At 68.9% G+C, this 47,741-nt stretch carries 36 protein-coding genes and 2 riboswitches; of the genes, 17 read left to right on the top strand and 19 right to left on the bottom strand.

All coding sequences use genetic code 11. From position 1 onward, the window contains the following. The 8 genes from BDI24065_RS36840 to BDI24065_RS36805 all read left to right on the top strand — a co-directional run. On the top strand, positions 1-601 hold a 601-nt coding region (locus BDI24065_RS36840; RefSeq protein WP_175035306.1), incomplete at its 5' end, for an SGNH/GDSL hydrolase family protein. 239 nt (positions 602-840) lie between these two features. Beyond that, a complete protein-coding gene (locus BDI24065_RS36835) occupies positions 841-1,893 on the top strand; it encodes an oxidoreductase (RefSeq protein WP_175035305.1) in 1,053 nt (350 codons plus the stop codon). 158 nt (positions 1,894-2,051) lie between these two features. Next, on the top strand, positions 2,052-2,414 hold the full coding sequence (locus BDI24065_RS36830; RefSeq protein WP_027788671.1) for a hypothetical protein: 363 nt from the start codon (positions 2,052-2,054) through the stop codon (positions 2,412-2,414). 113 nt (positions 2,415-2,527) lie between these two features. Continuing rightward, a riboswitch (glycine riboswitch) is annotated at positions 2,528-2,628 on the top strand. A gap of 34 nt (positions 2,629-2,662) precedes the next feature. Next, positions 2,663-2,796: riboswitch (glycine riboswitch) on the top strand. Between the two features lie 84 nt (positions 2,797-2,880). Continuing rightward, complete coding sequence (gene gcvT, locus BDI24065_RS36825; protein ID WP_174916748.1) at positions 2,881-3,999, top strand: glycine cleavage system aminomethyltransferase GcvT; 1,119 nt, start codon at positions 2,881-2,883, stop codon at positions 3,997-3,999. 117 nt (positions 4,000-4,116) lie between these two features. Further along, positions 4,117-4,497, top strand: a complete 381-nt coding sequence (gene gcvH / locus BDI24065_RS36820; protein WP_174974486.1) for a glycine cleavage system protein GcvH — start codon at positions 4,117-4,119, stop codon at positions 4,495-4,497. A gap of 143 nt (positions 4,498-4,640) precedes the next feature. Further along, positions 4,641-7,568, top strand: coding sequence for an aminomethyl-transferring glycine dehydrogenase (gene gcvP / locus BDI24065_RS36815; protein WP_175035304.1), 2,928 nt, complete (start codon positions 4,641-4,643; stop codon positions 7,566-7,568). A gap of 151 nt (positions 7,569-7,719) precedes the next feature. Then, a complete protein-coding gene (locus BDI24065_RS36810) occupies positions 7,720-8,856 on the top strand; it encodes an alginate lyase family protein (RefSeq protein ID WP_175035303.1) in 1,137 nt (378 codons plus the stop codon). Between the two features lie 30 nt (positions 8,857-8,886). Then, positions 8,887-10,275 carry an L-serine ammonia-lyase gene (locus BDI24065_RS36805; RefSeq protein ID WP_175035302.1) on the top strand — a complete coding sequence of 463 codons (1,389 nt, stop codon included), beginning with the start codon at positions 8,887-8,889 and terminating at the stop codon, positions 10,273-10,275. Between the two features lie 70 nt (positions 10,276-10,345). Here the strand turns inward: BDI24065_RS36805 and BDI24065_RS36800 are convergent, their stop codons facing one another. Both BDI24065_RS36800 and vapB read right to left on the bottom strand, forming a co-directional pair. After that, a complete protein-coding gene (locus tag BDI24065_RS36800) occupies positions 10,346-10,747 on the bottom strand; it encodes a type II toxin-antitoxin system VapC family toxin (RefSeq protein ID WP_175035301.1) in 402 nt (133 codons plus the stop codon). After that, entirely contained in the window at positions 10,747-10,983 is a 237-nt protein-coding gene (gene vapB / locus BDI24065_RS36795; protein WP_175035307.1) for a type II toxin-antitoxin system VapB family antitoxin, read from the bottom strand. Before vapB ends, BDI24065_RS36800 begins: the two co-directional genes overlap by 1 nt. A gap of 361 nt (positions 10,984-11,344) precedes the next feature. On the opposite strand from vapB, the gene BDI24065_RS36790 reads away from it, so the two are divergent. Both BDI24065_RS36790 and BDI24065_RS36785 read left to right on the top strand, forming a co-directional pair. Continuing rightward, positions 11,345-13,048, top strand: a complete 1,704-nt coding sequence (locus BDI24065_RS36790) for a thiamine pyrophosphate-binding protein (protein ID WP_175035300.1) — start codon at positions 11,345-11,347, stop codon at positions 13,046-13,048. Further along, positions 13,045-14,142 (top strand): ADP-heptose--LPS heptosyltransferase, encoded by a 1,098-nt coding sequence (locus BDI24065_RS36785; protein ID WP_175035299.1) that lies wholly within the window; start codon positions 13,045-13,047, stop codon positions 14,140-14,142. The genes BDI24065_RS36790 and BDI24065_RS36785 overlap by 4 nt, the downstream gene beginning before the upstream one ends. Positions 14,143-14,341: 199 nt before the next feature. Here the strand turns inward: BDI24065_RS36785 and BDI24065_RS36780 are convergent, their stop codons facing one another. The 3 genes from BDI24065_RS36780 to exaC form a co-directional block, all read right to left on the bottom strand. Continuing rightward, the gene (locus BDI24065_RS36780; protein WP_175035298.1) at positions 14,342-15,376 is read right to left on the bottom strand and encodes a helix-turn-helix domain-containing protein; all 1,035 of its coding nucleotides are present in this window, start codon (positions 15,374-15,376) and stop codon (positions 14,342-14,344) included. A 216-nt stretch (positions 15,377-15,592) separates the two neighbouring features. After that, positions 15,593-16,147: a hypothetical protein gene (locus BDI24065_RS36775; protein ID WP_175035297.1), complete on the bottom strand. Its 555-nt coding sequence runs from the start codon at positions 16,145-16,147 to the stop codon at positions 15,593-15,595. Positions 16,148-16,462: 315 nt separating this feature from the next. Beyond that, positions 16,463-17,989: an acetaldehyde dehydrogenase ExaC gene (gene exaC / locus BDI24065_RS36770; RefSeq protein ID WP_175035296.1), complete on the bottom strand. Its 1,527-nt coding sequence runs from the start codon at positions 17,987-17,989 to the stop codon at positions 16,463-16,465. Positions 17,990-18,322: 333 nt separating this feature from the next. Between exaC and BDI24065_RS36765 the strand changes: the two genes are divergently transcribed. Further along, positions 18,323-18,751 carry a pyridoxamine 5'-phosphate oxidase family protein gene (locus BDI24065_RS36765; RefSeq protein ID WP_175035295.1) on the top strand — a complete coding sequence of 143 codons (429 nt, stop codon included), beginning with the start codon at positions 18,323-18,325 and terminating at the stop codon, positions 18,749-18,751. Between the two features lie 99 nt (positions 18,752-18,850). On the opposite strand, the gene BDI24065_RS36760 is transcribed toward BDI24065_RS36765, so the two are convergent. Next, entirely contained in the window at positions 18,851-20,464 is a 1,614-nt protein-coding gene (locus tag BDI24065_RS36760) for an MFS transporter (RefSeq protein WP_175035294.1), read from the bottom strand. Positions 20,465-20,619: 155 nt separating this feature from the next. Here BDI24065_RS36760 and BDI24065_RS36755 point away from each other — a divergent pair, with 155 nt between their 5' ends. Continuing rightward, positions 20,620-21,504 (top strand): LysR family transcriptional regulator, encoded by an 885-nt coding sequence (locus tag BDI24065_RS36755; protein ID WP_175035293.1) that lies wholly within the window; start codon positions 20,620-20,622, stop codon positions 21,502-21,504. A gap of 66 nt (positions 21,505-21,570) precedes the next feature. On the opposite strand, the gene eutC is transcribed toward BDI24065_RS36755, so the two are convergent. From eutC to BDI24065_RS36735, 4 genes are all read right to left on the bottom strand, one after another. Then, positions 21,571-22,365 carry an ethanolamine ammonia-lyase subunit EutC gene (eutC, locus tag BDI24065_RS36750; protein WP_174916761.1) on the bottom strand — a complete coding sequence of 265 codons (795 nt, stop codon included), beginning with the start codon at positions 22,363-22,365 and terminating at the stop codon, positions 21,571-21,573. After that, entirely contained in the window at positions 22,362-23,759 is a 1,398-nt protein-coding gene (locus tag BDI24065_RS36745) for an ethanolamine ammonia-lyase subunit EutB (RefSeq protein ID WP_175035292.1), read from the bottom strand. Before BDI24065_RS36745 ends, eutC begins: the two co-directional genes overlap by 4 nt. A gap of 89 nt (positions 23,760-23,848) precedes the next feature. After that, positions 23,849-25,261: an ethanolamine permease gene (gene eat, locus BDI24065_RS36740; protein ID WP_175035291.1), complete on the bottom strand. Its 1,413-nt coding sequence runs from the start codon at positions 25,259-25,261 to the stop codon at positions 23,849-23,851. Positions 25,262-25,593: 332 nt separating this feature from the next. Next, positions 25,594-27,057: a mechanosensitive ion channel gene (locus tag BDI24065_RS36735; protein ID WP_175035290.1), complete on the bottom strand. Its 1,464-nt coding sequence runs from the start codon at positions 27,055-27,057 to the stop codon at positions 25,594-25,596. 277 nt (positions 27,058-27,334) lie between these two features. On the opposite strand from BDI24065_RS36735, the gene BDI24065_RS36730 reads away from it, so the two are divergent. Next, the gene (locus tag BDI24065_RS36730) at positions 27,335-28,213 is read left to right on the top strand and encodes an AraC family transcriptional regulator (protein ID WP_175035289.1); all 879 of its coding nucleotides are present in this window, start codon (positions 27,335-27,337) and stop codon (positions 28,211-28,213) included. Positions 28,214-28,304: 91 nt separating this feature from the next. On the opposite strand, the gene BDI24065_RS36725 is transcribed toward BDI24065_RS36730, so the two are convergent. Together BDI24065_RS36725 and BDI24065_RS36720 are read right to left on the bottom strand one after the other, a co-directional pair. After that, complete coding sequence (locus BDI24065_RS36725; protein ID WP_175035288.1) at positions 28,305-28,670, bottom strand: zinc ribbon domain-containing protein; 366 nt, start codon at positions 28,668-28,670, stop codon at positions 28,305-28,307. A 10-nt stretch (positions 28,671-28,680) separates the two neighbouring features. Then, the gene (locus tag BDI24065_RS36720; RefSeq protein WP_175035287.1) at positions 28,681-31,344 is read right to left on the bottom strand and encodes a heavy metal translocating P-type ATPase; all 2,664 of its coding nucleotides are present in this window, start codon (positions 31,342-31,344) and stop codon (positions 28,681-28,683) included. A gap of 81 nt (positions 31,345-31,425) precedes the next feature. On the opposite strand from BDI24065_RS36720, the gene cadR reads away from it, so the two are divergent. After that, positions 31,426-31,857 carry a Cd(II)/Pb(II)-responsive transcriptional regulator gene (gene cadR / locus BDI24065_RS36715; protein WP_011350541.1) on the top strand — a complete coding sequence of 144 codons (432 nt, stop codon included), beginning with the start codon at positions 31,426-31,428 and terminating at the stop codon, positions 31,855-31,857. Positions 31,858-31,925: 68 nt separating this feature from the next. Beyond that, a complete protein-coding gene (locus BDI24065_RS36710) occupies positions 31,926-32,498 on the top strand; it encodes a PadR family transcriptional regulator (protein WP_175035286.1) in 573 nt (190 codons plus the stop codon). 45 nt (positions 32,499-32,543) lie between these two features. Here the strand turns inward: BDI24065_RS36710 and BDI24065_RS36705 are convergent, their stop codons facing one another. The 4 genes from BDI24065_RS36705 to BDI24065_RS36690 form a co-directional block, all read right to left on the bottom strand. Further along, on the bottom strand, positions 32,544-33,974 hold the full coding sequence (locus BDI24065_RS36705; RefSeq protein ID WP_175035285.1) for an FAD-binding oxidoreductase: 1,431 nt from the start codon (positions 33,972-33,974) through the stop codon (positions 32,544-32,546). A gap of 15 nt (positions 33,975-33,989) precedes the next feature. Next, positions 33,990-34,778 carry an ABC transporter substrate-binding protein gene (locus BDI24065_RS36700; protein ID WP_175035284.1) on the bottom strand — a complete coding sequence of 263 codons (789 nt, stop codon included), beginning with the start codon at positions 34,776-34,778 and terminating at the stop codon, positions 33,990-33,992. A gap of 57 nt (positions 34,779-34,835) precedes the next feature. Further along, the gene (locus tag BDI24065_RS36695) at positions 34,836-35,990 is read right to left on the bottom strand and encodes a pyridoxal phosphate-dependent aminotransferase (protein ID WP_175035283.1); all 1,155 of its coding nucleotides are present in this window, start codon (positions 35,988-35,990) and stop codon (positions 34,836-34,838) included. Between the two features lie 210 nt (positions 35,991-36,200). Continuing rightward, complete coding sequence (locus BDI24065_RS36690; RefSeq protein ID WP_175035282.1) at positions 36,201-36,869, bottom strand: TetR/AcrR family transcriptional regulator; 669 nt, start codon at positions 36,867-36,869, stop codon at positions 36,201-36,203. A 121-nt stretch (positions 36,870-36,990) separates the two neighbouring features. Between BDI24065_RS36690 and BDI24065_RS36685 the strand changes: the two genes are divergently transcribed. Both BDI24065_RS36685 and BDI24065_RS36680 read left to right on the top strand, forming a co-directional pair. Beyond that, positions 36,991-38,643 (top strand): acyl-CoA dehydrogenase family protein, encoded by a 1,653-nt coding sequence (locus BDI24065_RS36685; RefSeq protein WP_175035281.1) that lies wholly within the window; start codon positions 36,991-36,993, stop codon positions 38,641-38,643. A 60-nt stretch (positions 38,644-38,703) separates the two neighbouring features. Continuing rightward, positions 38,704-40,212 carry a class I adenylate-forming enzyme family protein gene (locus BDI24065_RS36680; protein WP_175035280.1) on the top strand — a complete coding sequence of 503 codons (1,509 nt, stop codon included), beginning with the start codon at positions 38,704-38,706 and terminating at the stop codon, positions 40,210-40,212. Between the two features lie 112 nt (positions 40,213-40,324). Here BDI24065_RS36680 and BDI24065_RS36675 read toward each other — a convergent pair whose 3' ends face one another. The 3 genes from BDI24065_RS36675 to BDI24065_RS36665 form a co-directional block, all read right to left on the bottom strand. Continuing rightward, positions 40,325-41,464 (bottom strand): branched-chain amino acid ABC transporter substrate-binding protein, encoded by a 1,140-nt coding sequence (locus BDI24065_RS36675; protein ID WP_174940214.1) that lies wholly within the window; start codon positions 41,462-41,464, stop codon positions 40,325-40,327. An 84-nt stretch (positions 41,465-41,548) separates the two neighbouring features. Then, on the bottom strand, positions 41,549-45,481 hold the full coding sequence (putA, locus tag BDI24065_RS36670; RefSeq protein ID WP_175035279.1) for a trifunctional transcriptional regulator/proline dehydrogenase/L-glutamate gamma-semialdehyde dehydrogenase: 3,933 nt from the start codon (positions 45,479-45,481) through the stop codon (positions 41,549-41,551). A 378-nt stretch (positions 45,482-45,859) separates the two neighbouring features. After that, a partial coding sequence (locus tag BDI24065_RS36665; protein WP_175035278.1) for a primosomal protein N' occupies positions 45,860-47,741 on the bottom strand: 1,882 nt, incomplete at its 5' end.

Raw genomic sequence — 47,741 nt, 5'->3', positions numbered from 1 at the left:
CGGCGTGGCGGGCGACGGCCCGCCGCTGCGCGTGCTGGTGGTCGGCGATTCGGCCGCCGCGGGCGTCGGCGTCGCGACGCAGCGCGACGCGCTGTCCGGGCAGCTGGCGAACGCGCTCGCGGCCACCCACCGCGTGAGCTGGAAGCTGCTCGCGCGCACCGGCCTGACCACCCGGGAGCTCGTCGACTGGCTCGCCGCCGAGCCGGCCGAGCCGTTCGACGTGGCCGTCACGTCGCTCGGCGTCAACGACGTGACGGGCGGCGTGCCGCCGGCCCGCTGGCAAGCGCAGCAGGCCGAGCTGGTCCGGTTGCTGGCCGCGCGTTTCCGGGTCGGGCACGCGATCCTGTCCGCGGTGCCGCCGATGGAGCGCTTTCCGGCGCTGCCGCAGCCGCTCGCGTGGTATCTCGGGCTGCGCGCGAAACGGCTCAACACGGCGCTCGCCGGGTGGGCCGCCACGCAGCCGCACTGCACGTTCCTGCGTGTCGAGCTGCCGCTCGAGCGCCACCTGATGGCCTCCGACGGCTTCCACCCCGGTGCAATCGCCTGCGCCGCGTGGGCCGCGCAGGTCGCCGCCGCCGTGCGGCGGCGGGCACGCGCATGACGGCGCGCAGCACGGCGCCCGTGCACCGGCCGTTCACCGCACCGGCCAGCGGGCCACCCCGCGCGGGCGGCAGGCAGGCCCGCGCAAAATGCCGGCTTTCCTTGCGCAAACGCCGCATCGCACCGTGCGTTTCGCCCGAACGCGCCAGTGCAAGCGGCGGCGCCATGCCAAAATAGCCGGTCGTCTTTGCGCCGTCTCGGCGCACCATCCGTTAGTTTCCTTCGCAGCCAGGGATTGCCATGTCGTCATTGCTCAGGATTGGTTTGATGGGTTTCGGTTTCGCCGGCGCGACGTTCCACGCGCCCGTGATCGCCACGAGCGGCCGCACTGAAGTCGCCGCGATCGCGACGGGGCAGCCCGATCGCGCGCAGGCTGCGTACCCGGGCGCGCGCGTCGTCCCCGATCTCGACACGCTGCTCGGCCTCGACGACATCGAGTGCGTGGTGATCGCCACGCCGAACGACACGCACTTCGCGCTCGCGCGCCAGGTGCTCGAAGCCGGCCGCCACGTGGTCGTCGACAAGCCCGTCACGCTCACCGCCGACGAGGCGCTCGCGCTCGCACGGCTCGCGAACGCGCGCAGCCGGCTGTTCGCACCGTTCCACAACCGCCGCTGGGACGGCGATTTCCTCACCGTGCGCCGCATCGTCGAATCGGGCGAGCTCGGCCGGCTCACCTGTTTTGCGTCGCACTTCGACCGCTTCCGGCCGACGCCTCGCACGCGCTGGCGCGAGGAGCCCGCTCGCGGCGGCGGCCTGCTGCTCGACCTCGGCCCGCACCTGATCGACCAGGCGCTCGCGCTGTTCGGCCTGCCGGAAACGGTGGGCGCGACCGTCAAGACGCGCCGCGACAACGGTACGGCGCCCGATTTCGTGCATCTGCAGCTCGGCTATCCGGACAAGGACATCGCGCTGCATGCGAGCGCGCTGTCGGCGATCGAGCCCGCGCGCTTCACGCTGCACGGCACGCGCGGCAGCTACCAGAAGTTCGGGCTCGATACGCAGGAGGACCAGCTCAAGGCCGGCCTCACCGCGGACGACGTCGAATTCGGCGGCGGCAACCCGCCCGGCCTGCTGCGCGTGCTCGATGGCGAAGTCGAAGTCGAGCGCCCGGTGCCGACGCTCGACGGCCAGTACGCGGAGTTCTACCGCGCGCTCGCCGCGTCGATCCGCGACGGCGCGCCGTTCCCCGTCACCGCGCAGGACGCCGTCGACGTGATGACGATCATCGAGCTCGCCGCGCAGAGCGAGCACGACGGCCGCCGGCTGCCGTTCGTGCGCCGCACGATCTGACCGTGCAAGCCGGCCGGCAACGGCCGGCCGGCGCACGTGCGCTTGGATCAGCCGGAACATTCGGTTACAAATGCCGGGGGAACGAAAGTCAGCGGTAGACCGGTCTGATGCGTTTCTCAAAAAAGTCGATCCGACACCAATCCGTCAGGAGAATGTTGATGCAACGGTTGATTCGCGCAGCAGCGTGCTGCGTCCTGGTTTCCTCGCTTGCGGCCTGTATCGTGCAGCCGCAGCAGCCGGTCCGCCCGGCCCCCCCGCCGCGGCCCAATCCGCAGGTCGTCGCGAACGAGCGGATGCAGCAGATCCAGGGCCGGATCGACAACCTGCACCGCCGCATCGATGCGCGCGTGAACGGCGGCTACTACCCGCCGCCCTACGGCGCGCAGCTTCATCACCGCCTCGACGTGATCCGCCAGGAAGCGAACGACATGTCCGCGCAACATAGCGGCGGCCTGTCCGGCGACGAGCAGCGCGTGCTGAATCAGGAACTCGACACGGCCGCGCGCGCGATCGGCGAGTAACGCACCGGCGCCCGCCGGAGCGCAAAAAGCGGCGGCACCGGTTGCCGCCGCTTGTCGCGAAGCGACATTCTTTTGCTCAAATTGACAAGGCCCACCCGCTCGCGTACAGTCGCCCGCACGCGTCGGGAGAGCGTGTAACCAGGCTGTTTCAGCCGGTTGCGCCGCCGAAGGGGCACACCCGCAAACTCTCAGGCAAAAGGACCGACCGCGTCGGGGAATCCCGTCCGCGCATTGCGCGGGCCACACTCTCCCCGCACTCTGGAGAGCGGCAGTAGCCCGCAGCGCATCCGCTGCGCGGGCAAGCTGCCCACCGAAGGGGCGCGCGTTCGCCAGGCCTGGCCGGCAGCGCAATCTCTCAGGTATCGAGGACAGAGGGGCATGTACCGGATCGCTCGCAGGCCATCGGCCGCGGTGGTCGGCACATGGCCGTTCTGATCCGCGCGCAAGCGCCTTGCCTGAGGCCTCGATGACTGCACTGAATCACACCCCGCTCAACGCCGCGCACCGCGCGCTCAATGCCCGCATGGTCGACTTCGGCGGCTGGGACATGCCCGTCAACTACGGCTCGCAGATCGAAGAACATGAAGCCGTGCGCACCGACGCCGGCATGTTCGACGTGTCGCACATGTGCGTCGTCGATTTCACCGGCAGCCGCGTGCGCGCGTTCTTCGAGCATGCGATCGCGAACAACGTCGGCAAGCTCAAGACGCCCGGCAAGGCCCTCTACTCGTGCCTGCTCAATCCGCAGGGCGGCGTCATCGACGACCTGATCGTCTACTACTTCACCGAAGAATTCTTCCGCGTCGTCGTCAACGCCGGCACGGCCGAGAAAGACATCGCGTGGTTCAACCAGCTGAACGAGCAAGGCGGCTTCGGCGTCACGATCGCGCCGCGCCGCGATTTCGCGATCGTCGCCGTTCAAGGCCCGAACGCACGCGAAAAAGCCTGGTCGACCGTGCCCGCCGCACGCGCCGCCACCAGCGAACTGAAGCCGTTCAACGCTGCGCAGGTCGCCGGCACGCCGTTCGGCGACCTCACCGTCGCACGCACCGGCTACACCGGTGAAGACGGTTTCGAAGTGATCGTCCCGGCCGTGCACGTCGAAGCGCTGTGGAACGCGCTGCAGCAAAACGGCGTGCGTCCGTGCGGGCTCGGCGCGCGCGACACGCTGCGCCTCGAGGCCGGCATGAACCTGTACGGCCAGGACATGGACGACACCGTGTCGCCGCTCGACGCGGGCCTCGCATGGACGGTCGACCTCACCGCGCCGCGCGACTTCGTCGGCCGCGCCGCACTCGAAGCCAACGGCACCCGCGCCGCGTTCGTCGGCCTGATCCTGCAGAAGGAAAACGGCAAGGCCGGCGGCGTGCTGCGCGCACACCAGAAGGTCGTCACGCCGCACGGCGAAGGCGAGATCACGAGCGGCACGTTCTCGCCGTCGATGCAGGAATCGATCGCGTTCGCGCGCGTGCCGGCGGCCGTCCAGATCGGCGACCTGGTCCAGGTGCAAATTCGAGACAAGAATCTTCCCGCGCGCGTGGTAAAACTGCCGTTCGTGCGCAACGGCAAGGTCCTCGCTGCGTAACGGCCGGGAGGCCCGCCTCCCGGGAAGCCGGGAGATGGCGCCCGGCGCAACACCACACCCGGCGCGCCCGGCGGCGCGCCAGCAAAACGAACAAACCCTTTTAATCAGGAGCATCCGATGAGCAACGTCCCGGCCGAGCTGAAATACACCGACGAACACGAGTGGATCCGCACCGAGGCAGACGGCACGCTGACGATCGGCATCACCGATCACGCGCAGAACACGCTTGGCGACATCGTGTTCCTCGAGCTGCCGAAAGTCGGCACGCAGGTCAAGGCAGGCGACGCGATCGGCGTCGTCGAATCCGTGAAAGCCGCATCGGACATCTACTCGCCCGTGACCGGCGAAGTGGTCGCGATCAACACGGACGTGGTCGACACGCCTGAAGACGTGAATGGCGATGCGTATGACGCATGGCTGTTCAAGATCAAGCTGGCGGCCGGCGCATCGACCGACAGCCTGCTCGACGCCGCCGCCTACAGCAAGCTGATCGACTAATCCCCCTGAATCGCGCGGGGCGGGTCAGCCTCCCTGTCCCGCGCGGAACCCGGGGCGGCGTCACGACGCCGCCCCGGGTCGACCGCACAGCATGGGGCCCGAGTCGGCGCTGACGCGCCAGCCCGGGCCGACCAAGGAACGCCATGAAGCTCGAACACCCGGACCGCCTGATGAACCGCACGCCCCTCTCGCTCGCCGCGCTCGAAACGCACGACGCGTTCGCCGAACGCCACATCGGCCCCGACGCCGCCAGCCAGCAGGCCATGCTCGACACGCTCGGCTTCCCGTCGCGCGCCGCCCTGATCGACGCCGTGATCCCGGCCTCGATCCGCCGCGTCGAAACGCTGCCGCTCGGCCCGTTCGCGCAGCCGAAGAGCGAAGCCGAAGCCCTCGCCGCACTGCGTGTTCTCGCGGACAAGAACCAGGTGTTCCGCTCGTATATCGGTCAGGGTTACCACGACACGCACACGCCGGCCGTGATCCTGCGCAACGTGCTCGAAAACCCGGCGTGGTACACGGCCTACACGCCGTACCAGCCCGAAATTTCCCAGGGTCGCCTCGAGGCGCTCCTGAACTTCCAGCAGATGGTCGCCGACCTCACGGGCCTCGCGATCTCGAACGCATCGCTGCTCGACGAAGCCACCGCCGCCGCCGAAGCGATGACGCTGCTGCAGCGCACCGGCAAGCCGACGTCGAACGTGTTCTACGTCGCCGACGACGTGCTGCCGCAAACGCTCGAAGTGATCCGCACGCGCGCGCTGCCGGTCGGCATCGAGGTCAAGACCGGCCCGGCCGCCGACGCGGCCCAAGCGAATGCATTCGGCGTGCTGCTGCAGTACCCGGGCGTGAACGGCGACGTGCGCGACTACCGCGCGCTCACCGAAGCGATCCACGCGGCCGGCGGCCACGTGGTCGTCGCGGCCGACCTGCTCGCGCTGACCGTGCTCACGCCGCCCGGCGACTGGGGCGCGGACGTCGCGATCGGCAACACGCAGCGCTTCGGCGTGCCGATGGGCTTCGGCGGCCCGCACGCCGCGTATCTCGCGGTGCGTGACGAATTCAAGCGCCAGATGCCGGGCCGCCTCGTCGGCGTGACGGTCGACGCGCAGGGCAAGCCCGCGCTGCGTCTCGCGCTGCAGACGCGCGAACAGCACATCCGCCGCGAGAAGGCGACGTCGAACGTGTGTACCGCGCAGGCGCTGCTCGCGATCATGGCCAGCATGTATGCGGTCTACCACGGCCCGCACGGCCTGAAGACGATCGCGCTGCGCGTGAACCGCATCGCGGCGCTGCTCGCCGCCGGCGTGAAGCAGCTCGGCTTCGCGACCGTCAACGACACGTTCTTCGACACGCTGACGATCGACACCGGCGCGCGCACCGCGCAGGTTCACGAATTCGCGAAGGCGAAACGCATCAACCTGCGCCGCGTGAGCGACACGCAAGTCGGCGTGTCGGTCGACGAAACGACGACGCGCGACGACCTCGCCGATCTCCTCGCCGTGTTCGCGCAAGCCGCGGGCGGCACCGCACCGGCCGTCGACGCGCTGGACGCGGGCCTCGCCGGCGTCGCCGCGCTGCCGGCCGGCCTCGAGCGCACGAGCGCGTACCTGACGCACCACGTGTTCAACCGCCACCATTCCGAAACCGAAATGCTGCGCTACCTGCGCAGCCTGTCGGACAAGGATCTCGCGCTCGACCGCTCGATGATCCCGCTCGGCTCGTGCACGATGAAGCTGAACGCGACGTCGGAAATGCTGCCCGTCACGTGGCCCGAATTCGGCGGCATCCACCCGTTCGCGCCGGCCGACCAGACCGTCGGCTACCGCGAGATGATCGACCAGCTCGAGCAGATGCTCGTCGCGGCCACCGGCTACGCGGCCGTGTCGCTGCAGCCGAACGCGGGCTCGCAGGGCGAGTACGCGGGCCTGCTGATCATCCACGCCTACCACGCATCGCGCGGCGAAGCCCATCGCGACGTGTGCCTGATCCCGGCGTCCGCTCACGGCACGAACCCGGCATCGGCGCACATGGCCGGCATGAAGGTCGTGGTCGTTGCATGCGACGCGCAGGGCAACGTCGACATCGCCGATCTGAAGGCGAAGGCCGACGAGCACGCGAAGGACCTCGCGGCGATCATGATCACGTATCCGTCGACGCACGGCGTGTTCGAGCAGAACGTCCGCGAGATCTGCGAGATCGTGCATGCGCACGGCGGCCAGGTGTACGTCGACGGCGCGAACATGAACGCGATGGTCGGCCTGACCGCGCCGGGCCAGTTCGGCGGCGACGTGTCGCACCTGAACCTGCACAAGACCTTCTGCATCCCGCACGGCGGTGGCGGCCCGGGCGTCGGCCCGGTCGCGGTCGGCGCGCACCTCGCGAAGTTCCTGCCGAACCAGCGTTCGACCGGCTACACGCGCGAAGAAGACGGCATCGGCGCGGTATCGGCCGCGCCGTACGGCTCGGCGTCGATCCTGCCGATCTCGTGGATGTACATCGCGATGATGGGCGCGAAGAACCTGACCGCCGCGACGGAAACCGCGATCCTCAACGCGAACTACATCGCGAAGCGCCTCGCGCCGCACTACCCGGTGCTGTATTCGGGCCCGGGCGGGCTGGTTGCGCACGAGTGCATTCTCGACCTGCGTCCGATCAAGGATTCGAGCGGCATCAGCGTCGACGACGTCGCGAAGCGCCTGATGGACTACGGCTTCCACGCACCGACGATGAGCTTCCCGGTGCCGGGCACGCTGATGGTCGAGCCGACCGAATCGGAATCGCAGGAAGAACTCGACCGCTTCATCGCCGCGATGATCGCGATCCGCGACGAAATCCGTGCAGTCGAGGAAGGCCGCGCCGACCGCGAGGACAACCCGCTGCGTCACGCACCGCACACGGCGGCCGTCGTCACCGCGAACGAATGGCCGCACGCGTACTCGCGCGAGCAAGCCGCGTACCCGGTCGCATCGCTGGGCACGAACAAGTACTGGCCGCCGGTCGGCCGCGCGGACAACGTCTACGGCGACCGTAACCTGTTCTGCTCGTGCGTGCCGATGTCGGAATACGCATAACGCGCGCCAGGCCAGGAGCCGCCGGATGGTGACCGCACCGCACGCAACCCGGGGTTGCGTGCGGTTTTTTTGTTCGCCGCTCGAACCGGTTCACGTTCGCCCGCCAATCCGGCTAACATCACACGCGATCCAGCCAATGAAGGAGTTCCGCATGGTGCGTCCGATGTTTCCGGGCCATGGTGCAATGCAAGGGCGGCCGCGCGCGCGCCGCGTCGTGCCGATGCTTGTTGCGTCGCTGTCGTTTGCCGCTGCCGGTCTCGGCGCGTCCGGCAGCGCGCGCGCGGCGATGAATTTCTGCGCGGCGCCGGCACTGCAGGCGAGCGAGACGACGCAGGCCGAACCGGGCGTCCAGGCGCTGATCCGCAGCGTCGACGCGCGCATCGGCGAGCAGCCGAAGGCGATGGCGCGCGTGCACACCGAGGGCACGCTGCCGCACGAAGGCATCTACGACCAGAGCGCCGCCGCGCTGAAGGATCTCGACCTGATGCGCGATGCTGCGCTCGCGTGGCGCGTGACGAACGCGCCGCGTTACCTGCAGCTCGTCGACCGCTTCCTGTCCGCGTGGGTCGCGACCTACCAGCCGAGCTTCAATCCGATCGACGAGACGCACTTCGACAGCCTGATCGTCGCGTACGACATGACCGCGAGCGCGCTGCCGGTGAAGACCCGCAACGCGACGGCCGCGTTCATCGCGAAGCTCGGCGCCGGCTATGTCGCGCAGATCGATGCGCAGAAGCGCCCGCTCACCGGCACCTGGCGCAACAACTGGCAGAGCCACCGGATCAAGCTGATCGCGCTGTCCGCGTTCACGCTCGGCGACCGCAAGATGATGAATGCCGCGCAGCGGCTGTTCGTCGAGCATCTCGCCGACAACATCGGCCCGGACGGCAAGACGTGGGACTTCGAGGAGCGTGATGCACTGCACTACGCGGTCTACGACCTGCAGCCGCTGGTGACGGCCGCGCTCGCCGCGCGCCGCTTCAACCGCAACTGGCTGCGCGAGCGGGGCACGAACGGCGCGACGCTCGCGGCTGCGCTCGACTGGCTCGTGCCGTACGCGCTCGGCGAGAAGACTCACGAGGAATTCGTGAATTCGCCGGTGCCGTTCGACGCGAAGCGCCGCGAGGCCGGCCTGCCGGGCTACACCGGGCAGTGGGAGCCGAAAAGCGCCACCGAATTGTTTCATCTGGCCGCGCGGCTCGACGGGCGCTATGCCCGCGTCGCGCAGCAACTTTCCCCAACGCCGCCCGCATGGCTCGCCGCGTGCCTGCCATTGCAGGCGCGCTAGCATTATTCTTATAGCAAGGCAGGAATCAACATGGCAGTCAGCGTCTTTGACCTCTTCAAGATCGGTATCGGTCCGTCCAGTTCGCATACGGTCGGGCCGATGCGCGCGGCGCTGATGTTCGTCCAGGGCCTCGAACGCGACGGGCAGCTCGACGCAACGGCCCACGTAAAGGTCGAGCTGTACGGCTCGCTCGGCGCGACCGGCAAGGGCCACGGCACCGACCGCGGCGTGATGCTCGGCCTGCTCGGCGACGCGCCCGACACCGTCGATCCCGACACGATCGACGCGCGGCTGGAAGACGTCCGCAAATCGAAGCAGCTCGCGCTGCTCGGCACGCATCCGGTGCCGTTCGTGCTGAAGGAGAACATCTCGTTCTACCGCCAGGCGCTGCCCGAGCATCCGAACGGGATGAAACTGCGCGCGTCCGACGCGAGCGGCAACGTGCTGGTCGAGCGCACCTACCTGTCGGTCGGCGGCGGCTTCGTCGTGACGGCCGGCGCGCCGAACACGAAGGTGCTGAGCGCGGCCGAGCAGATGACGCACCCGTTCCGCACCGGCGCCGAGCTGCTCGCGCTGACCGAGTCGACCGGCAAGTCGATCGCGCAACTGATGTGGGAAAACGAGCGCGCGTGGCACACCGAGGAAGAGACCCGCGACGGCCTGCTGAAGATCTGGGCCGTGATGCAGTCGTGCGTGTCGCGCGGCTGCGGGATCGGCAACCCGGAGGCCGACGGCAACCTGCCCGGCCCGTTCCAGGTCAAGCGCCGCGCGCCGCAGCTGTACCGCACGCTGACGGGCAGCCCGGAGCGCGCGCTGCAGGATCCGCTGTCGATGATCGACTGGATCAACCTGTACGCGATCGCGGTCAACGAGGAAAACGCGGCCGGCGGCCGGGTCGTCACCGCGCCGACCAACGGCGCGGCCGGCATCATCCCGGCGGTGCTGCACTACTACACGCGTTTCACGCCCGGCGCGAACGAGCAGGGCGTGATCGACTTCCTGCTCACCGCCGCCGCGATCGGCATTCTTTACAAGCTCAACGCATCGATCTCGGGCGCGGAAGTCGGTTGCCAGGGCGAAGTGGGCGTCGCGTGCTCGATGGCGGCCGGTGCGCTTGCAGCCGTGCTCGGCGGCACGCCGCAGCAGGTCGAGAATGCGGCCGAGATCGGGATGGAACACAACCTCGGCCTCACCTGCGACCCGGTCGGCGGGATGGTGCAGATCCCGTGCATCGAGCGCAACGCGATGGCGTCGGTGAAGGCGGTCAACGCGGCGCGCATGGCGCTGCGCGGCGACGGCTCGCACTACGTGTCGCTCGATTCGGTGATCAAGACGATGCGCGAGACGGGCGCCGACATGAAGACGAAGTACAAGGAAACGTCGCGCGGCGGGCTGGCGGTCAATATCGTCGAGTGCTGATGCCGGACCTGATGGTCATGCGGGACGATCCAACGTCCCGCATGGCCATCGGGCGCCCCGCGGGCCCGGATCAATCGTTCAGCCAGTTTTCCAGCCGCAATCCCGGATAGCTCACAAAATCCCGCTCGTTGTTGGTCACCAGGACGACATCGAGCGACACCGCATGAGCGGCGATCAGCTTGTCGAGGTGATCTTTCCTCCGCTCGCGGGTTGCCTCGCGGACCGGGCCGTACGCTTGCGCAGCCGCGACGTCGAACGGCGCGACGGGAATATCCTCGATCAGCGCGGCAAGGTTGCTGCGCTCCCGCGCAGGGCTCGCGCACGCGGTGACGCCATACTCAAGCTCGGCGTACGTGATCGCCGACATCACGACGTCCCCCGTGTAGCACTGCGCAAATCGTCTCGCGACCTGCTCCGGCTGGCTTTTCATCAAGTAGATGCACATGTTGGTGTCGAGCATGTAGCGCGGCATCACAAACCCTCGCGTTCGGCCTGCTCGTGGCCGCCACGCCCTTCGGCCATGAAATCCGGCCCGAATTGCGCGAATTTCTCGAGGACGCGGGTCAACGGCCGCCGCGCCGGCCGAATACGGATTTCGTCGCCGATGCGCTCGATTTCCAGTTCGATATCGCTGCGTTCGTAGGCCAGGTCGGCAGGAATTCGCACGGCCTGCGAGTTGCCGTTCCGAAATACCCTCGTCGTATGCATGTCGCCCCCAACATCCGGATGTACCGTGGATGTACAGTATATCCGCTTGGCCGACGATGTATATCCATGTGTGTACACGTGCGCTCACCCTGGTATCGATTCGAAAGCGAACGCCGGCACGCTGTTCTGTTTATTCCGGATATGGCCCCATTCGCGGCGCCCACGGCAAGCGAGCCGGCTCGACATTCGTAGCGCCTGATTTTTCAGCGTCGGGGGCGCGCACACAAGCTGGCCGTTCGGCTGAACTCGAAGCGCGCACCACGAATCCCCCTGCGTTCCGACACTTTTCACCGGCCGGCGTACCGGCGCCCCGCCAACGGGCGTAAGCTGTACGTCCCGCTACCCAGGGAGACGGCAGCCCATGTCGCATTCCAAGGATCTCGAGCAGCCCGCCACCACCGGCGCGCGACTGCTCGTCGATGCGTTGCTCGCCAATCACGTCGAACGCGTGTTCTGCGTGCCGGGCGAGAGTTTCCTCGCCGTACTCGATGCGCTGGCGGACGACACCGCGCGCATCCAGACGGTCGTCTGTCGCCACGAGGCGGCCGCCGCGAACATGGCGGAGGCCGTCGGCAAGCTGACCGGCCGCCCCGGCATCGCATTCGTCACGCGCGGGCCCGGCGCGACCCATGCGTCGATCGGCGTACACACCGCGTTCCAGGATTCAACGCCGATGATCCTGTTCGTCGGCCAGTGCGCGCGCGAGCACCTCGACCGCGAAGCCTTCCAGGAAATCGACTACCGGCGGATGTTCGGCCAGATGGCGAAATGGGTTGCGCAGATCGACGACCCGCGCCGCATCCCCGAATACCTGAGCCATGCGTTTCACGTCGCGACGTCCGGCCGGCCCGGCCCGGTCGTGCTCGCGCTGCCGGAAGACGTGCTGTCCGAAGCGTGCGCGCCGCAGCCCGTCGTGCCGGCCGCGAAACGCGTCGCGGCCGCGCCGTCGGCCGCACAGCTCGACGAGCTGCGCGAGCGGCTTGCGCGCGCCGAGCGGCCGTTCGCGATCGTCGGCGGCAGCGGCTGGACGCCCGAGGCGTGCGCGAACCTGCGCACCTTCGTCGAGCGCTGGCAACTGCCGGTCGCGTGCGCGTTCCGCTTCCAGGACACGATCGACAACGCGCACCCGAACTACGCGGGCGACGTCGGGCTCGGGATCAACCCCGCGCTCGGGAAGCGCATCCGCGACGCCGACCTGCTGCTCGTGATCGGGCCGCGCCTCGGCGAAGCGACGACCGGCGGCTACACGCTGCTCGACATCCCGAAGACGCGCCAGACACTGATCCATGTGCACCAGGGCGCGGACGAGCTCGGCCGCGTGTATGCGGCCGACCTGCCGATCGTGTCCGGGATGCCCGAGATCGCCGCGCCGCTCGCCGCGCTCGACCCGCCGGAGCACCCCGCGTGGGCCGGCACCGCGGCCGACGCGCACCGCGCGTATCGCGAATGGCATGCGCCGCTGCCGATGCCCGGCGAGGTCCAGCTCGGCGACGTCATGGTGCAGTTGCGCGAGCGCCTGCCGCATGACGCGATCCTCACCAACGGCGCCGGCAACTATGCGATCTGGCTGCATCGCCACTTCGCGTACCGGCACTTCCGCTCGCAGCTCGCGCCGACGAGCGGCGCGATGGGCTACGGCGTACCGGCCGCGCTCGCCGCGAAGTCGCTGTACCCGTCGCGCGCGGTCGTCGCCCTCGCGGGCGACGGCTGCTTCATGATGGCCGGCAACGAGCTCGCGACCGCGATGCAGTACGGGCTGAACATCGTCGTGATCGTCGTCAACAACAGCCATTTCGGCACGATCCGCATGCATCAGGAACGCAACTATCCGGGGCGCGTGCACGGCACGGGGCTCACGAATCCCGATTTCGCCGCCTATGCACGCGCGTTCGGCGCGCATGGGGAGACCGTCGAGCGCACCGCCGAATTCGCGCCCGCGCTCGAACGCGCACTGACCTGCGGGCTGCCCGCGCTGATCGAGATCCGCATCCCGCAGGACGCCAGCACGCCGGCCGCGACACTCGAGCAGATCCGCGAACAGGGCCGCCGCGCGCGCGGCGGATGACGGTGGACACGCACGCCGCGCCTCCCGCCGTCGCGCTGTCGCACGACGACGCGCTCGCGCTTCCCGGCACGCTGCTCGCGCCGGACGGCACGCTCGTCGCGCCTTACGACCTCGAGCACGGCGGCGCGCGTGCCGTCGGCCACGTGCCGGCCGCGCCCGCGCGCGGCCTGTTGCATGCCGCGCACCGGCCGTTCCGGCTCGACTACGACCATGCACGGCACGTGCACGTGATCAACGGGATGGGCGTCACGCTCGGCGATTCGGTGATCGGGCTCACCGCCCTCGCCGCGCTGCGCGCCGCGCACCCGGGCCTGCGCTTCACGCTGTACCGGCCGGCCCGTGCGCCGCGCTATGTCGAGGCGCTGTATGCGCTCGCGGCCGACGTCGTCGCGCCGTCGCGCACACTGCCGTATCCCGCCGATTCGCTGCCGACAGACGCGCCGTGCATCGACGTCGGCAATCACCTGTACTGGCCCGCGTTCGCGCGGCTGCCGATGATCGATTTCTTCCTCGACGCGCTCGGCGTGGCGCCCGCGTCGATACCGGCGTCGGCCAAGCGCAACCGCTGGCTCGCGCGGCTGTCGCTGCCTGCGTTGCCTGAGGAATGGCGGCGCCCGTACGTGCTGTTCTGCCCGACCGCGAGCACGGCACTGCGCAGCGTGCCGCCTGCGCTGCGGGCAACGTTCGTCGAGCAACTCGCGCGGCGCTATGGATTGCCGGTGGCCGGGTTCGGGCCCGTCGCGCATCCCGCGTACGTCGACGTGAGCGCCGATGCGGCCGACGATACGGCCCGGTTCATTGCATGGGTCAAAGGTGCCAGCATGCTGTTCGCGCCGGACACGGCCGCGCTGCATCTCGCCGACGGCTTCGACGTGCCGACGCTCGCGTGCTTCACGACGATCGAGCCGGCGCTGCGCGTGCGCGATTACGTGCACTGCGTGCCGGTCGCGCTCGACGTACCGGCCGAATTGCGCGGGATGCACCGCAGCGAGCGGCCAGCCGATCTCGCGGCCGTCGAGGCCGCTTACCGCGCGATCGACTGGGACGCGCTGGCGTGGCCCGCGCCGCGCGAAGCGGCGGCTACGGCCGGATAGGGAAACAGGGTGCGGCGGCCAGCTGCGACGCCGAAGGTATAGGCGCGTACGCGCCGCCTGAGCCTGAGCCTGAGCCTGAGCCTGAGCCTGAGCCTGAGCCTGCGCCTGAGTCGGTGCCTGAGTCGGTGCCTGAGTCGGTGCCTGAGTCGGTGCCTGAGTCGGAGTCGAAACCAGAACCACTTCGACTACCGCCCCACGCTCACCCCACCGCCACCATCACGGCTCGATCGCGCAGCGTCTCCGACGGCCGCTTGCCGAACAGCCGCCGGTAATCCGTCGCGAACTGGCTGAGATGCCAGAAGCCCCACGCCTCCGCCACGTCCTGCACCGAACCGGCCGCGCGGCCGCACAGATCGCGCCGCGCGCCGTTCAGCCGCAGCGTGCGCAGGTAGGTGGCGGGCGCCATGCCGAGCACGTCCTGGAAGCAGTACTGCAGCGTGCGCCGGCTCACGTGCAACTGCTCGCACAGCTCGGGCACGCCGACCGGGCGCGTGCGGTGCGCGAGCACGTAGTCGCGAGCCTGTTCGACGATCCAGCGGCGCGTCGACGGCGCACCGCCCGCACCATCGTCGGCCGGTTGCGCACACACATCGAACAGCGCGGCCAGCACTTCGGCCTGCAGGTCGTCGCGCTGCGCGTCGGCCAGCGGGCCGGCCATCGCCACCGCGCCGTCGAGCCGGCGGCCGAGCAACGCGCACAGGCGCGCGAGCCGCGCATCGCCAACCTGCATCACGCGCTGCGTGAACAGCCGCTCGTCGAGCGCCCGGCGTTCGACCTCTTCCGCGTAGTGACGCAGCACGTCCCCGCGCACGACGACGCCGTAGATCGAGAACTGCGCGGGCGTCACCAGCTCGAATTCGACGTTGCCGGGCCGGAAAGCGAGCGCGCCGGGCCCGATGCGGCACGCATCGACGCGCGCGGTGCCGTCACACACGAGCGGGATGCCGAACCAGTACGCATCGCCGCGCACCTCGCACGCCTGGCGCAGCAGGTGGCTCGTCGATTCGCGAAACAGCTTCATCGTGTCGAGCGGCAGCTCGGTCAGCGTGCCGACGAAGCGGCCGGCCGCGAGCTGGTCGTAGGTCTGCCGCCAGCCGATCAGGTTGCGCGCCTGCTCGTCGGCGTCATGCGCGACGCTAACGACCGCCTGCCCGGCCAGCGCGTCGTCGCCTTGCGCGTTGCGCCGCGTGTCTTCGGCCGTCGGTTCTTCGCTGCACGCCACATGTTGATCCATCGTGTTCTCCCTCACCTGCCCGGAACCGCGCCTGTCACGCAAATCCCATGCCGAACCGTGCGCACCCCGCGCAAAGCCCGTCATTCGACACTGCGCGGCCTGCGCGCGTCATGTCGGCATGCCCAAACGCCCTGCCGCACGCACCCCGCCAGTGCGGCACGCGCCACGCCGGCGCACCCGGTGCGCGCCGCCCGTCCGGCGATACCCGGCGGCCGGCTAGCCGCCGTTCGCCGGCCGCAGCCGCACGACCCGCGTGCCGCAATTCCCGTATGCCTGCGTCACCGCCAGCTCGACGATCGCGCTGCCGGCCGGCCACGGCGCCGCGTCCGTACCGGACAGATCCGTACGCAGCGTCGCGCGCCCGTTGATCCGGTAGCGGATACCGCGCATGAAATCGACGAACAGCAGCCCGACGCCGCTGCCATTGCACAGTGCCGCATCGACCCGGCCGCCGTCGCCCTCACCGCACGCCGGCAGCACGAAGCGCAGCGTCTTCGTATCGATCACGCGCACGACCGGTAGCCGGTCGCCGTTCGCGTCGTGCCGGCTCTGCACGATGTCGCAGGTCACGCCCGCCTGTCCGCCGCACACCGTGCCGACGAACATGAACGGCTGCGCCTCGATGAACTGCCGCACGCCGATGCTCAGCCGCGTCGTCACGACGTCGCTCATCCGCTCGGCTTCGTCGGCGACGCCGAAGCGGTGATGCGCGTCGAGTTCCCCCGCGTGGAACACGGGGTGGCGCGGAAAGGATCGGGGCGGTTCTGACATGGGGTTTTGCGTCCGGCGCGCCGGCTCGACCTGCGACCGCGAACGAACGACCGTCGGTATCGTTTCCAGCAAAGGTCGCGACGATGCACGACCGATGCCGGGTGGCGAATGCGAATGGGCAAAAACGGCGAATCTCCGGATCGCCGGTCGGCCGCGCGGCACGCATCCGCGCACCGGTCGTCGGCCAGGCAGCCACTCTCGCCCGGAACGACACCCGTTCGACGACCCTCCGGCATCCGAAGCTTTACCGCTCGAGACGGCGCCCCGACCGGCCGACGCATACCACCACCGCCGGCCGGGACGCCTGCGCGCGGATCAGAAGAACCCGAGCGCCTCGGCCTGGTAGCTCACCAGCAGGCACTTCGTCTGCTGATAGTTCGACAGCGCCATCTTGTGCGTCTCGCGGCCGATCCCCGACTGCTTGTAGCCACCGAACGCCGCGTGCGCGGGATACAGGTGGTAGCAGTTGGTCCACACGCGGCCGGCCTCGACCTCGCGGCCCATCCGGTACGCACGCGTGCCGTTGCGCGTCCACACGCCCGCACCGAGCCCGTAGAACGTGTCGTTCGCGAGTTCGATCGCGTCCTGCTCGTCCTTGAACGTCATCACCGACGCGACCGGCCCGAAGATCTCTTCCTGGAACACGCGCATCTTGTTGTTGCCGAGCAGCATCGTCGGCTTCACGTAGTAGCCCGTGCCGAGTTCCGCCGCCGGCGCCGTGCGCTCGCCGCCCGTCAGGCATTGCGCGCCTTCGCCGCGGCCGATGTCGATGTACGACAGGATCTTGTCGAGCTGCTGCTGCGACGCCTGCGCGCCAATCATCGTCTGCAGGTCGAGCGGGTGGCCGGCCTTGATGCGCTCGACGCGTGCAACGGCCTTCTCGATGAACTTCTCGTAGATCGATTCCTGGATCAGGATCCGCGACGGGCACGTGCACACTTCGCCCTGGTTCAGCGCGAACATCGCGAGCCCTTCGAGCGCCTTGTCGAGGAACGCGTCGTCCTGGTCGAGTACGTCTGCGAAGAAGATGTTCGGGCTCTTGCCGCCCAGTTCGACCGTCGACGGGATCAGGTTGTCGGCCGCCGCGCGCAGGATGTGCTTGCCGACCGGCGTCGAGCCGGTGAACGCGATCTTCGCGATGCGCTTGCTGGTCGCGAGCGCTTCGCCCGCTTCCTTGCCGAATCCGTTCACGATGTTGATCGTGCCGGCCGGGAACAGGTCGCCGATCAGCTCCATCAGCACCAGCACCGACGCGGGCGTCTGCTCGGCCGGCTTCATCACGACGCAGCAGCCGGCCGCGAGCGCCGGCGCGAGCTTCCAAGCGGCCATCAGCAGCGGGAAGTTCCACGGGATGATCTGGCCGACGACGCCGAGCGGCTCGTGGAAGTGGTACGCGACGGTGTTGTCGTCGATTTCGGAGATGCCGCCTTCCTGCGCGCGGATGCAGCCCGCGAAATAGCGGAAGTGGTCGATCGCGAGCGGCAGGTCGGCCGCCATCGTCTCGCGCAGCGGCTTGCCGTTGTCGATCGTCTCGGCCACGGCCAGCAGCTTCAGGTTCTTTTCCATCCGGTCGGCGGCGGCGAGCAGCAGGTTCGCGCGCTCCGCGACGGACGTCTTGCCCCACTTGCGGCGCGCGGCGTGCGCGGCGTCGAGCGCCAGCTCGATGTCGTCGGCGCCCGAGCGCGGCACGCGACAGAACGGCTGGCCGTTGATCGGCGACACGTTCTCGAAGTACTCACCCTTCACCGGCGGAACCCACTTGCCGCCGATGTAGTTGTCGTATTGCTGACGGTACGGGTATTCGACGTCGAGGCCCAGTTGCTTCAGGTCAAACGGGTTCATACATGTCTCCTGTTCATCGTGCTTGTGTGAGTACAGCGCCGGTTGGAATTGCGCTGCACCCGTTTACGCAACATGCGTGCCAAACAGGACGGAAGCAGGACGAAAGCGCGGTGACCACGGCCGGCCCGCGTGCGCGCCGTGCCGTGTTCACCGACGCAGCATCGCGGGTGTGCCGATTTTGAACACCACGGTTGCGCAGCGCGCCGGAGCGGTGTTCGACATTTCCACAGTGCGCAGGCTCGCCCGTGTGCGAATGCCGGCCGCGACGCGTGGCATGTCGCTTGCGTGCGCATCGCGCATTCCCACGCAACGGCGTGCACGCCGACCGACACCATGAACGACCGCGGCCCCCTGACCGACGACGTCATCGCGTTCATCCGCGAGCAGGCGTTCCTGATCGTCGCGACCGCCGACGCGGCAGGCAACAGCGACTGCTCGTACCGCGGCCGCCAGCCACGCGCCGACGGCTCGTTCGAGCCGCTCGTCGACCTGCCCGACCGGTGCACGCTCGTGCTGCCCGACTTCGCGGGCAACAACCTGTTCAACACGATCGGCAACCTGCTCGTGAATCCGGCCATCGCGCTGCTGTTCGTCGACTTCGTGCGTCAGACGACCTGGCTCGTGCAGGGCCGCGCGACGATCGACGAGGATGCGGGAAGCCGCGCGCACCTGTGGCCCGATGCGCGGCGCTATGTGGTGGTTGAAGTGGAGCGGGCGCAGGCACGGGCGGATGCGGCACTGCCGCCGCTGGTGCTGGCGTGATGCGCGGAGTGGATCGTCAGCGTGCGAATGCGGCGATGACGCGATACGAACGCGCTTCGGCCGCCGTGGCCGAAGCGCCCGGGCACGATGACACGACGCTCACCGCCCGTGCGTCTCCGCACAAGCCGCTTCGATCCGGCTGCGCACCGGCAGGTCGGCATGCGCGTGCCCGTCGGGGTCGTCACCCATTTCGGTCGCCGCCTGCCGCCCGCCGAGAAACGCGAACACCACCCCCGCGCACAGCACCGTCACGACCGCCAGCCCGATCAGCAACCGGTCGAACGCATGCGTGTAACTCGCGAGCAGCGCCGCATGCCCGACCCCCGGCAACGCAGCCGCCGCGCCCGCGAGATCGCCGGTTGCGAGCCGCGCGGCCGCACGCAGCGTCGCGTCGGGTGTCCCGGCGGCGCCTGCCGCCTGCGTCAGCCCCGTCCGCGCAAGCGCGGCCAGCACCGCGCCGACGATCGCGAGCGCGATCCCCTCGCCGGCCACGCGTGTCGTGCTGAAGATTCCCGTCGCCATCCCCGCACGCTCCTTCGGCACGACGCTCACCGACAGCCCGTCCATCAGCCCCCACGGCATGCCGGCCCCGACGCCGATCATGAGCATCGGCGCGATCGCCGCGGGCCCGGCACCGCCGTGCAGCGCGATACCCAGCCACACGAGCCCGGCCGCCGCGATCAGGAGCCCGAGCCCCGAGATCACGCCGGCCGACAGCCAGCGCGTGAGCGTCGCCGCGACGAGCGGCACGACCAGCATCGGTGCGGAAATCGCGAGCATCAGCCAGCCGGCGTCGATCTCGCTGAAGCCGTCGATACCGATGAAGCGCAGCGGCAGCACGACCAGCAGCACGATGTAGCAGCAGCAGGTCGACACCGGCAGCACCTGCACGCCGACGAAGCGCGCGATCCGGAACAGCGACAGGTCGAGCATCGGTCGCGCGACGCGCGTCTCGATCATCACGAACGCACCGGCGCCGAGCGCCGCGCCTGCCAGCAGCGCGATCACCAGCGGGCTCGTCCAGCCGAGTGCAGGCGCCTCGATCACGCCGAACGTGAACAACGTCAGCGCGGCCGTGAACGCGATCGTGCCCGGCCAGTCGAGCCCCGTCGCGTGCGGGTCGCGCGACTCGTGCATGCGCGGCAGCCCGACCCCGAGCGACAGCACGCCGGCCACCGCGCTCGTCACGAAGATCGCGCGCCAGCCGTAATGCCCGATCAGCGCGCCGGCCAGCACGGGCCCGAACGCGAGCCCGATGCCGAAGGTCGTGCCGAGCAGGCTGAATGCGCGTGTGCGCGCCGCGCCGTCGAACTCCTGCGCGAGCGCGGCCGTGCCGCCCGCGAGCGCCGCGGCCGCCGCGAGCCCTTGCGCGGCGCGCAGCAGGTCGACCGCGAGCATCGACGGTGCAAACGCGAGCGCGACCGACATCAGCGTGAAGCCGCCGACGCCGATCGCGAACAGGCGCTTGCGGCCGAACTGGTCGGCCAGCGCGCCGGCCGCCATCAGGAAGCTGCCGAACGCGAGCATGAACGCGTTGGTGATCCAGTTCATCGCGACCGTCCCGCCGTGCAGGTCGCGGCCGATCGCGGGCGTCGCGACCGCGCCACCCGAAAACGACAGCGGCAGCGCGACGGCGGCCATGCAGACGGCGGCCAGCACCCACGCGCGCCGGCGTGCCGATTGGTCCGAAGCGGCTGAAAAAAGGTGATCCATCATCGCTCCTCGAAAAGCCGGCGCGAATGCGCCGCCAGAGCGACAGAAGATAAATCCGATTCAATCAGCGAAAAACCACGCGAAGCTCCGCATATAACGGACTAGAATTCCGCAATTCACTGAACTACGCGCGTCGGCGCACGCCCTTCGATTCGATGGAAAACCTGACCGGCATCGTCGCGTTCGTCCGCACCGCCGAAGCGCTGAGCTTCGTCGCGGCCGGCCGCGCGCTCGGCATCTCGGCGTCGGCGGTCGGCAAGACGATCGCGAAACTCGAACAGTCGCTCGGCGTGCGCCTGTTCAACCGCACCACGCGGCGCGTCACGCTCACCGAAGAAGGGCGGCACTTCTACGAACGCTGCCAGCAGATCCTCGAGGATTTCCGCGATGCGGAGGCGACCGTGACGGCCTCCGCGCAGCGCCCGCGCGGCAGGCTGCGCGTGAGCCTGCCGGTGATCGGCTACCGGTTCCTGCTGCCGGTGCTGCCCGAATTCCGGCAACGCTACCCGGACGTCGAGCTCGACCTCGATTTCAACGACCGGATGGTCGATGTCGTCGAAGGGGGCTTCGACGCGGTGATCCGCAGCGGCCCGCTGTCGGATTCGAGCCTGATGTCACGGCGGCTCGGCCCGTTCGCGTTCGTGCTGTGCGCGACGCCCGCGTATCTCGCGCAGGCCGGCACGCCGCGCACACCGCGCGATCTCGAAGCGCACGAATGCGTGCGCTACTGCTTCCCGACCACCGGCAAGCTGCAGGACTGGGCGCTCGCGGCCGCCGACGGCACGCCGCTGAAGCTGCGCACCGCGCTGACCTGCAACAACATGGAAGCATTGCGTGGCACCGTGCTCGCGGGGCTCGGCATCGGCTACATGCCCGACTTCCTCGCGCGCGACGCGCTGGAGTACGGCACGCTCGTCACCGTGCTCGACGATTACCGGATCGCGCCGGGGCAATTCTCGATCGTGTGGCCGTCGAGCCGGCAGTTGTCGCCGAAGCTGCGCGTGTTCGTCGATTTTCTGTGCGAGCGGTTGTTCAGGTAGCCGCCCCTCGCGCCGCTCGAGCGGCACGAGTACCGCCACGCGACAGCGGCCAGTGCCCGGCCCTGTTCAGTCCGCCCCGATCCGCTCCGCTTCCGCCTGCGGCAGCAACGCATCGCTGTCGTCCTTCAGCCCGACACCCGTCAGCCCGAGCCGGCGCGCGTGCGTCATCAGGTAATGCAGCTTGTGCGCGGCGCCCGCGTAGGGCAGCCCTTCGGGCCGCACGTTCGAGATGCAGTTGCGCAATGCGTCGTGGCAGCCGACCTTCGGCGCCCACGTCAGGTACACGCCGAGGCTGTCCGGCGAGCTGAGCCCCGGCCGTTCGCCGATCAGCATCGCGACGACCTTCGCGCGCAGCAATTCGCCGATCTCGTCGCCGAGCGCGACACGTGCTTGCGTCGCGACCACCACCGGGCCGATCCGCCAGCCGTCCGCGTCGAGCCGCGGCCGCACGGCCTGCAGCAACGGCAGCGCCTGTTTCGCGGCCGCGAACGCCGACAGCCCGTCGCCGACCACGAACACGACGTCGGGTCCATCGCCGCTCACCGCGTCGCCGTGCGCAGCCAGCAGCGCGCGACCTTCATCCGACAGCTTGCGGCCGAGGTCGGGCCGGCGCAGGTAATGCTGGCGATCGGGCGCGGCACTCTGCACGCCGAGCGTCGCGAAGCCGGCCGCGTCGAGCTCGCGCCGCAGCGCATCGGAGTCGAGCGGCTGGTGCACCGCATCGCGTGCCTGCGCATGCGACAGGTTGAACGCAAGCAGCGGCGCGGTCGGCAGGCTGTTGCCCGCGCGGCCGAGCGCGATTCGTGCGTTGGTGAACGACTTCAGCTGCGCCCACGGGTTCTTTTCGACGGCGTCGCTCATGCCGAAATCCCCATCCAGTCGTTCGCGCCCGCGAGCAGCGGCACGCGCGACGTCGCGGCGCGCAATGCCCCATGCGCGTCGGCGATCTCCATCGTCTCCAGCCACTCCTCGAATTCCGGTGCGCGGCGCAGGCCGAGCACCTCGCGCACGTAGAGCTGGTCGTGGAACGACGTGCTCTGGTAGTTCAGCATCACGTCGTCCGCGCCCGGAATCCCCATGATGAAGTTGATGCCGGCCACACCCAGCAGCGTCAGCAGCGTGTCCATGTCGTCCTGGTCGGCTTCCGCATGGTTCGTGTAGCAGATGTCGCAACCCATCGGCACGCCGAGCAGCTTCCCGCAGAAGTGATCCTCGAGCCCCGCGCGGATGATCTGCTTGCCGTCGTACAGGTATTCGGGCCCGATGAAACCGACCACCGTGTTCACGAGGAACGGCTCGAACTTGCGCGCGACCGCATACGCGCGCACTTCGCAGGTCTGCTGGTCGACGCCGAAGTGCGCGTTCGCCGACAGCGCGCTGCCCTGGCCCGTCTCGAAGTACATGAGATTGTTGCCGACCGTGCCGCGCTTGAGCGACAACGCCGCCTCGCGCGCCTCGCCGAGCAGCGCGAGCGAGATGCCGAAGCTCGCGTTCGCCTTCTCGGTGCCGGCGATCGACTGAAACACGAGATCGACCGGCGCACCCTTCTCGATCGCCGCGATCGTGTTGGTCACGTGCGTGAGCACGCACGACTGCGTGGGCACGCCGTAGCGTTCGCGAAACCCGTCGATCATCGCGAGCAGCTTCACGATCGCCGCAAGGCTGTCGGTGGCCGGGTTGATGCCGATCATCGCGTCGCCGCAGCCGTACATCAGCCCGTCGAGCATCGACGCAGCGATGCCCTTCACGTCGTCGGTCGGGTGGTTCGGCTGCAGCCGCACCGACATCCGGCCCGCCAGCCCGACCGTGTTGCGAAAGCGCGTGACGACGCGGCGCTTCCGCGCCGCCGCGATCAGGTCCTGGTTGCGCATCAGCTTCGACACGGCCGCGACCATCTCGGGCGTGAGGCCCGGCGCGATCCGTTCGAGCGCCGCGCCGTCGGCCGCCGGCGACAGCAGCCAGTTGCGGAAATCGCCGACGGTGAGGTGCGAGATTTCCGCGAACGCCTGCGCATCGTGATCGTCGACGATGAGGCGCGTGACCTCGTCGTCTTCATACGGGATCACCGCTTCGCTCAGGAATGCCTTCAGCGGCACGCCCGCGAGCGCGATCTTCGCGGCGACGCGCTCCTCCTCGCTCGCCGCCGCGACACCGGCGAGCTGGTCGCCGGAACGCAGCGGGCTCGCCTTCGCGAGCAGCGTCTTCAGGTCCGCGAAGCGGTACGTGCGCGGACCGATCGTCTCCGTATAGGACATCTGCGAGTCTCCTTGCCAAAAGCCGACGGCGCGCCCGTTCGACGGGGCGCGCCGGATGCCGTCAGGAACGGCCGTTCACCTGCACCTGCTCACTCCTCCAGCAGCACGTCGCCCGGCGCACTCGCACGCTGCGAACGCGTCGCGAGGAAGTACGCGTAGCCGAACGCGAGGAAGCCGACGAACACCAGCGCGACCAGCCCGTTGAAGTACACCATCGTTCCGAGACAGACGAGCGCGGCCAGGATCGCGAACGCCGGGAAGATCGGGTACAGCGGCGCGCGGAACGGCCGTTCGAGATTCGGCTGCGACCGGCGCAGCTTGAACAGCGACGCCATGCTCACGATATACATCACGATCGCACCGAATACCGACATCGTCACGATATTCGCGGTCAGCGTCTGCCCGCCGAACTGGATCAGCTCGTCGCTGTAGATCGCCGCGATGCCGACCACGCCGCCCGCGAGGATCGCGCGGTAAGGCGTCTTGAAGCGCGGATGCACCTTCGCGAGCCATTCGGGCAGGTAGCCTTCGCGGGCCAGCGCGAAGATCTGGCGCGAATACCCGAGGATGATCCCGTGGAACGACGCGACCAGCCCGAACAGCCCGAGCCACACGAGCATGTGCATCCAGCCGCTGTTCGCGCCGACGATGTACTTCATCGCCTGCGGCAGCGGGTCGTTGATGTTCGCGAGCTTGGTCCAGTCGCCCGCGCCGCCGGCGAACACCATCACGCCGATCGCGAGTGCAACGAGGGTCAGGATCCCGGCCACATATGCGATCGGGATCGAGCGCTTCGGGTTCTTCGCTTCCTCGGCGGCCATCGCGACGCCTTCGATCGCGAGGAAGAACCAGATCGCGAACGGGATCGCCGCGAACATCCCGTGGAACGCGCCCACGCTGAAATGATCGGCGCCCGACCAGCCGCCCTTCATGAAGTTGCTCCACGCGAAGCCCGGCGACACGACGCCCATGAACACCAGCAGCTCGAAGATCGCGAGCAGCGTGACGACCAGCTCGAAGGTCGCCGCGATCTGCACGCCGACGATGTTCAGCGCCATGAACACGAGATACGCACCCATCGCCGCATGCTTCGGTTCGAGACCGGGGAACTGCACGTGCAGGTACGCGCCGATCGCGAGCGCGATTGCCGGCGGCGCGAACACGAATTCGACGAGTGTCGCCGCACCGGCGAGATAGCCGCCGGTCGGGCCGAACGCACGGCGCGCATACGCGAACGGGCCGCCCGCGTGCGGGATCGACGTGGTCAGCTCGGTGAAGCTGAAGATGAAGGTGGTGTACATCGCCGCGACGAAGATCGCGGTGACGACGAAGCCCAGCGTGCCGGCGCTCGCCCAGCCGTAGCTCCAGCCGAAGTATTCGCCGGAAATCACGAGGCCGACCGCGATGCCCCACAGTTGCCAGGTCCCGAGCGTCTGCTGCAGCGCGGGCTGGCCGGACGACTTGGCGCCGGCGGCGGGCCGGCCATTCGACTCTGCTTTCATCGGACTCTCTCCTCAAAGGCGCCGGGCCTAGCGGCCTGCGCGACTGAGAATCGATGCTAGAGAGTCATTAAACGACGTGTTATCGAAATTCGGCAAAGATCGCGGCTGACATTTCGCTTGCGGAAATGCAGGTGCGGGACGGGTGACGAAGCCGATCGGCAAGTGGCCGACACGGCGAAGATTGCGCGGCGGCAGCCTTCGGCGACGCTCGGGTGCCGGCGCCGCCGCATGAACGAACGCTGTCGCGTGCCGCTCTCGCCCGGCTGGATACACACGTTTCGGCAGCGCCATCCGGCCGCGCAGCGCGGCCGGATGGATGCGCGACGGTGGCTTTACTGACCGCCGCCGCGCTGGTTGAACCAGCGGTCGAGCAGCTTGCCGGCCGCTTCGCGTCCGCCGAGGCCGAACGACAGCGCCACCGCCACCGCGATCGCGCCGAGCACGAGGCCGAACGCAAGCTGGACGATCTCGTTCGCGATGCCCATCGCGCGCAGCCCCATCGCGAACACGAGGCCGAGGATCGCGAATTGCGCGATGCGTGCGAACAGCACGCTGTGCTCGCGGTCGGCCTGCTCGATCACGCGGCGCGCGAGGCCCGCGAGCCACACGCCGATCACGAGGATCACGCCGCCCATCAGCACGTGGCCACCGAATTCGATGAACAGCGTGACGACGTCGCGCACCTGCGAGAAGCCAAGCCGGTTCGCGGCTTCGACCGACGCGAACAGCATCGCGAAGAACACGATCAGCCGCGCGACCAGCACCGACGGCTGCAGGATCCCCGAGAACACGCGCTCGACGCCGAGCACGGCCGGCAGCCCGTCGGCGCCCGCGGCTTCCAGCAGCTTCTGCGCGAGCGACGCGACGAAGCGCGCGAAGTAGAACGTCACCAGCACGATCACGATCGCCGCGACGATGTCCGGCACCGCGCCGAGGAACTGGTTCAGCATGTTGGTGGCCGGCACCGAGATCGCGTCGATCTTCAGTGCATCGAGCGCGGAGATCAGCGTCGGCACGAACACGAACACGTAGACGATCGTGCCGATCAGGCTCGACACGCGCACGGGCGTCGGGCTGTCGAGACGCTGCGTAAGGCGGTCGGCGCCGGCGGCGACGAGCAGGTTCGTCACGAGGCCGCGCAGCACGCGCGCGACGATCCAGCCGACGATGCCGATCACCGCGGCCGCGAACAGGTTCGGCACGATCGCGAGCAGCTTGTCGACCATCCCCTGTACCGGCGACAGCAGCCCCGACAGCGCGAACGACGCGAGGATCGCCGGCAGGAACATCAGGATCACGAGCCAGAACAGCACGTCGCCGAGATAGCCGCTCATCGGCTGCATGCCGGCGCCTTCGGACAGCTTGTCGTCGATCTTGCTCGCCTTCAGCGCGCGGTTCGCGAGGCTGCGCAACAGCGACGCGATGAGCCACGCGATCAGCGTCAGCGCCGCGCCGCCGATCAGGTTCGGCAGGTAGTTGACGATGTGGGTGACGAGCAGCGAGAACGGGTTGGAGACCGCATACAGGTTGAGCACGTTGAAGATGCCCACCGCGGTGACGAGCAGCACGAGCCAGAACAGGCCGCCCGCGATGATGCGCTCGACATAGGCGCCCTGGCCGGTGCTTTCGTTGATCCGCTGATCGACCTTCAGCGCACTGAGCAGGCGCATCGCGCCGGCCCGCACCACGACGGCGATCAGCCAGCCGATCACCAGGATGCCGATCGCGCCGGCGATCTTTGGCAGATACCCCCCTAGCGTGGTCTGCAGCGACGTGATGAAGCTGGAAGCATCCATTTCTTCTTCTCCCGAAAACGTGGTGTTGCGATTGAACATCGACGAACTACCTGCGTACTTCGAAAAGCGTGCTGCCCGGTCCGAGCAACTTACCCGAGAAAAATGACGCGATCACCCGATTTCACCTTCTTTAACTTTAGTCATAGATCGCAGGGGGGCAAGACCCCATTTCGTCAAAATAAAAAAGGGCCTGACCTGTCGGCCTCCTACGCATTTCCGCAAGATTTATCCATTCGGGCCGTGCTACCGTGACGTCGGCTCCCGCCCGGACGCGCCGATGACCGTCGAAACGAAACCCGACCAGCCCGCCTGGCTTCGCTACGCGGCCAGCGTGGCGCGCGTCCACGAGACCCTCCGCGCGCACCTCGACGGCCCGCTCGACCTGAACCGGCTCGCCGAAGTCGCGTGCCTGTCGCCGTATCACCGGCAGCGCGTCTATCACGCGCTGTATGGCGAGTCGATCGTGCCGGCGGTGCGGCGGATGCGGATCGTGCGCGCGTCCGAGGCTCTCGTATGTACGGCGCGGCCGATCGACGAGATCGCGCGGCGCGCGGGCTACGGTTCGACGCACGCGTTCGCGCGCGCGTTTCGCGACGCCTACTGCGTGCCTCCCGCACAGCACCGGCGCACGGGCAGCCACCGGCCCATCCATCCGTTACAGCGAGGAGAGGAAGACATGTTCAAGCATGAAGTCGAGATCCGGCGGCTGCCGGAATTACACGGCTATGCAGTGGCGCACACCGGGTCATACATGTTGGTCAGCGACGCATTCATGCGGATCGGTGCGTGGGTCGGGCAGCACGGGCTGATCGGCCCGGGCGCGAAGATGATCGGCATTTTTTACGACGATCCGGACACGACACCCGAAGCGCAGTTGCGCGCGAAAGCCTGCTTCGTGCCGGCCGACGGTGCGCCGGACGTCGAACCCGTGCCGCCGGTGGAACGCACGACGGTGGCGGGCGGCGAATACGCGGTGCTGCTGCATACGGGGCCGTATGCGGACCTGAAGCCAGCCTACCAGTGGCTCTACGGCGACTGGCTGCGTCACTCGGGGCGTGAAGCCGCCGACGCGCCGCCGTTCGAGCTGTACCTCAATACGCCGATGGACGCGGCGCCGGCCGACCTGCGCACCGAGATCTACCTGCCGCTGCGCTGATCGAAAGGCCGGCGCACCGGCACCGGCCCTGAAACGAAGCGCGCCGGCCAGCGTTCACACGCCGCCGGCGCGAATGCGCGGACAAACTTGCTTACGCAGCCTGCGTCCCGCATCCGGGGCAAAACCGCGCGTCGTCCGCCAGCGCCGAGTGGCAGCGGCTGCAGGACTTGCCGCGTTGCGCGGCACCGCACTGCGCGCAGAAGCGTGCATCCGTTGCATTGAGCGCGCCGCAGCCCGCACAGGCAAGCTGGCTCAGCGGCACGTTGCCGCCCTGCCCGCTTCGACTGTCGGCCGGCGCCTGCCAGCCCCAACCGTGGCGATCGCGGCCGCGCGCATCGTGGCCGCCGTGCCCGTCCTGGCGCTGTCCGCCGTGATGCCCGCTACCGTAACCGCTGTTGCCGTGCCCGCCGCCATGGCCACCGCCGTGGCCGCCCAGGATTCGTTTCAGAAAGCTCATCGCCCGCTCCTCAACGCTTGGCCTGCGCGCTGCCGAACGCCCCCGAGGACGACAGCAGCCGCAAACCGTTGGCCACGACGATCAGGCTTGCGCCCGCGTCGGCGAAGACCGCCATCCACATCGTGCCGAGCCCCGCGACCGTGAGGCCGAGGAACACGATCTTCACGCCGAGCGCGAAGCCGATGTTCTGCACCAGGACGCGATGCGTCGCACGCGACAGCCGCACGAACGCGGGGATCTTGCGCAGGTCGTCGTCCATCAGCGCGACGTCGGCCGTCTCGATCGCCGTGTCGGTGCCCATCGCGCCCATCGCGAAACCGATGTCGGCGCGCGCGAGCGCCGGCGCATCGTTGATCCCGTCGCCGACCATCCCGACCGCGCCCGCGCCACCGGCCGACAGCTCCTCGACCGCGGCGAGCTTGTCTTCCGGCAACTGGTTGCCGCGCGCGTCGTCGATGCCGGCCTGCTGCGCGATCGCCTGTGCGGTATGCGGGTTGTCGCCCGTCAGCATCGCGGTGCGGATGCCGAGCGCATGCAGATCGGCGATCGCTTCACGGCTCGTGTCCTTGATCGTGTCGGCCACCGCGAAGATGCCGAGCACGCGCGCTTCGTCGACCAGCACCACGACGCTCTTGCCCTGCCGCTCGAGCGCATCGAGCTTCGCTTCGAGAGCCGTCGAGCAGCGCTCGAGTTCCTCGACGAGACGGTGGTTGCCGAGCCAGTAGCGCGTGCCGTCGATCGTGCCGCGCACGCCGCGCCCGACGATCGCTTCGAAGTCCTGCACATCGGCGAATGCCGTCGTGCCGGCGTCGCGCGCTGCGGCTGCGATCGCCTGCGACACCGGGTGATCGGAGCGCGCCGCAAGGCTCGCGCCGAGATGCCGCACACGCGCGTCGTCGGCGTCGGTCGCATGCAGGTCGAAGTCGGTCTGCACCGGCTTGCCGTGCGTGATCGTGCCGGTCTTGTCGAGCGCGAGCCACGCGAGCTTGCGCCCTTCTTCCAGGTACACGCCGCCCTTCACCAGAATCCCGCGTCGTGCCGCTGCCGCGAGCCCCGATACGATCGTCACCGGCGTCGAGATCACCAGCGCGCACGGACACGCGATCACGAGCAGCACCAGCGCGCGGTAGATCCAGTCGTGCCACGCACCGCCCATCACGAGCGGCGGCACCACCGCGACCAGCAGCGCGACCGCAAACACGATCGGCGTGTAGACCCGTGCGAACTGGTCGACGAAGCGCTGCGTCGGCGCCTTCGCGCCTTGGGCTTCTTCAACCGCGTGGATGATCCGCGCCAGCGTCGAGTTGGCCGCGACGGCCGTCACGCGATATTCGAACGAACCCGATTCGTTGATCGTGCCCGCGTACACGACATCGCCGGTCGTCTTTTCGACGGGCAGGCTCTCGCCGGTGATCGGCGCCTGGTTCACCGTCGAGCGACCCGCGACGACTTCGCCGTCCAGCCCGATCCGCTCGCCCGGCTTCACGCGCACGACTGCACCGAGTGCCACCTGCGCGGCCTCGATCGTGCGCCACGACCCGTCGGCGTCCTGCACGGTCGCGGTGTCCGGCGCGAGCTGCATCAGGCCCTGGATCGCATTGCGCGCCCGGTCGAGCGACTTCGCTTCGATCAGCTCGGCAATCGTGAACAGCACCATCACCATCGCCGCTTCAGGCCACTGGCCGATCGCCATCGCGCCCGTCACCGCGATGCTCATCAGCGCGTTGATGTTCAGGTTGCCGTTGCGGATCGCGATCCAGCCCTTCTTGTACGTGGTGAGCCCGCACGCGAGCACCGCGGCGAGCGCGAGCGCCGCCGACAGCCACACGGGCAGGCCGGCCCAGGTCGCGCCTTCGGATGCGATCGCGGCGACGCCGGCCAGCGCCAGCGGCCACCACGGCTTCGCGGGCGCGTCGGCGACGCGCGCGGCCGGTGCGCCGGGCGCTGCCGCCTCGGGCGTCATCCCGAGCGAGCGGATCGCGCTTTCGATCGCCGGCTGGGCATCCGGCACGTGCTCGACCGTCAGCATCCGCTGCATCAGGTTGAACTCGAGCGCCGACACTTCGCTCATCCCGCCGAGCTTCTTGCGGATCAGCGTTTCCTCGGTCGGGCAGTCCATCTGCATGATCCGGAACGCGGAGCGCACGTGGCCCGACGCGGTCGCCTGCGCGACCGGCAGCGGCGCGAACGTCAGCGCGGCAGGCGCGCAGCAGTCGCCGGCCGCGTGGTCGTGGTCGTGGTCGTGGTCGTGGTCGTGGTCGTGGTCGTGACCGGCATGGTCGTGCGCGGCGCTGCCGTGTGCACAGGCGGCGCCATGGCTATGGCCGTCACCGTGCTCGTGCGCATGGTCATGACCATGGTCGTGGTCGTGTTCCTTGCCGCTGCCGTGGCTGCAACCGGCGCCGTGGATGTGACCCTCTTCACGACCCGCATGCCCGTGATCATGATCATGATCATGATCGTGGTCGTGGTCGTGGTCGTGGTCGTGATCGTGGCTATGGGCACGCGACTGCGCGCCGCGCGCGGCGGCGACCTCGCCGTGCGCGTGCTCGCCGGCCGTCGGCGCCGCGTCGGCGACGGTGGCCGTATCCGTATCGTGCGCGTCGGCGCAGCACGGAGCGGCGCCGCCGGCATGACGGTGTCGTGGGTCGTGGGTACGCTGGGCGTCGGTCATGACAACCTCCTCAATGGCTAACGGTGTAGAGTTAACACCCTGAAGCCACTACAAGGTCAACCCTTCCATGGGAGAAAGGTCATGAAGATCGGCGAACTGGCCAAAGCGGCCCGCTGCACACCCGAGACGATCCGTTTCTACGAGAAAGAGGGTCTGATGCCTGATGCAGAGCGCACCGACTCGAACTACCGCAACTACACCGACGTGCACGTCGAACGGCTGCGCTTCATCCGCAACTGCCGCGCGCTCGACATGGCGCACGACGAAATCCGCGCGCTGCTGCAGCTCACCGACACGCCGGCCGATCCCTGCGATTCGATCAATTCGCTGCTCGACGAACACATCGGGCACGTCGATGCGCGCCTCGCGGAACTCACGCATCTGCGCGACCAGCTCACCGAATTGCGCCGCCAGTGCGTCGGCGAGCATTCGGTCGAGGATTGCGGCATCGTGCACGGTCTCGCGACGATGGAGACCGTCGCCCCGGCCGCGAAGCGCTCGCACCTCGGCTGAAACCCTTGTGAAATATGATAGTCTGGTTGAGAATAGTTATATTCTTACTAGATATACTCTAACTATTCATGTCCACTAGCTGTCCGTCCCCGCTCGCGCTGGCCGTCCTCGCGACGCTCACCGAAACGCCGATGCATCCGTACGGGATGCTGCAGCAACTGAAGGCTCGCGGGTACGACGAAGTCGTCAACGTGCGGCAGCGCACGAGCCTCTACCAGACGATCGACCGGCTGCTGCGCGACGGGATGATCGCGGTGCACGACACCGAACGCGACGGCGCGTTTCCGGAGCGCACGCTGTATGCGCTGACCGAGGCCGGCCACACGGCCGGGCAGGCGTGGCTGCATACGCTGCTCGCGGAGCCCGCGCGTGAATTCCCGGCGTTCGGCGCCGGTCTCGCGTTCCTGCCGCTGCTCGACGCGGAAGATGCACGCCACCAGCTCGAACTTCGGATCGCGCGGCTCGACGCCGAGCGCGAGCGCCTCGAAACGCTGCGCGCCACCGCGCAGGCCGATCAGGTGCCGCGCCTGTTCCTGCTGCAGAACGAGCATGCGCTCGTGCTGCTCAATGCCGAACTCGAATGGGCGCGCAGCGTCGTCGAACACCTGAAGATCGGTGCGCTGCGCTGGGTGAACGGCTGACGAGTCATGCGGGCCGGCGCCCGCCGGCAACGCGCATCGCCCCGATCAAAGCACCTTGCCGGGATTCAGGATGCCGAGTGGATCCAGCGCGGCCTTCAGGCGTCGCATCAGCCCGATTTCCGCGTCGCTGCGCGTATGTGCGAGATAAGGGCGCTTGAGCACGCCGATCCCGTGCTCGGCCGACACCGAGCCGCCCATGTCCCGCACCACCGCGTACACGCAATGATCGAGCGCATCGAGGTCCGCGTCGGTCATCCCGGCCAGCGACACGCCGATATGCACGTTGCCGTCGCCGACATGGCCGAAGAACAGGCACGTGACGTCCGGCCAGCGCGCCCGCAACGCCGCCTCGCAGCGCTCGGCGAATGCGCCGAGTTCGCCGGTCGGCAGGCTCACATCGAAGTTGACGAGACGCGGCAGTGCATCGATCGCGAGACCTTCGCGCAGCGTCCACAGGTCGCGCGCCTGCCGCTCCGACGTCGCGAGCACCGCATCCTCCACGAGCCCTGCGTCGAACCCCTCCGCGAGACCTGTTTCCAGCGCCCGGTGAGCGTCGCCGCCCGGTGCGCTCGTCGCGCATTCGATCAGGATCACGAAGCCATCGTCGCCGACGAACGGCGCCGAAACACCCGGTGTATGACGTGCAACGTAGTCGTAAAACGCCGGCCACATCGCCTCGAAGCTGACGACCTCCGGCAGCATGCGCACGCGGTTCCACAACGCGACCGCCGCGTCGTAGTCGCGCACGCGGCAGAGCGCGGTGACCGGCGCGGCCAGCAACGGATGCAGCCGCAGCACGGCGCGCGTGACGACGCCGAGCGTCCCCTCGCTGCCGATGAACAACTGCTTCAGGTCGTAGCCCGCGTTGTTCTTCAGCATCCGGTTCATCGACGACACGACCGTGCCGTCCGCGAGCACAGCCTCGAGCCCGAGCACCTGCTCGCGCATCATCCCGTAGCGGATTGCGCGCGTGCCGCCCGCGTTGGTCGCGAGCATGCCGCCGATCTGGCATGAGCCGCGCGCACCGAGATCGACACCGAACGTGAAACCCGCCGCTTCCGCGGCTTCCTGCACCGTCTGCAGCGGCGTTCCGGCGCGGACCGTCATCGTGCCGGCCGCCGCGTCGAGCGCGTCGATGCCCGCGAAGCGTTCCATCGACAGCACGACCTCGCCGCCGAGCGCGACGCCGCCACGTGCGAGCCCCGTCAAACCGCCCTGCGGCACGACCGGCTGGCCGAGCCGCGCGCACAGCGCGAGCGTGCGCGACACGTCGTCGACGCTGCGCGGGCGCACCAGCGCGCGCGGCCGCACGCCGGCCGGCTCGTTGTACGCGGTGAAGTAACGCGGATCGATGTCGGCCGAGCGCGTGACGAGCGCGTCGCCCAGTTCGGCTATCAGCACGGCGGCGAGCGCATCGTCCGGCAGTGGCGCGCCGTCCGGTTCGCTGCCCGCGACGGTCGGATTCGAGTTCTGCATCGCGCGCGGCCCCCCTTACTTCGCCGAGATGTCGATATCGCCGAAATACTTCAGGCCGAGCGACTTCACCGTCCCGTCCGCCTTCAGCTTGTCGATCGCCGCATCGAGTTTCGCCTTCAGCGCGCTGTCACCCTTGCGCAGCCCGAATGCGATGCCGCTGCCGAGGATCTTGTCGTCATGCACCGGCTGGCCGACGAACGAGAAACCCTTGCCGTCCGGACGCGACAGGAAGCCGCGCTGGCCGGACGGTGCGAGCACGAGCGTCGCGTCGAGACGGCCCGACACGAGATCCGCGTACGCCTGGTTCTGGTCCTGGTACGCGACGATCGCGACACCGGCCGGCTCCCAGTGCGCCTTCGCGAAGGTTTCCTGGATCGACGCCTGCAGCACGCCGACGCGCTTGCCCTTCAGCGATTCCGGCGTCGGCAGCAGGCCGCTGCCGGTGCGCGCGATCAACTGGGTCGGCACGCGATAGATGATCGTCGTGAAGTCGATCGCCTGGCGCCGCTGTTCGGTCGCGTTCATCGCCGAATTGATCGCGTCGAACTTGCGGCCCTTCAGCGCGGGAATCAGGCCGTCGAACGACGTCTCGACCCATTTGCACGACAGCTTCGCCGTCTGGCAGACGGCATTGCCGACGTCGACGTCGAAGCCCTGCAGGTCGCCGTTCGGCGCCTTCGATTCGAACGGCGGGTATTGCGCTTCGAGGCCGAAGCGCAGCGTCTGCGCATCGGCGAGCGCCGCGCCCGAGCCGATGGCGCACGCGAGTGCGAATGCGAGTTTCAGGGTGGCCGTGTGCTTCATCGTGATCTCCTGTGTCTGGTCGGTGCGACGCTCCCGTCGCCGGTTTCCATACGGGCCTTACAGCGAACGCAGCCGCCGCGCGCCTTCGACCAGCGTCGCGTCGTCCTTCGAAAAACTGAGCCGGATCACGCCGGCGTCGGTGCCGTCGGTATAGAACGCCGACAGCGGAATCGTCGCGACACGCGCGTCGCGGATCAGGCGCAGCACGAAGTCGCTGTCGCTTTCGTCCGAGAAATGCCGGAAGCGCGCGAGCATGAAGAACGAGCCTTCGCTCGGCAGCAGCTCGAATCGGGAATCGGCCAGCTCGCGCGCGAGCAGGTCGCGCTTGGCCTGGTAGAACGCCGACAGCCCAAGATAGCTGTCCGGCCGCGCGAGGATCTCCGCGAACGCGACCTGCATCGGCGTGTCGGCCGCGAACACCATGAACTGGTGCACCTTGCGGATCTCGTCCATCAGCTCGGCCGGCGCGAGGCAATGGCCGACCCGCCAGCCCGTCACGTGGAACGACTTGCCGAACGACGACACGATCACGCTGCGCTCGGCCAGCTCGCGATGACGCGCCACGCTCTGGTGCTGCGCGCCGTCGAACACGACGTGCTCGTAGACTTCGTCGGACAGCACCACGATGCCCGTGTCGCGCGTGAGCTGCGCGAGCCGTTCGAGATCGTCGGCGGAAAACACGGTCGCGGTCGGGTTGTGCGGCGTGTTCACGATGATCATCCGCGTGCGCGGGTTGATCGCCGCGGCGACTTCGTCCCAGTTCACGCGGAAATGCTCGGGCGACAGCTTGATCGCCACCGGCGTCGCGCCCTGCAGCCGCACGATCGGCGCATAGCTGTCGAACGACGGCTCGAAGTAGATCACCTCGTCGCCCGGATGCACGAGCGCGCTGATCGCCGCGTAGAGCCCTTCGCTCGCGCTCGCGATCACCGTGATCTCGGTGGCCGGGTCGTAGCGTGTGCCGTACAGCGCCTCGGTCTTTTCGGCGAGCCGCTCGCGCAGCGCCATGACGCCGGCCATCGGCGCGTACTGGTTGTGCCCGTCGCGCATCGCGCGCGCGACGCCTTCGACGAGCGCCGGATCGGGCGCGAAATTCGGCGCGCCCTGCGACAGGTTCAACGCATCGTGCTGAGCAGCCAGTTGGCCGATCACCGTGAAGATCGTCGTCCCGACGTCGGGCAGTTTCGAACGGGGCGCGGTGGCGCTTCGCATGACTCCTCCTTCTGATGTCCTTCGGGCGGCCCCGCGCGGCGCGCGCGGCCTGCATCTGCCGCATGATTTAGCCCGAGCCAATATCGGCGGACAATCGAAAGTTCGTCATGGCGGCCATGCATTTTTCTCATGGCTCGTGGAGAGGAGCGCGCAGCGGCAAGGCTCAGCTGCCAGGCCGACATGCGAATCAGGCATTTCCCCTAGGGGATGTTACCGGTCGGCCGCCGCCAGGTAGGCGAGCAGCACGGCCCGCAGTTCGTCGCGCAGCGCGGCGATGTCGAACGCGGGCCCGAGCGTCAGCAACGCCTGCGAGAGACCGCCGTAGCAGATCGTGTGGGCCATCCGCGCGAGCCCGTCGAGCCGCGCGGCCGGCGGCGGATCGGCCGCGTGCGCAAGCGCGTCGCGCCACAGCGCGACATACGCGTCGTAATGCCGGCGGTAGGCGGTAAGCGGCGACACCTGCCGCTCCAGCGCGAAGAGCGCGCCCCACAGCGCGGTGTCGGCGCCGATCGCCTCGACCTGCAGGTCGACGAGCGCGGCGGCCAGTTCGCCCCGCGGCACGCCGCGCAGCCGCGCGATGGCGTCGCGCAGCCGGTCGGCCAACACCTGCACGTGCCGGTGGATGCAGAGCGCCGCGAGGCTCTGCTTGTCGCCGAAATACTCGTAGAACGTGCCGATGCTGACGCCCGTGACAGCCGCGATCTCGCGGATCGTCGCCTTCGCGTAGCCGCGTTCGAGCAAAAGCTGAACGAACGCCTGCTGCAGCGCGTCGGAACTCGCCTGCGCGCGCGACTGGCGCGGCCGGCGGCGCAACGCTGGCGCGGGTTGCGCCGCCGGCTGGCCGGGCGGCGCCGGAACCTGAACATGTCGCGGCGGCATATTTGCTACTCTGGAAATCAGCAGGGAATGCGTTTTACCGGGGGCCGGCGCCGGCGCCGAAGTGTCATCCGTGCGGCATGACGCCGGCCGCCCGCGAAGCATGAGACCGGAGACAACCTCGATGACCGAATCGACTCACGCCGTCACGAACCAGTTCGACGAACTGGTCGACTATAACCTCTTCGCGACGGACATCGCACTGCGCGACGCGCTCACCCGCGCGGGCGCCGACTGGGCCATGCCGCAGCTCGACGCGTACGGCGCGCGGCTCGGCAGCGCCGACACCGCGCGGCTTGCCGACGAAGCGAACCACCACACACCGGAGCTGCACACCTTCGACCGGCGCGGCCGGCGCATCGACCGCGTCGACTTCCACCCGGCGTGGCACACGCTGCTCGGCCAGTACCGCCACGAGGGCTTCGTGTCGCTCGCGTTCCGCGACACGCGCCGCGGCCGCTGGGCCGCGACCGCGGCCGGCTTCTACCTGCATGGCCAGATCGAGGCCGGCACGCTGTGCCCGGCGACGATGACGCAGGCCGCGATCCCCGTGCTGCAGAAGGAGCCCGCGCTGTGGGACCTGCTGCGCGACAAGCTCTACAGCAACGACTACGATCCGCGCGACGTGCCGGTCGCCGACAAGCGCTCGATCTGGTTCGGCATGGGCATGACCGAGAAACAGGGCGGCTCCGACGTGCGCGCGAACACGACGCTCGCGACCGCCGTCGGCGCGGGCGGACGCGGCGGCGAATACCGGCTGCGCGGCCACAAGTGGTTTTTCTCCGCGCCGATGTGCGACGCGCACCTCGTCGTCGCGCGCACCGAAGCCGGCAGCCCGTCGTGCTTCTACGTGCCGCGCTGGCGGCCGGACGGCACGAAGAACACGGTCGAGATCCAACGACTGAAGGACAAGGTCGGCAACCGCAGCAACTCGAGCAGCGAGATCGAGCTGAACGACGCGTGGGGCATCATGCTCGGCGACGAAGGCCGCGGCATTCCGACCATCATCGAGATGGCCACCTACACGCGGTTGAACTGCGTGCTCGGCAGCGCGGCGATGCTGCGCCAGGGCGTCGTGCAGGCGATCGCGTACACGCGCCAGCGCCATGCATTCGGCCGCGCCCTCGCCGAGCAGCCGCTGATGCGTACCGTGCTGGCCGATCTCGCGCTCGAAAGCGAAGCGGCGCTGTCACTGTCGATGCGTCTCGCCGACGCGTTCGAACGCGACGACTCGCCGCGCGAACGCGCCTGGAAGCGCATCGTCACGCCCGCCGCGAAATTCTGGGTGTGCAAGCGCGCGGTCGAGCTGACCGGCGAGGTGATGGAAGTGTTCGGCGGCAACGGTTATGTCGACGACGGCCCGATCGCGCGGCTGTTTCGCGAGGCGCCCGTCAACTCGATCTGGGAAGGCTCGGGCAACGTGATGTGCCTCGACGTGCTGCGCGCGATATCGCGCGAACCCGACGCGGCCGCCGCGCTGTTCGCCGAACTCGCCGACCTCGGCGCGGGCGAACCGCGCATCCGCGCGGCGCTCGACGCACTGCGCACGATGCTCGCGGCGCCGGCCGACACGCTCGAGGCGTCGGGCCGCGTGTTCGCCCAGCGGCTCGCGGTGGTCGCGCAGGCGTGCCTGCTGCGCCGCGATGCGCCGGCGGCCGTCGCCGATGCGTTCGTCGCGACGCGGCTCGCCGCGCCCGATTGGGGCCGCATCGCAGGCGGCTTCGACCCGCACGCGATCGACGTCGCCGCGCTGCTGCAGCGCGCGTACCCGGCCTGATGCCGTTTCGGACAGCTTGGTACGACCCAGTTTGCCTTCGTTCGCCCGCCCGGAGTCCCGATGAACCTCGTCGCCGCCCTCGACCGCGCCGCCCGTGCGACGCCCGACAAGCCGTTCCTCGTCAGCGAATCCGCGACGATCACCTATGCCGCCGCGCGCGAGCGCTCGCACCGCGCGGCAGCCGTGCTGAGCGCGCTCGGCATCGCGGCCGGCGACCGCGTCGCCGCGATGTGCTTCAACACGCCGGCCTTCGTCGACCTGATGTTCGGCGCGTGGCGGCTGGGTGCGACGTTCGTGCCGATCAACCACAAGCTGCAGGCGCCGGAAGTCGACTACGTGCTCGAACACAGCCGCAGCAAGGTGCTGCTGTTCGACGTGGCGCTCGCGCCGGTGACCGAACGCCTCGTGCATCCCGCGCGACGGCTCGTGACCGAAGGCGAGCTCGACGGCGTGCCGTGCTTCGACACGCTGTGCGCGACGATGGACGGCCTCGCGGGTATCGAGCCGGCCGACGGCGACATCGCGCAGATCCTCTATACGTCCGGCACGACCGGCCACCCGAAAGGCTGCGTGCACAGCCACCGCACCGTGACGCTCGCCGCGATGCAGGCAGCGCTCGCAACCGGCATCGGCCGCAACGAGCGCACGCTGATGGCGATGCCGATCTGGCATTCGTCGCCGCTCAACAACTGGTTCGGCGGCACGCTGGTCGCAGGCGGCACCGTCGTGCTGCTGCGCGAATACCATCCGCTGCGATTCCTGCAGACCGTCGAGCGCGAGCGCGTGACGCTTTACTTCGGCGCACCGGTGTCGTACCTGCTGCCGCTCGACACGATCGACGGCTTCGCGGCGTTCGACCTGTCGAGCGTGCGCGCCTGGCTGTACGGCGGCGGTCCGATCGGACCCGCGCAGGCCGAACGGCTCGCGCACGCGTATCGCAGCGACGCGTTCTTCCAGGTGTACGGCATGACGGAAGCGGGCCCGGCCGGCACGACGCTGTATCCGGACGAGCAGATCGCGAAGGCCGGTTCGATCGGCCGCACGGGCGGCCCGGGCGTCGACCTGCGCGTCGTGCGGATGGACGGCATCGACGCGCAGCCGGGCGAGACCGGCGAGATCTGGCTGAAGACCGACAGCATGATGCTCGGCTATCTCGACGACGCGGCCGCGACACGCGCCGCGTTCGCGCCGGGCGGCTGGTATCGCACCGGCGACATCGCGCGGATCGATCAGGATGGCTACCTGTTCATCGTCGATCGGCTGAAGGACATGATCGTGACGGGCGGCGAGAACGTCTACTCGAAGGAAGTGGAGGACGTGCTCGGCGCGCACCCGGACATCGCCGAGGCGGCCGTCGTCGGCGTCCCGCATCCGGACTGGGGCGAGACGGTCGTCGCACATGTGGTGCTGCGCGCGAACGCGGCGCCCGATGCGGATGCGTTGCGCGCGTTCTGCGGCGAGCGACTCGCCGCGTACAAGATCCCGCGCGAATTCACGTTCGCGCAGGCACTGCCGCGCACGCCGACGGGCAAGCTGCAGAAGTTCCTGCTGCGCGTGCGTCGCGACTAGCCGCTTGCCCGACTGCAAAAAAAAAGCCACCCGGCCCGACGGCCCGGTGGCTTTTTCCTGATCGGCCAGGCAGCGACATTCGCCACCGCCCGTGCGTCACATCACAGGCTGCTTACTTGCCGCCGATGCTCTTCAGCGGCTTCCACTCGCCCTTCTCGACCTTGTACATCGTGATGCCGCCGTTCTTCAGGTCGCCCTTCGCGTCATACGCGACGTGCGTCGACGTGACACCGGCCATGTCGCTCTTCGCGAGCACCGGCAGGTACTTCGCCGGATCGGTCGAATCGGCCTTCTTCATCGCGTTGAGCATCGCCATCGCGCCGTCGTACGCGTACGGCGAGTACGTCTGCACGTCTTCGCCGAAACGCTTCTTGTACTTGTCGGCGTAGGCCTTGCCGCCCGGCATTTCTTCCAGCGGGAGACCGGCCAGCGAAGCGATCGTGCCGTCGGCCGCGTTGCCCGCGATCTTCAGGAACGTCGGCGTCTTCACCATTTCGCCGCTCATCAGCGGTGCGGTGATGCCGAGCGTCTTCATCTGCTTGACCATCGGCGCTGCCTGCGAATCCGCGCCACCGTAGTAGATGAGATCCGGCTTCGCCGACTTCAGCTTCGTCAGGATTGCCTTGAAGTCCACGGCCTTGTCGTTCGTGAACTCACGGTCGACGATCGATGCGCCGCCGGCCTTCGCGGCCTTCTCGAACTGGTCGGCGAGACCCTGGCCGTAGGCCGTGCGGTCGTCGACGATCGCGATCTTCTTCATGCCGAGATCCTTCGACGCGAACGTGCCGGCCACCGAGCCCTGCTGGGTGTCGGACGTCATCATGCGGAAGGTCGTCTTGTAGCCTTGCTGCGTGTATTCCGGCGCCGTCGCCATTGCGATTTCCGGAATGCCTGCGTTCGCGTAGATGCGCGAAGCCGGGATCGTCGTGCCCGAGTTGAAGTGGCCGAGCATGCCCTTGATGCCGTCGTCGACGAGCTTCTGCGCGACCGTCGTGCCCGTGCGCGGGTCAGCCTGGTCGTCCTGCGTGTTGAGCACGAACTTCACCGGCTTGCCGCCGATCTTCGGGTTCGTCGCGTTGAAGTCTTCCAGCGCGAGCACGATCCCGTTCTGCATATCCTTGCCGTAGTGCGCCTGCGCACCCGTCATCGGCCCTGCGTAACCGATCTTCACGTCATCCGCATGGGCCGTCCCCGCCAGCGACATGACGGCGACAAACGTCGCGCCTGCCAGCTTTTTCATCGTGTGTTGCATAGCATCTCCTTGGTACCAGGGTAAATGGAGCGGCTTCGGGATCGCCTTGCCGCTTCCTTTGTTTGATCCGAACGGCAAGGATGATCAGCCGATCGTCATCAAATTCGCATTGCCACCCGCCGCGGCCGTGTTCACGCTCACCGAGCGCTCCGTCAGCAGCCGTTCCAGCGCGTAATCTTCCGCATCGCCGTTCTCGAACGCGCCCACCGACACGCCCTGCACCGACACGATCGGGCCCGGCCGCTGCGCGACGTCCTTCACCAGCGTCTGCAGTTCGTCGCTGTCGCCTTCGAACAGCACCGCGTCGAACGGCGCGTCGGCCTGCTTGCGCACGGCCGCATGCGCCTTCAGCGATGCCGGCAGCGCGGCGACCAGCGCCTCGCCGGCCGCGCCCGCGAACAGCGCACGGTTACCGGTCGCCAGCACGGCCGCGAACTGCGCGCGCGCACCGCCCGGCGTCGCCGCGACGCACAACACCGTGCCGCGCGGGCCGAGTGTATACGTGTTTCGCTCACCGGTCGGGCCGCTCAGCACCGCGGTCGCACCGGCCGGCACCTGCGCCAGATAGCCGTCGCAACGTGCCGCCAGTGCCGGCTCGCGCTGCTCGATCAGCCAGTCGCGCAGCGTGGTCAGCGCCGCCGCCGGGTTGCCGCGCGTATCGCCTTCCACCGCGCCGTCCGCGATCAGCGTCTGCGCGAGCGAACGCGGCAGGCCTGACGGACGTGTCGCGAGCAGGCGCTGCAGGTACAGCGCGCCGCCGGCCTTCGGGCCCGTGCCCGACAGCCCTTCGCCGCCGAACGGCTGCACGCCGACCACCGCGCCGATCACGTTGCGGTTCACGTAGATGTTGCCGACGTGCGCATTCGAGATCACGTGTGCGATCGTCTCGTCGATCCGCGTGTGGATGCCGAGCGTCAGGCCGTAGCCGGTCGCGCGGATCTGCTCCAGCAGCTTGTCGAGCTGGCTGCGGCGGTAGCGCACCACGTGCAGCACCGGGCCGAACACTTCGCGCTTCAGCTCGTCGATGCTGCCGATCTCGATCAGCGTCGGCGGCACGAACGTACCGTGCGCGCAGGCCTCGGGCGCCGGCAGCTGCGTGACGCCGTGCCCCTTGTCCTTCATCGCCGCGACGTGCGTGTCGATCGTCTGCTTCGCTTCACCGTCGATCACCGGGCCGACGTCCGTCGACAGCCGGTCGGGGTTGCCGAGCGCCAGTTCGTGCATCGCACCCTTGAGCATCGTCAGCGTGCGGTCCGCAACATCGTCCTGCAGACACAGAACGCGCAGCGCCGAACACCGTTGACCGGCCGAGTCGAAAGACGACTGCATCACGTCCGCGACGACCTGCTCCGCGAGCGCCGACGAGTCGACGATCATCGCGTTCTGGCCGCCCGTTTCGGCGATCAGCGGGATCGGCTTGCCGTCCGGGTCGAGGCGCGCGGACAGCGTCTTGTTGATCAGGCGCGCGACTTCGGTCGAGCCGGTGAACATCACCGCGCGGGTACGCGCGTCGGCCACCAGCGCCGCGCCGACGGTTTCGCCGGTGCCCGGCAGCAGCTGTACCGCACCGGCAGGCACGCCGGCCTCGCGCAGCAGGCGCACGGCCTGCGCGGCGATCAGCGGCGTCTGTTCGGCCGGCTTCGCGAGCACCGTGTTGCCGGCGGCGAGTGCCGCGGCGACCTGGCCCATGAAGATCGCGAGCGGGAAGTTCCACGGGCTGATACAGACCACGGGGCCCAGCGGACGGTGCGTGTCGTTCGAGAATTCATCGCGGATCTGCGCGGCGTAGTAGCGCAGGAAGTCGACCGCTTCGCGGATCTCGGCGATCGCGTTCGGCAGCGACTTGCCGGCTTCGCGCACGATCAGGCCCATCAGCGTATGCATCTGCGCTTCGAGCAGGTCGGCCGCACGCACCAGGCAATCGGCACGCGCATCGACCGGCGTTGCCTGCCAGATCGGCGCGGCGGCCACCGCGTGCGCGAGCGCCGCGCTCACGTGTTCGGCCGTCGCTTCGCTGACCGTACCCACCAGGTCGCGCTGGTCGGCCGGGTTGCGCACGTCGCGGGCCGGCGCGTCGGCGAGCGTGTCGTCGGCGAGCATCGGCGCCGCGCGCCACGGGAAATGCGCGCTCGCGAGCAGCGCGGACGACAGCGACGCGAGACGGTGTTCGTTCGACAGGTCGAGGCCCATCGAGTTGGGACGCTCGTCGCCGTACAGGTGGCGCGGCAGCGGGATCTTCGCGTGCGGCGCGCCGAGCGGCACGACCTTCGACGCCTCATCGACCGGATCGGCGACCAGCTCCTTCACCGCCACGGTCTTATCCGCGATGCGGTTCACGAACGACGTGTTCGCGCCGTTCTCGAGCAGGCGGCGCACCAGGTACGCGAGCAGCGTCTCGTGCGTGCCGACCGGTGCGTACACGCGGCACGGACGGTTCAGCTTGTCGCGGCCCGTGACTTCCTCGTACAGCGGCTCGCCCATCCCGTGCAGGCACTGGAATTCGTACTGGCCCGGGTAGTAGTTCTGGCCCGCGAGCTGGTAGATCGCGGCCAGCGTGTGCGCGTTGTGCGTCGCGAACTGCGGGTAGACGGCATCCGGCGCCGCGAGCAGCTTCTTCGCGCACGCGAGGTACGACACGTCGGTGTAGATCTTGCGCGTGTAGACCGGATAGCCTTCGAGGCCGTCGACCTGCGCACGCTTGATCTCGGTATCCCAGTACGCGCCCTTCACGAGGCGGATCATCAGGCGGTGACGGCTGCGGCGCGCGAGATCGATCAGGTAGTCGATCACGAACGGGCAGCGCTTCTGGTAGCCCTGCACGACGAAGCCGATGCCGTTCCAGCCCGCGAGATCCGGGTCGAAGCACAGCGCTTCCAGCAGGTCGAGCGACAGCTCGAGGCGGTCGGCTTCTTCCGCGTCGATGTTCAGGCCGATGTCGTAGCGGCGTGCGAGCAGCGCGAGCGCGCGCACGCGCGGCAGCAGCTCGCTCATCGTGCGGTCCTGCTGCGAGCGCGAGTAGCGCGCGTGCAGCGCCGACAGCTTGATCGAGATGCCCGGGCCTTCGTAGATGCCGCGGCCGCCGGCCGCCTTGCCGATCGCGTGGATCGCCTGTTCGTACGACGCGTAGTAGCGCTGCGCATCCTCTTCGGTCGTCGCCGCTTCGCCGAGCATGTCGTACGAGTAGCGGAAGCCGCGCGCTTCGTACTTGCGGCTGTTCGCCAGTGCTTCGGAAATCGTCTCGCCGGTGACGAACTGCTCGCCCATCAGGCGCATCGCCATGTCGACGCCCTTGCGGATCAGCGGCTCGCCGCCGCGGCCGATCAGGCGCGTCAGCGCCGACGACAGCCCTGCTTCGCTGTTGGTCGTCACGAGCTTGCCGGTGATCATCAGCCCCCAGGTCGCCGCGTTCACGAACAGCGACGGCGCGTGGCCGACGTGCGAACGCCAGTCGCCCTTGCTGATCTTGTCGCGGATCAGCGCATCGCGCGTCGCGCGATCGGGAATGCGCAGCAGCGCTTCGGCGAGGCACATCAGCGCGACGCCTTCCTGGCTCGACAGCGAGAACTCGTGGATCAGCCCTTCGACGCCGCCGCCGGAGCTCTTCTCGCGCAGCGCCTCGACGAGCTTCGTCGCGAGCGCCTGCACGTCCGCCTGGAGGTTCGCGGGCAGGCGCGCCTGACCGAGCAGGAACGGCACGCATTCCGGCTCGGGGCGGCGGTACGCAGCCGTGATCGCCGCGCGCAGCACCGATTGCGGTTGCACGTTCTGCGCGAACTCGAGGAACGGATGCGGCGAGTTGTCGTCGTCGCCGTCCGAGGCCTGACCGTCGGCGAGCTCCGTCACGCCGCTGTGGCCCGACAGCTCGGGCGGCAACTGGCCGTGCTCGATCCGCTCGAGGTACGCGAAGATCGCCTGCTTGATCAGCCAGTGGGGAGTGCGCTCGAGACGCGCAGCGGCGTCCTTGAGGCGCGAGCGGAGAAGGTCGTCGACTTTGACGCCGAGAGTCGTGCTTGCCATGGTGGGTTCGTGCGCCGGTGCGAGCCCGGCAATGTGGTGTGAGAGGATGCGCGAAATCCTACGGCACGCAATAAAAAGGTGCAACCAAATTGCAAGATAGGTTGCACCCACAAGTTAGTCAATATAATCAGCCACTTATGCGGTTGCAACCTAGGGGTTGCCCGTGGTCGGAGGATCGGTGTTTTCCCTGAGCGAGCCGGTTTGACACGCGTGCGCAACCTTCCGCGCGCGTGGCGACGGACGAAAACGGGTTGCACTGGGTGTGACGGCGGGTGTGGCGCCGGAGCGCGGCCGGGCGGCAAAAGACGATTCAGGGGTGCCCGGTGGCCCGGGTCTCGATGCGGCGGCGCTGCCGCGCGACAGTCGCGCGGGCGCCGCTCAGATATCCAGCGGATCGACCTCGACGCTCCACCGCAGCACGCCCTTCAGCGCGCGCAGCTCCGGCTGCCACGCGCGCAGCGCATGCTGCAGCGCCGCCCGCGATGCGCTTTCGAGCAGCAACTGCGCGCGATGGACGTTCGCGACCTTGACGATCGTCATCGGCACCGCGTCGTACACGGTCACGCGATCGGCGCCGGGCAGCCCCGGCAACGCGGCCGCGGCTTGCAGCAGGAACGCGAGCGCCGCGTCGAGCGTGCGCCCTTCGGCGCGCAGCAGCGCCTGGTAGACGAACGGTGGCAGGTGCGCGTCGCGGCGCTCGCCGAGCGTCGAATTCGCGAAGCCGACGTAATCCTGCCGCCCGAGCGCGTGGTACAGCGCGTGACGCGGGTAACGCGTCTGCACGAGCACTTCGCCCGGCAACCCGGCGCGCCCCGCTCGGCCGCTCACCTGCATCAGCTGCGCGAACAGCCGTTCGCTCGCGCGGAAGTCGTGCGAGAAGAGCGCGGTGTCGGCATTGAGCACACCGACGAGCGACACGCGCTGGAAGTCGTGCCCCTTGGCAATCATCTGCGTGCCGACGAGGATATCGACCTCGCCCGCGTGCACATCGGAAAAGAGCGCCTGCGCGCTGCCCTTGCGGCGTGTGCTGTCCGCGTCGATCCGCAGCACGCGCGCACCCGGCACGGCCTCGGCGAGCGCCTCCTCGATGCGTTGCGTGCCGCGCCCGAGCGGCGCGATGTCGACGTTCCCGCACTCGGGGCACGATCGCGGAATGCGCGATTCCCAGCCGCAGTGATGGCAGCGCAGCGCGTGCTCGGGCTTGTGCAGCACGACGTACGCGCTGCAGCGCGGGCAGCCGGCGACCCAGCCGCACGCATCGCACGCGAGCTGCGGTGCGTAGCCGCGCCGGTTCAGGAACACGAGGCTTTGCTCGCCGCGCTCGAGCCGCGCCTTCAGCGCCGCGACGAGCGGCCCGGACAACCCGCCCATCGACGCGCGCCCGCGCCGTCGCTCCTCTTCGAGGTCGATCAGCCGCACGGTCGGCAGCGTCGCGTCGGCCACCGCGCGGCGCGACAGCGTGAGCCGCGTGTAGCGGCCCTGCTCGGCCTGCCACCAGCTTTCGAGCGACGGCGTCGCCGAGCCGAGCACGACCGTGATGCCGAGTTGCTTCGCGCGCCACACGGCGAGATCGCGCGCCGAATAGCGCAGCCCTTCCTGCTGCTTGTACGCGGGCTCGTGTTCCTCGTCGACGACGATCAGCGCGAGCGTCGGCATCGACGCGAGCACCGCGAGGCGCGTGCCGAGCACGATCCGCGCGCGGCCCGTATGCGCGGCGAGCCAGTTGCGCGCGCGCTCGCCCTCGGCGAGCCCGCTGTGCAGCGTGACGATTGCATCGTCGGCGAGCGCCCCCGCGAAGCGCGCGCGAAACGCGGCCTCGAACTGCGGCGTCAGGTTGATTTCGGGGACGAGCACGAGCGCCTGCGCGTCCGGCCGTGCGTTAAGCAGCGACGCAAGCGCATGCAGATAGACCTCGGTCTTGCCGCTGCCGGTCACGCCGTGCAGCAGGAACGGGGCGAAGCCCTGCGCGGCGTGGATCGCGTCGAGCGCCTCGGTCTGCTGGTCCGTGAGCGCCGGCGGCACAGTTCGTCCACCGGCTGCCAACAGGTTATCCACAGCTTTGGGCACAGGCGCATCGGCCCAGCCGATCTCCTCGACGTCGACCCAGCCGCGCGCCGCCCAGTCGTCGAGCGTCGCGGCCGCCTTCGGGTGCAGCGCGCGCGCATCGGGCAACGCCAGCGAGCCGGTGTCGACCAGCGCCTGCGCAAGCCGCCGCAGCGCGGCCCCGCGTGCGGGCAGCGCATCGGGCAGCGCCGCGCGG

The organism is Burkholderia lata (genome assembly GCF_902499025.1).
GTDB lineage: Bacteria > Pseudomonadota > Gammaproteobacteria > Burkholderiales > Burkholderiaceae > Burkholderia > Burkholderia lata_C.
Note: the sequence above shows the minus strand (reverse complement) of the source record. Positions and strands in the feature narration are given on the sequence as shown.

Coding starts and splice junctions, on each gene's coding strand:
- BDI24065_RS36835 (WP_175035305.1), top strand. CDS start 841: ATGTCGTCATTGCTCAGGATTGGTTTGATGGGTTTCGGTTTCGCCGGC.
- BDI24065_RS36830 (WP_027788671.1), top strand. CDS start 2,052: ATGCAACGGTTGATTCGCGCAGCAGCGTGCTGCGTCCTGGTTTCCTCG.
- gcvT (WP_174916748.1), top strand. CDS start 2,881: ATGACTGCACTGAATCACACCCCGCTCAACGCCGCGCACCGCGCGCTC.
- gcvH (WP_174974486.1), top strand. CDS start 4,117: ATGAGCAACGTCCCGGCCGAGCTGAAATACACCGACGAACACGAGTGG.
- gcvP (WP_175035304.1), top strand. CDS start 4,641: ATGAAGCTCGAACACCCGGACCGCCTGATGAACCGCACGCCCCTCTCG.
- BDI24065_RS36810 (WP_175035303.1), top strand. CDS start 7,720: ATGGTGCGTCCGATGTTTCCGGGCCATGGTGCAATGCAAGGGCGGCCG.
- BDI24065_RS36805 (WP_175035302.1), top strand. CDS start 8,887: ATGGCAGTCAGCGTCTTTGACCTCTTCAAGATCGGTATCGGTCCGTCC.
- BDI24065_RS36800 (WP_175035301.1), bottom strand. CDS start 10,747: ATGCCGCGCTACATGCTCGACACCAACATGTGCATCTACTTGATGAAA.
- vapB (WP_175035307.1), bottom strand. CDS start 10,983: ATGCATACGACGAGGGTATTTCGGAACGGCAACTCGCAGGCCGTGCGA.
- BDI24065_RS36790 (WP_175035300.1), top strand. CDS start 11,345: ATGTCGCATTCCAAGGATCTCGAGCAGCCCGCCACCACCGGCGCGCGA.
- BDI24065_RS36785 (WP_175035299.1), top strand. CDS start 13,045: ATGACGGTGGACACGCACGCCGCGCCTCCCGCCGTCGCGCTGTCGCAC.
- BDI24065_RS36780 (WP_175035298.1), bottom strand. CDS start 15,376: ATGGATCAACATGTGGCGTGCAGCGAAGAACCGACGGCCGAAGACACG.
- BDI24065_RS36775 (WP_175035297.1), bottom strand. CDS start 16,147: ATGTCAGAACCGCCCCGATCCTTTCCGCGCCACCCCGTGTTCCACGCG.
- exaC (WP_175035296.1), bottom strand. CDS start 17,989: ATGAACCCGTTTGACCTGAAGCAACTGGGCCTCGACGTCGAATACCCG.
- BDI24065_RS36765 (WP_175035295.1), top strand. CDS start 18,323: ATGAACGACCGCGGCCCCCTGACCGACGACGTCATCGCGTTCATCCGC.
- BDI24065_RS36760 (WP_175035294.1), bottom strand. CDS start 20,464: ATGGATCACCTTTTTTCAGCCGCTTCGGACCAATCGGCACGCCGGCGC.
- BDI24065_RS36755 (WP_175035293.1), top strand. CDS start 20,620: ATGGAAAACCTGACCGGCATCGTCGCGTTCGTCCGCACCGCCGAAGCG.
- eutC (WP_174916761.1), bottom strand. CDS start 22,365: ATGAGCGACGCCGTCGAAAAGAACCCGTGGGCGCAGCTGAAGTCGTTC.
- BDI24065_RS36745 (WP_175035292.1), bottom strand. CDS start 23,759: ATGTCCTATACGGAGACGATCGGTCCGCGCACGTACCGCTTCGCGGAC.
- eat (WP_175035291.1), bottom strand. CDS start 25,261: ATGAAAGCAGAGTCGAATGGCCGGCCCGCCGCCGGCGCCAAGTCGTCC.
- BDI24065_RS36735 (WP_175035290.1), bottom strand. CDS start 27,057: ATGGATGCTTCCAGCTTCATCACGTCGCTGCAGACCACGCTAGGGGGG.
- BDI24065_RS36730 (WP_175035289.1), top strand. CDS start 27,335: ATGACCGTCGAAACGAAACCCGACCAGCCCGCCTGGCTTCGCTACGCG.
- BDI24065_RS36725 (WP_175035288.1), bottom strand. CDS start 28,670: ATGAGCTTTCTGAAACGAATCCTGGGCGGCCACGGCGGTGGCCATGGC.
- BDI24065_RS36720 (WP_175035287.1), bottom strand. CDS start 31,344: ATGACCGACGCCCAGCGTACCCACGACCCACGACACCGTCATGCCGGC.
- cadR (WP_011350541.1), top strand. CDS start 31,426: ATGAAGATCGGCGAACTGGCCAAAGCGGCCCGCTGCACACCCGAGACG.
- BDI24065_RS36710 (WP_175035286.1), top strand. CDS start 31,926: ATGTCCACTAGCTGTCCGTCCCCGCTCGCGCTGGCCGTCCTCGCGACG.
- BDI24065_RS36705 (WP_175035285.1), bottom strand. CDS start 33,974: ATGCAGAACTCGAATCCGACCGTCGCGGGCAGCGAACCGGACGGCGCG.
- BDI24065_RS36700 (WP_175035284.1), bottom strand. CDS start 34,778: ATGAAGCACACGGCCACCCTGAAACTCGCATTCGCACTCGCGTGCGCC.
- BDI24065_RS36695 (WP_175035283.1), bottom strand. CDS start 35,990: ATGCGAAGCGCCACCGCGCCCCGTTCGAAACTGCCCGACGTCGGGACG.
- BDI24065_RS36690 (WP_175035282.1), bottom strand. CDS start 36,869: ATGCCGCCGCGACATGTTCAGGTTCCGGCGCCGCCCGGCCAGCCGGCG.
- BDI24065_RS36685 (WP_175035281.1), top strand. CDS start 36,991: ATGACCGAATCGACTCACGCCGTCACGAACCAGTTCGACGAACTGGTC.
- BDI24065_RS36680 (WP_175035280.1), top strand. CDS start 38,704: ATGAACCTCGTCGCCGCCCTCGACCGCGCCGCCCGTGCGACGCCCGAC.
- BDI24065_RS36675 (WP_174940214.1), bottom strand. CDS start 41,464: ATGCAACACACGATGAAAAAGCTGGCAGGCGCGACGTTTGTCGCCGTC.
- putA (WP_175035279.1), bottom strand. CDS start 45,481: ATGGCAAGCACGACTCTCGGCGTCAAAGTCGACGACCTTCTCCGCTCG.